Below are 57,317 nucleotides of genomic sequence, written 5' to 3'. Positions count from 1 at the left end.
CGTCAGTGAAGACGTTCAGCAAAAGGCCCTGCAAGAGTTCGATGGCTACGTTGCTGCGCTACGCAGCCACGGTGTCGAGGTCATTGTGCACAACGACCGCGAAGCACCGCACACCCCGGATTCGATCTTCCCTAACAATTGGTGGAGCAGCCACCCCGACGGCACCTTGGTGCTGTACCCGATGCAGGGCCACAACCGGCGTCTGGAGCGGGACAAAGGCGTGCTTGACTGGTTGCGGGACGAGTACCGGGTGGAACAGTTGCTGGACCTTTCCAGCCTCGAACAGCAGGAAGTGTTCCTCGAAGGCACCGGCAGCATGGTGCTGGATCGTCAGCAGCGGATTTGCTACGCCGGTTACTCCACCCGCACCCATGCCCGTGCCCTGGATCAGGTGGTCAGTCATTTGGGTTACGAGCTGTGCGCCTTCAATGCAGTGGACCGCCAGGGCGTCGCGATTTACCACACTAACGTAATGATGAGTGTCGGCACGCGCCTGGCCGTGGCTTGCCTGGCGTCGGTCACTCAGCCGGCCGAACGCCTGGCCCTGCGTTCGCGACTGGAAGACAGCGGTAAAAAGGTCATCGCCCTGAGCTGGGAGCAGCTGGAATCCTTCGCCGGCAACATGCTGGAGGTCCACAACGCTGCGGGCGAACCTTTGCTGGTGATGTCGCGCACGGCCTGGCAATCGCTGGATGCCGCGCAACGTCGTTTGATCGAAGCCCACACCACGCCACTCCCCGTCAATATCGACACCATCGAGCGCATCGGCGGCGGCAGTGCGCGCTGCATGTTGGCCGAGGTCTTTCTGTCCAAACATCGGGTTACCCGGGAGCAACTGCAATGATCGTTCGTCCAGCCACACCGGCAGACCTGCCGGCACTGTTAGCCCTGGCCCATAGCGCCGGAACCGGTTTGACCACCTTGCCCGCCGACGCGGGGCGTCTGCGTCAGCGTCTGGAATGGGCGGCGAAAACCTTCGCCGGCGAGGCCGAACGCGCCGATGCCGATTACCTGTTTGTGCTCGAGAATGACCAGCACGAAGCCATCGGCATTTGCGCACTGGCCGGTGCCGTCGGCCTGCGCGAGCCCTGGTACAACTATCGACTGGGCCTGTTTGTCGCGGCCTCGAAAAACCTCGGGATCAATCAACAGCTGCCGACATTGTTCCTCGGTAACGACATGACCGGCCATTCGGAATTGTGTTCGCTGTTTCTGCATGCCGATCACCGCAGCGGTCTGAACGGGCGTTTGCTGTCCAAGGCACGGTTCCTGTTTCTGGCGGAATTTCGTCAGCATTTCGGGGAGAAGGTCATCGCCGAGATGCGCGGATACTCGGACGCAGAGGGCGTTTCACCGTTCTGGGAAGGTCTGGGGCGGCACTTCTTTAAAATGGATTTTGCCGATGCCGACTACCTGACCGGGCTGGGTAACAAGACGTTCATCGCCGAGCTGATGCCCAAGTTTCCGCTGCCGACCTGCCTGTTGCCGGAAGCGGCGCGAACGGTCATCGGTCGCGTCCACCCCAACACCGAACCAGCGCTGGGGATGCTCAAGGCTGAAGGGTTCGAGCACCGCGATTACATCGACATCTTCGACGGCGGCCCGCTGATCGAATGCGCCACCGGCGACATCCGCGCAGTGCGTGACAGTCAGGTGCTGCAACTGAGCATTGGCACACCGGGGGAGCAGGCGGCGACTTACCTGATTCATAACCGCCAGTTTGCCGAATGCCGGATTACCGCGGCTCCGGCGCGGGTGGCTGCTGGGACGTTGATTGTCGATGCGCAGACTGCCAAAACGCTGGGCTTGAGTGCAGGGGCATCGGTGCGCGCGGTGAGCCTGGCAGTGCCGGTACGGCAATTGTCAGCAGCCTGATCAATTCTTTGCCATAACGCGATCCGTAGCAGCTGCCGAGCCTGCGAGGCTGCGTTCGGCGGCGGAGCCGTCGTGAAACCAGCCAACTCGGTATGTCAGACAAACCGTGTGCACCGGGTTTGCGAGGACTTCGTCCTCGAACGCAGCCTCGCAGGCTCGGCAGCTGCTACAAGGACCGTGGGCGCTGTCAGGTTCTGCCTCGAAGGACTTCACCAATGCTGCGCCGCTTGGCATGCAACTCACTGGCATGGATCAGCTGTTCGAGGTCCTCGGGGGTGACGTCGAAGAAGGCTTCCATGTCCGCCAGGGCCAGTTTCAGGTCCTGGGCGGTGATCGCCTGGCTGTCGGTGGGCGGGCGATCGGCCGGCACCCTGGACACCGGTTCGCTGGCGCGTTTTGGGTAACGAATGCGCGTCAGGTTGTTGTAGGCCAGGGCGCTGAGCAGCATGGTCGATCCGCTGAGCATCACCGGGCCGAGGGCTTTCCAGTCCAGGGCAATGGTCGCCGGGTCTGCCAACACCAACAGCAGTGCCAACGCCCCGGCCGGTGGGTGCAGGCAACGCAGCCAGCACATCAGAATCAATGCCATGCCGGCCGCCAGGCATGCGCTGCCGAGGGTTCGTCCGAGCACGTGAGCGACCAGCAGCGAAACCACCCCGGCGCTGAGGTAGCCGCCAAGAATCGACCAAGGCTGGGCGAGGGCGCCGGAGGACACTGCAAACAACAACACGGCCGATGCACCCAGCGGACCGATCAAGTGCTGCGCCACTTGCATGCCGAATACCTGGCTGCACAGCCAGACGCTGAACATCGTGCCCAAGGACATGCCGATGGCGGCCCGGCTCCATTCGGAGGGGCGGGTGTTGATGGCGGCGGGAAACCAGCGAGCGAACATGAGGCAGACGATCCGTTGAAAAAAACCGAGGCAAAAAAAAGGCTTAGCTGGGATACCCAGAAAGCCCTTGAAGTTGTTCCAACTATTGGGGGAGGAACGGGCACAGTGTGCCGTTCATTCCTGATGCTGACAAATTCATATTAATGCAGTTTTAGTGCATTAATTTTGCTGTAAGGCCACCCGACGACCGCTCATGAAACACAGGAAACCGCCCATGGCGGTCAGCGCGCTCAGGGCATAAAACATCGTTGGCGGCGGAGTGTGCATCAGCAGGTAACCGCAAATCACCGGGCTCAGGGCACCGCCGAGGGCCGCGAGGTTTTGCGCGCCGTAATAGCTGCCGCGCAGCTCTTCCGGGGCCAGGGTGTCGACGAAGAGGAATTCGGCGGGGTAAATGATCATTTCACCGAGGGTGAAGATGAACATGGCCACGCACCAGCTCACAAGGCTGTCGGCCAGGCTGAAACCGATCAGCCCGACGATGAACAGGCTGGTACCGCCCGCGATCCAGTAACGCAATTGCTCGCGTTTGAGGAAACGGCCGATCTGGTATTGCAGCAGGATCACGCTGATCGCGTTGCAGGCGAGCAGGGCGGCCATGGTTTCCAGTGCCCGTTTGGAGTCGTGGGTCACCAGCAGGTATTGCGACAGGTACAGGGTGAAACGGCCGTGGACCACGGTACTGAGCAGGCAACCGCAGGTGAACATGATCAGCGTGCGGTCGTTTTTCAGGGTGACCAGCGTCTTGAGAAAACTCTGGGGCTGGCCGATTGCAGGTGTCTGGGCCGAGTCCTTCGGTATCCCGATCATCAGGAAAATACTGAAGAACGCGATACCGCCAGCGATCAGGAACGGTGCAATCGGATACACCCCGGCAATCACCACGCCCAGCATCGGGCCGGTGGCGTAGCCGATGTTGGTCAAGGTGTAGCGCAGGGAAAACGCCTTGGCGCGCTGGCCCATGGGCAGGTTTTCGCTGAGGATCGCCTTCGAACCGATCAGGAACAGCGCCGAGGCGGTTTCGGTGATCACCAGGGTGGCGGTGGTCAGGTAGAGGTTTTCGGCGAAGGTCAGCAGTACAAAGCCGATGGCGCTGGAGAGCATCGCGAGGATCAGCAGCCGGCGCTTTTCGAGGCGGTCGATGATGTAACCGCCGTAGAGCGCGAGCAGGGTGGCGATGAACACCGCGATGCCCAGCAGCAAGCCAACATCCTGTTGGTTGAGGCCGAGTTTGTTGCTCAGGAACAACGTCAGCAGCGGGCTGGTGATGGCGCGGCTGACGACGATGGTCAGCGAAACGATCATCAACCGGCGGATAACGAGTGAGTAAGTGGCCACGGTGGTGCAAATATCCTTATTCAGATTTTGTGGTGTTCGCCGATGTACCGCGTCGCGGCCATTCGCGAGCAAGCCCGCTCCCACATTTGGAACGCATTCCCCTGTGGGAGCGGGCTTGCTCGCGAAGAGGCCCGCACAGACAACGACATAGTCAAGTGAGCCACCGATCCAGCGAACGAACCGATTCAAGCGTTTCCAGTCGCTGCAACTGCCCGAGTAGTTCCACAGCCTGCTGTCGCGACATCACCCGCCCTGCCAGACTGAAAAACTTCTGCTCCAACGCCGCATCACTCAACGGATTGCCCGGCGCACCCAACGGCGGGTCGACACACAAGCTCGCCTGCCGACCGTCCACGGTCCGCACGCTGACGATGGGCTCGCCATCCTCTGACAGTTGCGAGTCCACTTCAAGACGGATGCGCGACATCCAGTGAGCAATCCGCGGATCGCCCCGTTGTTCATCGTCATAAGCATCCAATCGGCAATGACCCTGCACCAGCCGCACCGCGAGGGCATACGGCAGGCTCATCTGCGCCGCTGCCAACGTGCCGACGTCGCGCCCGCCGCACATGTCCTGCAGAAACCCGCACAACGACACCTGAACATCCTCGACCTGGTCCGCGCCGACCTGCAGCTGATCCAGCAGCAGTCCCAACGCATCGATTGCCGAATGGGTTCCTCGGCACGCCGCGTATGGCTTGATTGAACAACGAGAAAGTTTCCATACGACGCCCAGATCGGCATCCAGCGCTTCAGGTTGTGCAGTCTCACTGGCCAGGGTCTTGAGAAACCCGCCCCAGACATCGTCGAACAACTTCGTCGGCCCGGTGATGCCGCGTTGGGCAAATCGTGCTGCCAGCAATCCACCCTCGGCGGCACGACCGCTGTGAAGTTTCTTGCTTTGCGAACCGTCGTGGATGAATGCCCACAACCCCCCACTGAAACTGCCGGCAATGCCCAGCGCCGAGACGGTTTGCGCGGTATCCAGCCCGAGAATTCGCGCACTGGCCGCCGCCGCGCCGAACACGCCGCAGGTGGCGGTGGAGTGCCAGCCGGCGCCGTTGTGGGCCGAATAACTGCCGCAGGCTTCGAGCACCCGGCGGCCGATTTCGTAGCCGATCACCACGGCCGTGATCAACTCCCGGCCATTCACCGGTTTTCCAGACATCGACACCGCCGCCATGACCGCCGGCAGCACCACCGCACCGGAATGGTCGCAGCCGCCGGTGTCGTCCAGTTCCAGGGCATGGGCGGCGACACCATTGAGCATGGCGGCCTGAGCCGCGCCAGTGCGCTGATCGGTGCCCCAGATCAGCGCGCTCCCGACTTCACCGTCGAACACCTGACGTGCCTGTTTCGCGACATCGCTGCCAGCCCCGGCCAGGGTCGCGCCGAAGGTGTCGAGTATGTGCCGCTTGGCTTGTGCCACCAGTGCGGGCGGCAAGTCTTCGAATCGGGTGTCGACGCAGAACTGCGCCAATCGCTGCATCCGCTCACTCATGAAAGGTAATCCCGATAATGTCGCTCATACACGGCCGCCGGATGGTCCTCGGTCACCGGCCGAGCCGATTCAGCCCACCATTGCGCGACGTCGGCGCCCGTGGCAATCCACGCGTCATCGTGCTGTTGAATCCCCTCCAGCAACTCGCGCAGTACGCCAATCCGCCCGGGCGTAGCAATGATCTCCGGATGGAGCCGCAGCACATAACACAAGCCAAACCGGTGAAACCCGGCGAAGTCCATTTGCAGGTTGCCCAGGGTGTGGCTGTAAGAAGCGATGCGCGATTGCGCCGGCGGCACGGCCGGGCTGAGGTTGAAGGCGAAGTAGGGTTCGTCTTCCAGTTCGTAGTGCAACGGCAACTCAATGACGTCGGGCGCGGTCGGGTGAGCAAACGGCAAATCATCACCGCGCCACGACGATGACCAGCAAATGCCGTGATCCTTCAACGCCTCGATGAAACCCGGCGCACCGTTACCGGCCGGAATGCGAAACCCCGTCGGGCGCTGCCCCGTCAGCGCGGTCAGCGCCTCGCAGCCTTTGGCAATCTCGGCGCTTTGCTCGGCGAGACTCAAGTTGTCGTAGTTCTGATGGCGATATCCGGCGCAGGCAATTTCATGCCCGCCTGCCTGGATTGCCCGAATGTGCCCGGGGTTTTCCTCGGCGACGATACCGGGCACAAACCAACTGCTGGAAACCCCCAGTGCTTCGAATAAACCGAGCAACCGGTCGACGCCGCGTTGGGTGCCATAGCGCCAGACCGACAGCGTCTTGTCGCGCCCGGCGACTTCCGGGGCCTGGGTGAGGATGCCGTGGATGTCGTTGTAATCGACGGTCAGCACCACGGCGCAGCGGTAGCCTTTGGGCCAGACAGTGGACTCAGCCATGGTGATGCTCCTTCAGCCACCACTGGGCGACATCGCGGCAGGTGGCGAACCACACGTCATCGCGCTGGCGCATGTGTTCGAAGAGTTTTTCCAGCAGCAGGATGCGTCCTGGTTTGCCGGTTATCTTGGGGTGGAACAGGGTGGTCAGGCACAACCCTTCGTTCATGGCGCCGTCGTACTCGCGGCACCAGTTATCGAGGGTCAGCGCGTAGCTGGCGGTGCGGTCCAGTCCCGAAGGAAAGTCCGGCGCGCGGGTGTAAGCGAGGGAGGCGTAGTCGTCCATTTCCCAGCGGCCGGGGATTTCCACCAACGGCGTGTCGTGGCCCGGCACTTTCACCAGGTACGGCCGGTCATCACCGCGCATGCTACTGGAATAGGTCACGCCGGCGTCCACCAGCATCGCCGGGGTTTCGGCGCGCCAGTCGCCGGACGGGGTGCGGAAACCTTCGGCGCGGATGTTCAAGTGCTTCCAGAACACCTCGCGGGATTTCTTCATCACGTCCTTTTGCTGTTCCAGCGTCAGGGCGTAAAAGGATTCGTGTTTGTAACCGTGGTAGGCCACTTCATGCCCGCGCTCGACAATCGCCTGGCACTGTTTCGGCCAGTTCTCCACGACCCAGGCCGGGACGAAAAACGTCGTCGGGATCCGGAACTCATCGAGTACATCGAGGATTCGTGGCAGGGCGCGGTAAGGGCCGTAACCGCCGAAACCGAAGTACTCGGGCTTGCGCCAGATTGAGCCGTTGAGCATGGCATCGCCGGTCGGGCCGTCGAGGTCGAAGGCCAGGGCGAGGCAGGCTTTGTGCTGGTCGGGCCAGGTGAGTTGTGGCGAGGAGGACATCAGTAGCGCTCCATTTACTTATTGGTAAAACGCGAAACCTGTGGGAGCGGGCTTGCTCGCGAATGCGGTGTGTCAGTCGACATTGATGTTGAATGACACACCGCATTCGCGAACAAGCCCGCTCCCACATTTAATCCGGGTCGTCTGCCATGTTTGTGATCAGCACTTGACCCGGTGGGAGCAAACTTATTTGCCGGCGTTAATGGTCACAGTCTTGATCGCACCCAACTCCAGATCCCACTTCTTCAGGATCGCCTGGTAGCTGCCGTCATCCACCATGCTCTGCAACGCGACCTTCACCGCCTCACTCAGCTCAGGCTTTTTCTTGCTCACGCCCAGCCCGGTGAACTGCTTGGAGATCGGCAGACCCACGGTTTTGTACATGTCCTTTTCCTGAGTCTTCAGGTAGGACAAGGTCTCGCTGCCCTGCATGGCGGCGTCGATACGGCTTTGACGCAGTTGCGCACGGGCGTCCGCCGAGCCTTCGGTGCCGATCACGTTGATCGCAGGCTTGCCGGCGGCTTCGCAGTTGGCCTTGCTCCACTCGGCGATTTCCGCCGGGAAGGTGGTGCGGCGACTGGTGCCGACTTTCTTGCCGCACAGGTCGATGATCTCGTTGAAATCCTTGTTCTTCTGCAAGGTGTAGAACTGCGGGCCGCTGGTGAAGTAGTCGACGAAGGTCACGCTGGCCTGGCGTTCAGCGGTGTCGGTCATGCCCGACATCACCATGTCCACGCGGTCGGTGGTCAGCGCATTGATCATTTGCTCGAAGCCGGTTTCCTGCCATTTGATCTTCACGCCAAGACGTTCGGCCAGGGCATTGCCCAGGTCATAGTCGAGCCCCGTGAGAGTGTTGGTGGCCGGGTCCTTGAAGTCCATCGGCGGGTAGTTCGGCATGATCGCTACCACGACCTCGCCCTTTGATTTGATGCTGGCCGGTAGTTCGGCGGCCCAGGTGAAGCCGGAAGCCATAACGCCTGCGAGTACTGCTGGGATAACTATGTTCTTCATGGTCGTTCTCTTATGAGTGTTATTACGCAGCTCTTGGTTTCTGAGACTGGCGCTTAGGTTCGAACGGCAGAAATGAAGCTTTGGGTGCGTGGGTTTTGCGGACTTATTAGTATTTCTTCGGGGCTTCCAGCCTCCACGATCTGCCCGCCGTCCATGAACACCATGCGGTTGGAAACCTCGCGAGCGAAGCCCAGTTCATGGGTGACGACGATCATGGTCATGCCGGTTTGCGCGAGGTCGCGCATCACCGACAGCACCTCACCGACCAGTTCCGGGTCGAGTGCCGAAGTGGGTTCATCGAACAGCATCAGCTTGGGCCGCATGGCCAATGCACGGGCAATGGCGACGCGTTGTTGCTGACCACCCGAGAGTTCGATCGGGTAGCTGTTGCGCTTGTCGGCGAGGCCGACGCGAGCGAGCAATTCCACGGCTTCTTCGTGCGCCTCTTTGGGCGAACGCTTGAGCACCTGGCACGGCCCTTCGATGATGTTTTGCAGCACGGTCATGTGCGGGAACAGGTTGAAGCGCTGGAACACCATGCCGGTGGACAGGCGTTGACGGGCGATCTGCGATTCGTTGAGTTCGTGCAGTTTGTTGCCGACGATCCGGTAACCCACCAGTTCGCCGTCGACCCACAGGCCACCCTTGTCGATTTTTTCCAGCTGGTTGATGCAACGCAGCAAGGTGCTTTTGCCGGAGCCGGACGGACCGATGATGCACAGCACTTCGCCTTGCTCGACTTCGATGTTGATGTCCTTAAGGGCGTGGAAATGGTCGTAGTACTTGTTCAGGCTCACGGCCTTGACGATGCTTCTCATGTTGAACTCCTCAAGAACGCTTGCCGGCGCCGCGAGCGAAACGACGCTCCAGACGACTTTGACCGAAGGACAGGACGGTGACGGTGGCCAGGTACCAGATACCGGCGACGATCAGCAGCTCCATGACCCGGGCGTTGGCGTAGTAGATGTTCTGGGCGTTGTAGAGCAGTTCCGAGTACTGGATGACGCTCGCCAGCGAGGTCATTTTCACCATGCCGATGAACTCGTTACCGACCGGCGGAATGATGACCCGCATGGCTTGCGGCAGGATGATCCGGCGCAGCGCTTGCAGGCGCGGCATACCGATCGACTTGGCGGCTTCGTACTGGCCGGTGTCCACCGACAACAGGCCGGCACGCACCACTTCGGCGGTGTAGGCGCCCTGGTTGATGCTCAAGCCGAGCAGGGCGGCCACGAACGGCGTCATCAGGCTCACGGTGTCCATTTCGAACAGGCCGGGGATGCCGATGGTGGGGAAGATCAGCGCCAGGTTGAACCACAACAGCAGTTGCAGAATCAGTGGCGTGCCGCGAAACAGCCAGGTGTAGGTCACTGCCACGTAGCGCAGGATCGGGTTGGCCGACATGCGCATGATCGCGGTGATCACCCCGAAAACAATGCCCAGCGCCATGGCCAGCACCGCCATGACGATGGTGTTGAGCAAGCCCCACATGATCGCTTGGGAAGTGAGGAACTGGCCGATGTAAGACCACTCGATCTTGCCTTCGGCGAAGGCCCGCACCAGCCCGAGAATTGCAATGACGATGACGGTGGCGAAGAAGATCCGCCCGTAGTAGCGCCGTGGCACATGGTGGTATTGGGTAATATCGAACTGGTTTTCCGCCAGTTTGCGCTCCGACTGGAGTCGTTCTGCCTGAGTCTGGCTCATGTTGTTTCTCCGTACACTTGGTAATTCAGGCCAACCACAATCCCTGTGGGAGCGGCGGTGCGACGATTCGACTTGCTCGCGAATGCGGTGTGTCATTCAACATAAATGGTGACTGACACGGCCCCTTCGCGAGCAAGTCGAATCGTCGCACCGCCGCTCCCACAGGTTTTGTGTTCTGCTTCAGAGGCGGAAGCCCTGATAGTTCTCGGTCCACTCTTGCTGCGCGGCGAGGGCGGTTTTCAAGCGGCCGATCTGCTCGCGCACCTGTTGCGGCGCGGTGCCGCCCCAGCCACTGCGGGCGGCGATGGCAGCTTCGAGGGTCAGGCTCTCGCGCACTTCCGCGGTCAGGCGCGGATCAATCTCGGCGAACAACGCTGGCGAGGCTTCCCACAATTCGATGTCGTGTTTCTCACAGGCCTGGACCAGCGCACCGGTGATTTCGTGAGCTTCCTTGAACGGCACGCCGCGCATGGCCAGCCAGTCGGCGACTTCGGTGGCGAGGGTGAAACCCAGTGGTGCCTGACGACGCAACTCTTCGACGTTGACCTTCATGGTCGCGACCATCCCGGCCATGGCTGGCAGCACCAGCAGCAGGGTGTCGACACTGTCGAGTACGCCGTTTTTGTCTTCGCTCAAGTCGCGGTTGTACGACAGCGGCAGGGATTTCAGTGTGGAAAGCAGGCCGGTCAGGTTGCCGATCAGGCGACCCGCCTTGCCGCGTGCCAGTTCAGCGATGTCCGGGTTTTTCTTCTGCGGCATGATCGAGCTGCCGGTGGCGTAGGCATCGTCCAGTGCGACCCAGCGAAACTGCCGCGACGACCACAGGCAGAACTCTTCGGCGAGGCGGGAAATGTTGATCCCGAGCATGCTGGCAATGAACAGGAACTCGGCAACGTGATCGCGGCTGGCCACGGCGTCGATGGAGTTTTCACACACGCCGCTGTAACCCATTTCCTTGGCCGACTGCTGAGGCAGGCGAGCGATGGCGGAACCGGCCATGGCCGCAGCACCCAGTGGCGACAACGAAGTGCGTACGTCCCAATCCACCAGACGTTGCACATCACGCAACATCGATTGGGCGTGGGCCAGCAAGTGGTGAGCGAAAACGATGGGTTGAGCTTGCTGCAGGTGAGTGAACCCCGGGCAGATGCTTTCGATGTGTTGCTCGGCCTGATCCACCAGCGCTTGCTGCAGGGCCAGCACTTCAACGGCCAGGGTGCGGACATGATCACGCAGGAACAGGCGCAAGTCGTTGGCGGTCTGGTCGTTGCGTGAACGGCCAGCGCGAAGCTTGCCGCCCAGCGCGCCGAGGCGTTCGGTCAGCAGGCGTTCGATGAAGGTGTGGACGTCTTCATCGTCCAGCGTCGGTGCGATGCTGCCGGCGCGAAAGTCATCACCGATGCGCTCAAGAGCGTCGAGCATGGTTTGGGTTTCTTGTTCGCTCAGCAGCCCGGCGCGCTGCAATTCACGGGCATGTGCCTTGGAACCGGCGAGGTCATACGGGGTGAGGCGAAAGTAGCGCTCGGGGCAACGGGACAAGGCCGCCAGGGCTTCGGACGGGCCGCTTTTGAAGCGAGCACCCCAGAGACGGTCGGTGGTTTGAGACATTGTTGTTTTCCTCGTCGGTAAAGCGAACTGAAATCGGTGTGCCGGGCATGAAACACTCGCCACAAATCAATTGGGCGTGGTTTGGCCTAAGCAGTTTTCAAGAGGGCAGTTGCATCGTTGCGAGAGCTGATCGAAGTGTCAGCTTTTAATAGTTCGAAATCAGTGAGTTGGCACTGATGTGCGGGATTTATTAGCGGTTGCCAAGCCTGGTTTTCTGTGGTCATTATTATTTACCAGCACTATTTTTGTTGTTGGACACAGGTTGTTGAATAGGGCGCCAGAGGTAAATAGGCATTATGGAAACCCCACTTTCCAATTCCGGAAACCCGCCGTTGAAAACGAGCCATCGGGCACCGCTGACCCTCAGCGGTCTGGACTTCAAACTGCTCAAAGTGTTTAAGGCTGTGGTTGAGGCCGGCGGCTTCAGTGCCGCCCAGAACGAGCTGAATGTGGGACTGGCAGCCATCAGCAAACAGATCTCCGACCTGGAGATTCGTATCGGCATGCGCCTGTGTACCCGAGGTCGCGAGGGTTTTCACCTGACCGAAGAGGGACGTCTGGTGTATCAGGCGTCGATTGATTTATTTGCCTCGGTCGACAACTTTCGTGATCGGCTTAGTTCAGCGCAAAACGAACTGATCGGTGACCTTGGTGTGGGGGTTATTGATAATACGATTTCCGATGTTAATTCGCCGTTAGTTGCTGCACTTAGAATAATTAATGAGACATCGCCTAAAGTCAGGTTCCAACTTCAATCCTCTCAGTTGGATGAGGTGGAAAGAGGCGTGGTAGAGGGGCGATTAGTGGCGGGGATCGTGCCGGTTTATCAGAAGCGCGAAGAGTTTGACTACTACGCGCTTTATGAAGAACGCTCCGAAGTTTATTGCGCGGTCGGTCATCCGTTATTCTCGGTGCCGGACGCAGAAATCGGCAGTCATGTGCTCAAGGATTACGAGTGCATCAACCACCGTTACGCGATCCATCGCGACAAACTGAATTTTGCCCACTACGACAGCTTTTCCGCCTCGGCCACCCAGGTCGAAGCGGTGGCATTACTGATCAAGACCGGGCGTTTCGTGGGTTTTCTGCCCCAGCATTACGCCGCATCAATGGTGGCTCAGGGGCAGTTCCGGGCGGTGCGCCCGGACCTGATCAACATCGTCACGCCGTTCAATCTGATCCTTCGCCACAACACCGTGCGCAGTCCTCTGGTGAAGGCGTTTGCCCAGGCGTTGGGGGTTGATTTGAAGGCGCCGCTCTAAGGCTCAAACGCATCGCACAACGTCGCTCACCGGGTAAGCCGTGGGCGACTTCGTCGTTTAATACAGTCGCTAATCGCGGACCCAATTGTGCAGGGCTCAATGTTTCAAAGCCCATGCCCTGATAAAACGGTTCATTCCACGGCAAGTCGCGGAACGTGGTCAGCGTCAGACCGTAGAGTTCTCGATCCCGGGCATGCTCAACCGCGGTTAACAGTAACTTCCCGCTCAATGGCGGGGAGGGCAGCAGCGTCGGTAAGTTGGGCACGGCGAATAGTGAAATTCATGCGGGCGACTGTAGCAGCTGTCGAGCTTGCGAGGCTGCGTTCGGCGACGCAGTCGTCGCAAGACATGCGCATGAGGTCTTCCTGAAACACCGCGTTGCCTGGGTTCACGACGACTGCGTCGCCGAACGCAGCCTCGCAGGCTCGGCAGCTGCTACAAGGGATTGAGGTGCAGCAGGACGAAATCGTTTTTGTCGAAACGGCCGCTCAAAACGGGCGGCAATGCACCCAACGGCGTGCCCTGCAGGGCGCGGTAGTCGCTTTCATCCATCATCAGCCAATGCGGCCCCTGAAGGTTTTCCAGTTCTTGGGTCGATTCGGTGAAAACCGGCTGTAAGTCCTGCTCGATGTTGACCATGAACTTGATCGCCTTGGCGTCTTTACCCATGGCGTGCAGGACCAGAGGCGCCGGGTCTTTCTGGACAAGTGCGAATGCCGCGCGGCTGAAGGTCCGGGTGTCGTAGAGTCGGCGTTCGACCGGTTCGAATACCAGAATATAGACCAACCACAACGCCAGGACCGCGCACAAGGCCAGTGTCTGAACCCGCCAGCGGGGCCGAAAGAGCACCGCCAGGGCAATGACTTGCAGCACGCCAAGAATGATCAAAATTGCAGTCAGCGTCGGCATTTGCTCGGAAAAACGTCGGTGAGCGACCATCAATCCAACGACCAATAGAGCCGGGATCAACAACCACAGCCCTTGCATCAACCCCCGCAACCACTCAAATACCCGACCTTGCACCACCTGAAACGGATACGCCGCAATGATCGCCGCCATGGGCAACATCGGCAGCAGGTAGCGGGCCTTTTTTGCCTGGGGGATCGAGAGCCCGACCATCACGATCAGCCCGGCTGCCGTGCAGTATTGCAACAGGCGCAAAGCAGGACCGGCCTGCCGCGGATTTGTCAGCCAGACCGCGGCCAGTACCAGCAACGCCAACGGATACGCGAGCGCATAGTTGCCCACCGAGCTGGTGAAGTAATACAGCGAACCGCTGACGCCTTCGCTACCGTCCAGGCGCCCCAGGATCTGCATGCGCACCACGTCGTGCATGAACTCCGGGCCGCCGATGGTTTCCGCCAGCCACAACAGCACGCCAACGCACACGGCCAGCAGCACCGAAGCCATCAGGCCAAAACCAAAAAAATGCTGCCATTGTCGATTGAGCAAGAAATAGCTGCACAGCATGCCCGTGGGAATCACCAGCCCGATCGGCCCGCGAATCCCGAAACCTATTAGCAACAAGGCAAAGATCAGCCACCACCGGCGCTTTGCGGCGAAATAATCGGCGGCATAGCCCAGGTAGAACACCGCAAATGCCACCGCCGCGAGCATCAGATCCTGGGACACGGCACGGGTTTCGGTGACAAAGGTATTGGTCAACATCATCAGGGCGATGCTCAGCAACGCCCAGCGTTGGGAGTAGGGCGCCAGCAACCGGTACATCAACGTGACGATCACCGCCCCGGCAATGGCGCTCGGCAACCAGGCAGTCAAACTGTTGACCTGCCCGAACGGCAGCGACAGCAACCAGATGAACAGCGTCGTCAGCGCAGAATAATCCGCATACGGCTGGCCATAGGTGGTCGGAAAAAATGTCGGCCCATGGCGCAGCATTTCCTGAGCGAACAGCACAAAACGCGAATCGAAGCCGATCACTGCCTGTTGATACAACCCGGCGCTGAACAGCAGCAGCGCCAACAGCCCTAGCCCCAGAGACTGTCGGCGGATACCGGGTGATGTCGCAATCAAGCGGTGACCGAAGCAGCGAGCCACTGCTGATGCGGAATCGGCAGATTGCGCGATTCACCGCGCCCCATCGGGAAGTACATGAAACCGGCGCGGGCCAGGCGATCGGCGTCGTACAGGTTGCGTCCGTCGAAGATCACCGGTGCGTTGAGCCGCTGTTGGATCAGGCTGAAATCCGGGGCCTTGAACTGCTGCCATTCGGTGCAAATGATCAAGGCGTCAGCGCCGGACAATACCGACTCCGGTGTGCCCATGAGCATCAACTTGGATTCATCGGGATACAGCTGCTGGGTTTCCTGCATGGCTTCCGGGTCGAACGCGCGGACGTTGGCCCCGGCGGCAAACAGCGATTCCAGCAGCACCCGGCTCGGTGCATCACGCATGTCGTCGGTGTTCGGTTTGAACGCCAGCCCCCACACGGCAAAGGTCCTGCCGCGCAAATCGCCCTTGTAGAACGCATTGATGCGCTCGAACAGCTTGTGCTTCTGACGTTGGTTGATCGCTTCTACCGCTTGCAGCAGATCGCTGGAGCAATGCGCCTCTTCAGCGCTGTGGATCAGCGCGCGCATGTCCTTGGGAAAGCACGAGCCGCCATAACCGCAACCGGGGTAGATGAAGTGATAGCCAATGCGCGAATCGGCGCCGATGCCCAGGCGCACCGATTCGATGTCGGCGCCCAGGTGTTCGGCCAGTTCGGCGATCTGGTTGATGAAGCTGATCTTGGTCGCCAGCATGCAGTTGGCGGCGTACTTGGTGAGCTCGGCGCTGCGCAGGTCCATGAACATGACCCGGTCATGGTTGCGGTTGAAGGGCGCGTAGAGGTCACGCATTACGTCACGCACCTCATCGCGTTCGCAGCCGATGACGATCCGGTCCGGGCGCCGGCAATCGGCCACGGCAGAGCCTTCTTTCAAAAATTCCGGGTTGGAGACGATATCGAACTGCAACAGCCGACCGACTTTGATCAGGCACTTGTCGATATGCGCGCGCAAGGTGTCCCCCGTGCCCACCGGCACCGTGGATTTCTCCACCAGAATCACCGGTTGTTCACGATGACGCGCCACGGCTTCTCCCACCGACAGCACATAACGCAGATCCGCCGAACCATCGTCCCGGGACGGTGTGCCGACCGCGATAAACAACACCTGGCCATGCTGCACCGCGAGTTTTTCGTCGGTGGTGAACTGTAGACGTTTGCCTTCCAGGCCTTCGCGCACCAGGCTGGCCAGCCCCGGCTCGAAAATGCTCACGTGGCCTTGTTGCAGCAGTTCAACTTTCTTCTCGTCAATGTCCATGCAGACCACGTCGTGGCCAACTTCTGCCAGGACGGCGGCTTGCACCAGACCAACGTAACCGCTACCAAATACACTGATTTTCATGGGGCACTCCTGAGTTCGGGCGCGCGAGCAGGGCGAGAATTAATGGTAATGACACCGAGGATGACCAGGGCCACCCCGATGGTTTTTGAAAGGCTGAACGCTTCGTTGAACAGCGGCAGGCTGGCGGCCAGCAGGTACACCAGCGCGTAGCTGATGCTCAGCAGCGAATAGGCCCGGCCCAGCGGTAAATCCCGCAGGGCGGCGAGCCAGCAGAGCATCGACAGGGCGTAAGCGAGAATGGCGACCAGCACCACGGCGACAGCGGACAGATCGATGCTGGTGGTGAGCCAGTGTTCGGGCGATGGCAGGCGACTCATGCTCCAGCGCATGCCCAGTTGTGCGGCACTGACCAGCAGCACGCTGCTCAACGCGAAGGTGATTCCGCGACGCAGGTTCATGTCTGTTGCCCCAGCAGCACCACGCCACCGATCACCAGCGCCACGCCCAACCAGTGGCGACGGTCGATGGTTTCGTGGAAAACGAAGCGGGCGACCAGGGTGATCAGTACGAAATTGAGGCTCAGCATCGGGTAGGCAATGCCGACTTCGAGGCGTTGCAACACCAGCAGCCACACCAGCAAGCCCAATCCCAGAGAGGCAAGCGCCAGCCACAACCACGGCGAACGCAGTTTCTCGCTCCAGAGCGACGCCCTGTCGCGCCAGCTTTCAACGGCGTATTTCTGGGCGATCTGGCCCAGGCAGGTCAGCAGGCAGGCGGTCAAGAGCAATAACAGGCTCATGACGCCTCCTGAGGAAAAATCAGAATCACAATGTTGCCTTGTTCATAACGCTTGCCATCCTTGGGTAGCAGTTCGATTTCGCGCAGTTCGTCGTCACCCTTGATGCGCATGACCACACCGACCGAACCACTCTGGCGGGCGTCGCGCATCCACGTTTGAACCTGGTTCGGGTCGACTTGCTGCTGTGCGCCGTCAGGATAGGCGAGGCCATATTTCAATTCGCCTATCGTGTTGTACAACGCCACGTCCGGGCGTTTCAGGCGCCAGGCCAACGCTCCGGCGGCGCCGAGGTCGTTGCTCAGCAACTGATCGGTCTGGCTGAGTTCCTGGGCATGCTCGAGGATGAATTGGTCGGGCATTTTGTTGGCGACCACCGACTCGGGCAGCCCGACCGGCAACAAGGCAATCAGCAGCAGACTGCCGAAGGCTGGCGCCGCCCAGCATTGCAAAGGTCTGAAGGCTTGCAGCAGGTTGGCCATGATCCAGCCGGTCAGACCGATGAACACCAGCACCAGGTTGTGCAGTTCATGGTTGTAGAGCGGTTTTTTCAGTTGCAGGTAGACCAGGGCCACCAGAATCGTCAGGCCCAGCAGCAGGTTCAGCAGACCATTGATGCCCAGTACCCGGCCTTGCTCAATCTTCAAGCGGTCCACCAGTGCGTGCCCCAGCAGCAACGCCAATGGCAACAGGCACGGCAGGATGTAGCTCGGCAGCTTACCTTTGCTCAGGCTGAAAAAAATCAGCGGCATCAGCAACCACAGCAACAGGAACGCGATATTCGCCTGGCGACGTGTTTGCCACGCTTGCTTGAGCGCCGGTGGCAACAGCGCCACCCACGGCAGGCTGAACGCAACCAATAACGGCAAGTAGTACCACCACGGCGCGTCGTGCTGCGCATCGTCCCCGGCAAAACGGCGGATGTGTTCGTGCCAGAAGAAGAATCGCCAGTAATCCGGTTCCTGCGCATGCACCGCCAAGACCCAGGGCAGGCTGACAGCGATGGCCACGACGATCGCCAGCGGGCCGTAGATCAGCAGTTCACGCCAACGTTTTTGCCAGAGCATCCAGGGCAGGGCGATCAGCACTGGCAACAGCCAGGCGAGGAAACCCTTGGTCATGAAACCCATGCCGCAGGCCAGTCCCAGCACGGCCCAGCCCACAAGGCGTTGGCCACGGCCGGCGCTGTCCAGGGCAAACCACAAGGCCACCAGACTCAGGTTGACCCAAAAGGTGAATTGCGGATCGAGGTTGGCGTAGCCCGCAGCACCGGCGATGACGGTGAGGCTCATGTACAGCAGTGCGCAGGCAAAACTCTTGCGTGGTTCGTTCCACAGACGGCGGGCGATGAGGTAACACAGCAACACGCTGAGCCCGGTGCTCAGGGCCGAGGCGAAGCGCACGCCGAACAGGTTCTGACCGAACAGTGCCTGACTGGCGGCAATCATCCAGTAACCGGCCACCGGTTTTTCGAAATAGCGCAGGCTCATGAAATGCGGCGACACCCAGTTGCCGCTCAGGAGCATGTCCTGGCTGATCTGGGCGTAGCGGGTTTCGTCGGGAATCCATAAGCCATGGCTGCCCAGCGGCAGCAGATACGCCAGAGCGAAGATGGCCAGCAACAACGGCAATGCCCAGTGCTTGCTCATACGCCTTGCACTCCCAACCAACCTTCGCGCCCTTCGAGCGCGCCACGCAGCACTCGGCCAACCGGCAAGGTGTCGGGTACCTCGGGCAGCAGATCGCCCAAGGGTTGAAAACGGATGTTTCGCTGGCGCGCATCGGCCAGCAGTTGACGAAAATCGTTGGCCATCAGAATCCCTTCTACTTCGGCATGGATCGTGTAGACGTTGAGTTTTTCGGGGCTGAAGCGATCAAGAATGAAAGCGTTGAAGTCCTTGGCCGCCACGGTGGGGCCCACCACCTCATCGAACGTTGGTAAGTCCACCGGAATTTGCGGAGCTCCCAAGCCACCATCGGCCAATCGCGGCCGGAACAGGCTCTGGCCCCGGCAATCGCTGTTGTAGCGAAAACTGAATGCCTGCTTGGCCTCTATCACGCGCTCGTCTGCCCGCCACCCGGCGGACGCTGAGCATTCGACGTTTTGCCCGATGATGTCGGCGAGGGTGTCGACGCCCCGACGAAGGTGCTCGACCAGCTGCTTGTCACTCCAGCGTCCGGCATTGGCCTGCCAGCCGTGGTGATCCCAGGCGTGCAGGCCGACTTCATGCCCGGCTGCCACGGTTTGACGCATCAAATGCCCTAGATCACGGCCGATCGGTTTACCGGGCCACGCGGTACCGGCCAGCAAGATGTCCCAGCCGTACAGGCCTGCCGCGTTGGAACGGAGCATTTTCCAGAGAAATTGCGGCCGGATCAGGCGCCACAAGTGACGCCCCATGTTGTCCGGCCCGACACTGAAGAAAAACGTCGCCTTGACCTGTGCTTCTTCAAGCATTTCCAGCAGCCGCGGCACCCCCTCGCGGGTGCCTCGGTAAGTGTCGACATCAATCCGCAGGCCCGCCTGCATTAGCGCTTGTCCGCGATTTCGAGCATGGCTTCACGCAAGAAGAAGTCCAGCGTATTGCCGATGGTTTCACTCATTTCCACGGTCGGCGTCCAGTCCAGCAGGCGCTTGGCATTGGCGATGCTTGGTTTGCGGTGCGACACGTCCTGATAACCGGTGCCGTAGAACGCTTTGCTTTCGACATCGCGGAACCCGGCGAACGGCGGGAAGTTGTCGCGCAACGGGTGCGCTTCGAACTGACGCAACAGCTCTTCGCCCAACTGGCGGATGCTGGCTTCGTTGTCCGGGTTGCCGATGTTGATGATCTGGCCGTTGCAGGCGTCGTTCTCGTTGTCGATGATCCGCGCCAGGGCTTCTACGCCGTCGGCAATGTCAGTGAAGCAGCGTTTTTGCTCACCGCCATCGAACAGGCGAATCGGCGTGCCTTCCACCAGGTTGAGGATCAGCTGGGTGATCGCGCGGGAACTGCCGATACGTGCCGAGTCCAGGCGGTCGAGGCGTGGGCCCATCCAGTTGAAGGGACGGAACAACGTGAAGTTCAGGCCTTTCTGGCCGTAGGCCCAGATCACCCGGTCAAGCAGTTGCTTGGAGATCGAGTAGATCCAGCGCTGTTTGTTGATCGGACCGACGATGAGGTTGGAGGTGTCTTCATCGAAGTTCTGGTCCTGGCACATGCCATACACTTCGGAGGTCGATGGGAAGATCACGCGTTTGTTGTATTTGACGCAGTAACGAACCAGTTTCAGGTTCTCTTCAAAGTCCAGCTCGAACACCCGCAGCGGGTTGCGGGTGTACTCGATCGGTGTGGCAATCGCGACCAGTGGCAGGATCACGTCGCACTTCTTGATGTGGTATTCGATCCACTCGGAGTGGATGCTGATGTCGCCTTCGACGAAGTGGAAATTCGGATGGCTGCGCAGGCGCTCGATGGCATCCGAGCCGATGTCCAGGCCATACACCTCGTATCGGTCGTCGCGCAGCAGGCGCTCGGACAGGTGATTGCCGATGAAGCCATTGACGCCGAGGATCAGCACACGGGTGCGACGCGGGGCGCGACCGGACTCGGCGCCACGCAGTACGGAACCGTCCACCAGACCCAGTTCATTGGCCAGTTGCGGGCCGCTCAGGTACAGGCCGTTGTCGTTGCGCTGGCCGGCGGTGATCACCAGGGAGTCTTCGCCGCAGGCGATACGCAGTGGGTCGACACTGATGACGCGACCAGGCGCTTGACCTTCATTGCCTTGGGCAACTTCTGCGTTCCAGACAATCAGCTTGTGTTCGCCCACGGCGCAGAATGCGCCCGGGTAAGGCTGGGTGACGGCGCGAACCAGATTGAACAATTCTTCAGCCGGTTTGCTCCAGAGAAGTTTGCCGTCGGCCGGCGTGCGGCGGCCAAACACTGTGGCTTGGGATTCGTCCTGCGGGGTTTCGTTGACTTTGCCCTGAAGCAATGCCGGTAGCGTGTCACGCAGCAAGTCGCTAGCGGCCACGCGCAGTTTGCCGTGCAGGCTCAGCGCCGTGTCGCTGCGCTCAATCGCCACCGTTTTCTGGGCGAGGATTGCGCCCGCATCGGCCCGCTTGACCATGCGGTGCAGAGTCACGCCGGTTTCGCTTTCACCGTTGACCAGCACCCAGTTGGCCGGCGCACGACCACGGTAGCGCGGCAACAACGAACCGTGCAGGTTGAAGGCGCCTTTGCTGGCAGTGGCCAACAGCGGCTCGCTCAACAGGTTGCGGTAGTAGAACGAGAACAGGTAATCCGGGTTGAGCTTGCTGATGCGCTCGATCCACAACGGGTGGTTGGCATCGTCCGGGGCGTGCACCGGGATGCCCTTGCGTGCGCACAGTTGCGCAACGGAGCCGTAGAACGCGTTTTCCTTGGGATCATCAGGATGAGTAAACACCGCGGCAATATCAAAGCCCGAGTTGAGCAGGGATTCGATGCCGGCACAGCCAATATCGTGATAGGCGAAGACAACAGCTTTTGCACTCATGAGTGAACCTGATCTGAAGAAATGGAGGTGAGACCGTCAACGGTGACAACGGGAGCGGGGGCAGCGGGTTGGTTACGCAGGACTTTTTCAATAAAGAACCGGGGGCGGGCGCGAACGTCGCCGTACATGCGTCCCAGGTACTCGCCCAACAGGCCCATGCCGATGAACTGGCCACCGGTGAAGATGAACAGCACGGCGAACAGCACGAATGTCCCGTCGCCGGCCCAATGGGCGCCGAAGGCCAGGCGCAGCACAATCAGCGTAATGGCGAACAGCACGCCAAGGGCCGCCATGCCAAAGCCGACGATGCTCAGCAAACGCAAGGGCGTGGTGGTCATGCAGGTGATCAGGTCGAACATCAGATTGACCAGGCGCATGGGGCTGTACTTCGATTCCCCGTGTTCGCGCTCGGCGTGGGGCACGAGGATTTCTGTGGTGTGCCGGGCGAAGCTGTTGGCGAGGATCGGGATGAAGGTGCTGCGTTCACGGCAGGCGAGCATGGCGTCGACGATGGTTCGCCGGTAAGCGCGGAGCATGCAGCCGTAGTCGGTCATGGCGACGCCGGTTGAGCGCTGTACGGCCAGATTGATCAGCTTTGACGGCCAACGGCGCAGTGCCGAGTCTTGACGGTTGTTGCGCACGGTGGCGACGACGTCATAACCCAGCTCGGCCTGAGCCACTAACCGCGGAATCTCCTCGGGAGGGTTTTGCAGGTCGGCGTCGAGGGTAATAATCACATCACCTTTGCACTGCTCGAAACCGGCCATGATTGCCGCGTGCTGGCCGTAGTTGCGGTTGAGAATGACCGCCACCACCGGGCTGCACTCGCGATGGGCGGCCTCTTCGAGGATTTGCGCCGAGTTGTCGCGGCTGCCGTCGTCCACCAACACAATCTCGTAGTCATGGTGCAATTGCTGACATGCCGCTTCAGTTCGCCGGAGCAACTCGGGCAGGCTGTCTTGCTCGTTGTAGACCGGGATGACGATTGACACGCAACGGATCGGGTAAGGTTTCACAGGCTTGAGTCCAAAACGTTTTCAATAGCGTCGACCACACGATCGACGTCATCGGTGGTCATGTCGGGGAATAACGGAATCGAGCACAGCCGTGCCGAGTTCCATTCAGTGTTGGGCAGATAGATGTTGGGGAAGCGCTGGCGGTAGTAGGTGTGGAGGTGAGTGGCGATGAAGTGAATGCCGGTGCCGATGTTCTGCGCTTGCAGGGCCTTCATGAACGTTTCACGGTCCATTGCGCAGCGCTCGCTGTCGATACGCAGGATGAACAGGTGCCAGGCGTGCTGCTGCGCATAGGCTGGAAGGGCCAGGGGTTGCACCGGCAAACCTTCCAGTCGCTGCAAATAAGTGCCGGCCAGCTCCGTGCGTTTGGCGTTGATTTCGTCCAGTCGCTTCAGCTGCACCAAGGCGATGGCGGCATTGATGTCGGCCAGGTTGTACTTGAAGCCGGGCTCCATGACCTGAGCCTGAGGTTTGCGGCCGTGGGTCAGGCGGTCATAGGCATCGACACCGAGGCCATGGAACTTGAGCATGCGCACACGACTGGCCAGGGCTTCATCGTCACTGACAAACATGGCGCCCTCGGCGCAGGTCATGTTCTTGATCGCGTGGAACGAGAAGATCGCCGTGCCTTTCGCGCCGACATGACGACCTTTGTAGAAGGTGCCTGCGGCGTGAGCGGCGTCTTCGATGACGGGGATGCCGTGTTTGTCGGCCAGCGCATAAAGCGGATCGAGATCGAACGCGGCACCGGCGTAATGCACCGGAATGATGGCTTTGGTGCGCGGCGTGATCGCTGCTTCGATGCTGGCCAGGTCACTCATCAGCGTGTCGCGATCAACGTCGACGAACACGGGTGTCGCGCCCAACAGGCAGATCATGTTGGCAGTGGACACCCAGGTCTGCGACGGCGTGATGACTTCATCGCCCGGACCAATTCCCAGTGCCAGTAAAGTAATGTGCATCCCGCCGGTGGCCGAGGACAGTGCCACGGCATGACGGCATCCCACGTAGTTGGCGAATTGCTCTTCCAGTTCCTGGTTTTTCGGCCCGGTAGTGATCCAGCCAGAGCGCAATACTTGCTCTACGGCGGCAATTTCTTCATCGCCGATACTGGGGCGGGAGAAGGGGAGAAAAGCCTGACTCATGGACACCTCGGGGCTGAAGAGTGAATAGCCTGTGAGGCTAAAAAAATTTTGGATCCATTGCAAGCGTAGACGCTAAAACAAAAGCTGCATCAATTACTTACTCGAAATACCTGACGATTTAGATAGGTTGACATTTTCTGCGATGGTCGGCAGGTTGGTCCCTCGCAAAGAGACAGGCCGGATCCATTGAGGTTATTCCCGATTTTGTGAAAGGAACATGAAAAACCGGTCGGCGAATCGTTTATCTGGAGGTCATACAGCCACTGTTCAGACTTCTGCCGTTCATCGAGTTTTCTAGTAGAAAGTCCTACAGAAGTGTCCTGCTTTACATGAAGGATGTTTCAATCCTTAGTTGTTTAATGAACTGTTTCCATTGAAGGCCGTTTCGTTTGATCGACTTACCCGCTACCGACTCAACTCCCTTAAAGACCAATCCGTTGACCCTGTATCTGGCGCGTCTGGCGCCCTCCAGCCAGCTGACCATGCGTTATGTTTTGCAGGACGCCGCTGACCGGTTGGGCTTCGAAGACATGAACGTCGAGGAGATTCCCTGGCACAACCTGCAACCTGAAGATGTCATCGCACTGGTGGCCACCTTGCGCACGGATGGCTACGCGCCGAACACTTCTTCGCTGTACGTCAACGCGGTGCGCGGGGTGATGAACGAAGCGTGGCGCATGAGCCTGATCAGTCAGGAACACCTGCTGAAGATGCGCTCGGTCAAGGGGATTGCCGGCACACGATTGTCCCAGGGGCGAAACCTCAGGCGCACGCTGATCCAGGAATTGATGGCGGTCTGTGCTGCCGATCCACGGCCGCAAGGGTTGAGGGATGCGGCGATCATCGGGATTTTGTATGGCTCGGGCATGCGCAAATCGGAATCGGTGAACCTGGACCTGAACCAGGTCGATTTCACCGAGCGCAGCCTTCGTGTGACCGCCAAGGGCAACAAGCAATTGATCAAGTACGCACCGGCTTGGGCGTTCGCCAAACTCAATGACTGGCTGGAACTGCGGCGCTCGCTACTGAAGGAGGGTGAAGTGGATGATTCGTTCCTGTTCAACCGCATTCGCCGCGGCAGTCACATCACCCGCGAGCGCATCACCAAGCATGCAATTTATTACATCGCCCGACAGCGTGGCGCGCAGGTCGGGGTGAAAATCATGCCGCATGATTTTCGACGTTCGTTCATTACCCGAGTGATCGAGGAATATGACTTGTCGATCGCCCAGAAACTCGCCCATCACAGCAACATCCAGACCACGGCCAACTACGATGTGCGCGATGACAACGAACGGCGTCGGGCCGTGGACCGGTTCGATCTTTGATGGACGGGGTTCAGGATTCGCTCAGTACGTGGGCATGGCCGATTGTCGAGACGTGAACCGCGCTGCCGGCGGGTGGCGCATACAGGCCCGAACTGCGCACCATTAATGATCGACCAGGCTGTTGACCGGAAGCCAAAGTTTCCAGTTCCACCGTCAACGTGCAGGTATTGCCGCTGAAATCCCGCTCGGTCACGACGGCGCGGCACCCGGAAGCCTCGGTTGGGCTGGGCTGGATACTGACGAGTTGCAGTTGTTCGGGACGCAGCATGATCTGCGCCGATTTGTTGTTCCGGTGGTTGTTCACCGGTATGCGACCGAGATCGCAATGGGCCCAGCCGGCTTCGATTCTGGCGGGCAAGACCACGGCATCCCCCAGAAACAGCGCGGTCTGTTCGTCCTCGGGGTAGCGGTAAAGATCCAGCGGATGGCCCGACTGCACCAGCCGACCATCGCGCATCACCGCCAGCTGATCGGCAAACGACAAGGCTTCACTCTGGTCATGGGTGACCAGAATGGTGGTCACGCCGGCGTCGGACAGCAGCCGTGCGACCATTTTGCGCATGGCGCCTCGAAGTCCGGTGTCGAGGGCCGAAAACGGCTCGTCCAGCAACATCAAGCGCGGCTGTTGCGCCAACGCCCGCGCCAGCGCCACGCGTTGTTGCTGGCCGCCGGACAGTTCATGAGGCCAACGATTGGCCATGTTCGTATCCAGCGCCACGCTGTCCATCAACTCTGCGACTCGCTCCTGTTTTGCACCGCCCTTGATCGAAAGCCCGAAACCGATGTTCGCGGCCACGGTCATGTGCGGGAACAGGGCGCCGTCCTGCGGGACATAGCCAATCAAGCGCTGATGCGCCGGGACTTCATGAGTGTCGTCGACGAGCGTTTGGCCATTGAGTGATAGTCGGCCTGCGTCCGGGAATTCGAAGCCCGCAATCATCCGCAACAGCGTGGTTTTTCCTGAACCGGACGGGCCGACGATGACCGTTCGGCTGCCCGTTGGCACCGACAGGTTGATGCTCTCCAGCACTTGAAGGGAGCCGTAGGACTTGGAAATGGAATGGAGTTCAAGAGCGTTCATCGGCCAGCCGTTCGTTTGGATTGGTGATAAAGAAGTCCGGTCAAGGGAAGCGACAGCAAAATCATCAGCAGGGCATAGGGCGCAGCCGCGGCGTAGTCGATTTCGCTGGTCATGGCCCAGAATCCGGTGGCCAGGGTGCGTGTGCCGTTGGGGGCGAGTAGCAGGGTGGCGGTCAACTCATTGGTGATCGCCAGAAACACCAGCGCGGCGCCAGCGGCAGCGCCCGGCGCGGCCAGGCGCAAGGTGATCAGCCACAAGGCCCGGGCGGGCGAGCGGCCGAGGCTGCGGGCCATGTTTTCCAGCTCGACCGGCGCCTGCGCGATCCCGGCGCGCAAACTCACCAGGGCGCGGGGCAAAAACATCAGCAGATACGCCAGCAGCACCGTGATCGTGGTCTGGTAAATCGGTCGGGCGAAATGGATGGTGACGGTCACCAATGCCAAGGCTACGACGATCCCCGGCAACGAACTGGTGATGTAGTTGCAGCTTTCCAGCACACGTTGCAACCGGCCCGGAGAGCGAATCGACAACCAGGCAATCGGGATGGCGGCGCAGGTGGTGAGGGCGGCACCCGCAACACCGAGCAGCAGCGTCTGTTCCAGCGCCGGCAGAAGTTCGTCCATCTGCCAGACTTGCGTACCGCCGGCGATCAGCCAGTTACCCAAAGTCACGAGTGGCACGCCCAGCGCCAGTGCGCAGGTCGCAATCTGTACGGTCAGGGCGAGGAAGGTGGTTGCAGGTTTCAGGCGCACCACCCGCTGCTCACGAGCGCTTCCCGACCCGACCCGGGCGTAACGCGCCGTGCCGCGAGCGGCCGATTCTGCGGTCAGCATCACCAGGCAACACAGGGCGAGCACGCTGGCCAGCATGTTGGCGGCGGGGCCGTTGAAGGTGGATTTGAACTGATCGAAGATGGCCGTGGTGAAGGTGTCGAAGCGGATCATTGCGTATAGGCCATATTCGGCCAGCAGGTGCAGGCCCACCAGCAAAGCGCCGCCGCAGATAGGCAGGCGCAATTGCGGCAGCACCACCCGGAAAAATATCGCCCAGGGTTTGAGACCGAGCGATTCGGCAACGTCTTCGATGGCCGGATCGAGCCTGCGCAGGGTCGCAGCAATCGGTAGGTACAGGAACGGGAAGTAGGCGATGACCGAAACCAGAACCCCGGCAAACAGCCCGTGAATCGGCGGGACCAGACTGACCCACGCATAGCTGTGAACGAACGCCGGCACCGCCAGCGGCGCGGTCGCCAACAACGACCACCAGCGCCGCCCCGGCAGGTTGGTGCGTTCTGTCAGCCAGGCCAGAGACAGGCCTAACGTGACGCACAACGGAATCGTGATCACCACCAGTAAAACGGTGTTGATCAACAATTCAGCGACCCGCGGCCGGAATACCAGCGGCACAAGGGTCGCCCAGCCTGTCTGAAACGATACGCCGATGACGAAGGCAATCGGCAGCAGCGACAGCAGCGAAACCAGCACCGACAAACTGATCACCCACGCGCCGCCACGCCCCGCGAAGAGGCCGCGGGATCGTCGTCGCAAGTTCGCGGGTATCGCCTCGGCGACACCCGCTGGCAAGGTTTCAGGCATCAATTAGAGCAGTCCCGCCTGAGTCATCAACTCCACGGCTTTTTTACTGTCGAGTTTTGAAGCATCGACTGTCGGCGCGTCGAGTTGCTGCAAAGGCACCAGTTTTGGATTGGATTCAGCGTTCTTGCCCACCGCGTATTCGAACGATTTACCGGTTTTGAGGATGGCCTGGCCATCTTTGCCGGTAACCCATTTGAGGAACGCCTGGGCTTGTTCCTTGTGTTTGCTGGACGCCAGCACGCCGCCACCGGAGACGCTGACAAACGCGCCCGGATCCTTGTGCTTGAAGTAGTGCAGGGCGGTGTTCTTGCTGTTTTCGCCGGTCTTGGCCTGGTCGCCGAAGCTGTAATAGTGGTAGATCACGCCGCTGTCGACCTGCCCGGCGTTGACCGCTTTCAGTACCGCACTGTTACCGCGATAGATCGTGGCATTGGCCTTCAACCCTTTGAGCCATTCCAGGGTGGCGGCTTCACCCTTGAGTTCCAGCACGGCGGCGACGATGGCCTGGAAGTCGGCACCGGCCGGTGAAGCGCCCCAGCGACCTTTCCAGTTCGGGCCGGCGAGGTCCATCAGCGACTTGGGCAGTTCGGCTTCGGGCAGTTTGCTCGGGTTATAGACAAACACCGTGGAGCGCGCGGCGATCCCCACCCATTTGCCATGGGCCGGGCGGTATGCATTGCCGACCTGTTCCAGGGTAGTCGGCGCAACCGGCGCAAACAGCCCCGCGTTGTCGACCAGCACCATGGCCGGGGAGTTTTCGGTCAGGAACACGTCGGCCGGGGAGGCAGCGCCTTCCTGTACGATCTGATTGCCCATCTCGGTGTCGTCACCATTGCGCACGGTGACCTTGATGCCGGTTTCCTTGGTAAAACCCTCGATCCAGGATTTGGTCAGGCTTTCGTGCTGGGCGTTGTAGACCACGATACCATCGGCATCCGCCGCATACACGTGACCGGCACTCAGCAAAGCGGTGGCCAGCAGTGCTGTTTTCAGGAAAGAAGGGATGTTGGGACTCATGCGTTGTGCAGCTCCTGTTTCTTTTAATAATCGTGCGCGCAGACTCGGCAGAAACGACGGGAAGGGTCGTCGATCAGTGTAGATCAATACGAATCATTTGCATGTTTGAGGCGAGGCAAATGTAAAGTGCCAAATGAGAAAAAAACGTCAAAATTTCAGTAGCAACGCATCACTTGTAGCAGCAGGCTTCGCCAGCTGCTACGGATCGCGTAATGGCTTAATCAAGCCGATGGACACCCTTTTTGTGTTCCACCCGCGGCCTGGCTGATAAGCGCGGCCAGGCGTTTGACGTTGTTTTGTTGAGCCGCCACCAGTTCATCGATGGACGGCCCTGAAGGCGTCTGCAAAGTGCTGCGGCAGGTGAGCAGCGGCGCATCACCTTCGCTCAGATTGCGCAGGCGCCACTTGACGTCGATCAACGCATATTGACCGGGAATCGAATCAAATCGCTGCACGTCTAACCGCACCGATACGTTGCGTCGAGGATTGTTGTTGACCATTTGATCGACCAGCGCGCTACGCAATTCATCCACCAGGCTCGCGCCCCACCACTCGGTTTCGAGGATCGCCATGCCACTGTTGCCCTGGCGAATGACGATCTGCGGACGATCGACCTGGGGCGGTACGCTGATGCCCTCAATCTGGATTTCCGCAGCACTGGTCCTTGAGTTACCGCTCGGTTGGACCGGGGTCAGGGTGTGAAATTGAATCGGATCACCGCGGCAAGCGGCGAGTAGCAACAATGCAGTGACCAAGCTGATTTTCAGCGGATAAACCATGAGTGATGCTCCTGTGGTCATTTGCGTGGCGGCCCCTGCAGGTCCATCGGCGCAGCATTGTCGGGACGACCGCGAATCAGCGATTCCGGATGGCGTCCCAGGTAATCCGAGAGTTCACGCAAGGAGCGCGACATGCGCCCGAGTTCGTCGAGGGTCTGACCTAATTGTTCGCGTTGCGGCGAGTCTTCGGCCAAGGTCGAACTGGCCGATTGCAGCGTCTTGCTGACATCCGCCAGGGTGGTCTGCACGCCGGGCAGGGTCTTGGCGTTGAACTGTGCGAGGCCTTTTCGCAGTTCGACGAGGTTGCTGTCCAGGTTGCCGGCAATGCGCTCGATCGGCAGTTGGTTGATCTTGTTGACCATGCCCTCCAGTTTTTCCTGCAATTGTTCGAGACTGCCAGGAACGGTTGGGATAGAGACTGGACGGGCGGTCGGATCGAACACGACTTTCTCCGCTTTGGGGTAGAAGTCGAGCGCAATGTAGAGCTGACCGGTCAACAGATTGCCGCTCCGGGCCTGGGCCCGCAGACCGCTTTCGATGAAGCTGCCAATCAGGCGTACACCAGCGGCTTCGTCGTTGGGGTCATGCTTCAAGGCCTCGAGCATTTTGATGTGTGCCTGGCCGAGGAGCTGCGGGTAGATCACGATGCCGACATTGACCGGGAAACTGCGCTTTTTCGCGTCGAAATCCAGAACGACCGACACGACTTTGCCGAACTCGATGCCAAGGAATTCCACCGGTGCGCCGACCCTGAGCCCGCGCAAGGCCTGATCGAAACGCAAACTCAAGAATTGCCCCTTGCCGCTGGGCGGGGCGAGGGCGGTTAGCTGGTCTTCGAACAGGTCGAAGGCTTTGTCCTCGGCGGCCGGTTGATCGTTGGGGCTGTATTCCGGAGCGCGGAAGGCGATGCCGCCCACCAGGATCGATGACAGCGATTCGGTTTTCACCGAGAAGCCGTTGGCGCCGACATTCAGGTCGATCCCGCTGGCGTTCCAGAACCGGGTGTTTTCAGTGACGTAGGCATCATTGGGCGCGTGGACGAACACTTCGATGTTGACCCCTTTACCGTCGGCGTCCAGGGCATAGGCCACCACTTGACCCACCGGAATCTTGCGGTAGTAAACCGGAGAGCCAACATCCAGCGAACCGAGATCCTGGGTGCGCAGGGTGAAGCGCTTGCCCGGCTCGCCATAGGTAATCGGAGGCGGGTTTTCCAGGCCGATAAAGTTTTTTGCACGCGCGTTGGCCTGGCCGATGTCGGCGCCAATGTAATCCCCGGACAGCAGGGTATCGATACCCGACACCCCGCCGGCGCCAATACGCGGACGCACGACCCAGAATTGCGAGTCTTCGCGGGTGAAGCTTTCCGCCTGCTTGGACAGTTTGATGGTGGCGTTGACGCTCTTCTGATCGTTGCTCAGTTCCACGTCCGAGACATGGCCGATCACCACGTTGCGGTATTTGACTTCGGTCTTGTTGGCGGTCAGGCCGCTACCGGTTTTGAACGTAACGGTAATGGTCGGACCTTCCTGCATCATGGTGTGCACGACCAGGGAAATCCCCACCAGCACCGCGACGATCGGCACGATCCATACCAGCGAAACGCTGAAGCGGTGGGTGGTCTTGACAGGGGCCTGCCCAGGGGCTTGCGGCCCGTCAGTGGCTTGCGACTTCATCCATGACCTCCTCGTTTTGCGGATTTTTCCGCTCTTTATCCCAGATCAGGCGTGGGTCGAAACTCATCGCCGACAGCATGGTGAAGACCACCACCAGGCCAAAAAACAGAATGCCCGGACGCGGTTCGATATCGGCCAGGGCTTGAAACTTCACCAGTGAGGCCACCAGGGCGACCACGATCACATCAAGCATCGACCAGTAACCGATGAGCTCGACGAAACGGTACAGCGTTGACCGTTGCTTATTCGCCCATTGGCTGTCGCGCTGAACGGTCACCAGTAACAGCGTCAGGGCGACGAACTTGATGCCCGGCACCGCGATGCTGGCGATGAAAATAATCAGGGCAATGTCCCAAGCGCCGTGCTGCCAGAACTCCAGTACACCGCTCATGATCGTGCTGTCGGCGCCGTTGCCGACCATCCTGGTGTTCATCACTGGCAGCAGATTCGCCGGGACGTAAAACGCCAGGGCAGTGAACATGTAGGCCCAGGTCCGGGCCAGTGAGTTGGCTTTGCGCCGATGCAGCGGTGCGCCGCAGCGAGTGCATTCGTGAGGCTCATCGGTCATGTCACAGGCCAGGCCGCAGCTATGACACAGGCACAGGTTGAGTTCAGTCGCCACCGGGGGCCTGTTCATAAGATGTCCCATAGGTCACGGATGTCGCGCCCGGCGATGCGGATCATCATCAGACTGAGGATGGCCAGGGCAAACAGGCCGATGCCGGGCAGTACATCCAGCAATCCGGCGAGTTTGATGACCGCGACCATCGCCCCCAGCAGACAGACCTCCAGCATGCTCCAGGGCCTGAGGGTTTCCAGCCAGCGCATGCAGAACCTGAAACCGGGTGAGCGGCGGGAGGCGAGGGCGAAGCTCAGCACCCAGACAAGCAGCACCAGCTGGAAAATCGGCGCGATGATCATCGCGATCGCCGCCACCATGGCGATGAAAGTGATCGGCCCCAGACTCAGGGCAAGCACCGAATCCCAGAGTGTTGCGCTGTTTTTCAGGCCTTTGAGGCTGATGTTCATGACGGGATAGAAGTTGGCGAAAATCCACAGCATCAACGCGGTGAAGGTCAACGCCAGACGTTGTTCCACCGTCAGGCCGTTATAGCGCTGAAGCACGCCGCCGCAGCGCGTACAGAGGGTTTTTTGATGTTTGGCGAGCGTGACTTTTTCATACACGCAGTCGCAGTGCTCGCAGATGATCAGTGGATCAGTCGTAGCCATAGGCTGCACTCGCCAGGACGCAGGGAAGTCAGAGCACTCCCTCAATATAGAAGGACCTCGCAATTGAGCAAATTAAAAGGTTATTCAATAGGATGCGGACGTACGGTGATCTCCTACAGGGGAATGGCGTTTTATCGAAGGTGGGAGGGCGTTCAGCCGAGCAGTTCGCGCAGGCGATACCAGAACATGCCGAGCGCCAGTAGCGGAGAGCGCAGCATAGACCCGCCCGGAAAGGTCATGTGCGGCACGGCGCTGAACACGTCAAAGCCCTGACTGTGTCCGACGTGGATCGCTTCGCCCAACAGCTTTGCGCACCAGTGGGTCACGTTCAGGCCATGACCGGAGTAACCCTGGGCGTAAAACACGTTCGGATGCTGGCTCAAGCGCCCGACCTGAGGGAAGCGGTTGGCGGAGATGCCAATCTTGCCGCCCCATTGATAATCGATGCGCACGTTGGCCAGTTGCGGGAAGACCTTGAGCATGTGCGGGCGCATGTACGCTTCGATGTTCGCCGGATCGCGCCCGGAATAATGACAGGCGCCGCCGAACAGCAAGCGTCGATCTGCCGAGAGCCGGTAGTAATCCAGACCGACTTTCTGGTCGCAGAGCGCCAGGTTATGCGGGATCAATTGCGCTGCAACATCGGGCGCCAACGGCTCGGTGGCGATGATGTAGCTGCCCGCCGGGAGGACCTTGCCGCTCAGTTTCGGTTCGAGCTCTTCCAGGTGAGCGTTACACGCCAGCACCAGACTGCCGGCGCGCACCGTGCCGCCGGCACAGCGAACCTGCACGGTGCTGCCATGGATCAACTCCAGCACCGGGCTCTGCTCGAAGATCTTCACGCCGAGGGATTGCGCCAATAGTGCTTCGCCAAGGACCAGATTGAGCGGGTGCAAGTGACCCGAGCCCATATCGATGAGACCACCGGCATACACGCCTGAGTTCACCACCTGCTGACGAATCTGCTCCGGCCCGACGAGTCGGGTTTCGTGGGCGTAACCCGATTCGGCAAGGCCCTGCTGCTCAGCCTTGAACGCCGCGAACTGCGCTTTAGTATTGGCCAGTTCACAGAACCCCCAGCGCAGGTCGCAATCAATCCCGTGTTCACGAATGCGGTTGCCCACAAGCGCTACCGATTCGACGCCCGCACGCTCAAGGTAACGCACGCCTTCTTCACCGACATGACGGGCAAAACCGCTGACGTCATGGCCGATACCGCGGATCAACTGCCCGCCGTTACGCCCGCTGGCGCCCCAGCCAATACGCCGGCCCTCCAGCAGGATCACCGAGAGTCCGCGCTGCGCCAGTTCGATCGCTGTGTTAACGCCGGTAAAGCCGCCGCCGATCACACAGACATCGGCCTCAAGATCCTCGGCAAGTGTGGGGTAGGGCGCCATTCCATTGGCTGACGCCGCGTAATAGGAGCGGGCATGTTCGTTGCTGTACTGGTTCATTGGTTGGACTTCACTTTGCTCCAGGAACGGGTCATCAAACGCATGATCGCCTGGGGCGGGGTGGTGGAAATGTAGAGCTTGTCGAGGACTGCCTGGGGTGGGTAAACCTCAGGGTTGTTGACCAGTTCCGGGTCCATGTCTTGCTTGGACGCCGGGTTAGGGTTGGCGTAACCGACCGACGCGCTGACCTTGGCAATCACTTGCGGGTCCAGCAAGTAGTTGATGAAGGCGTGCGCTTCTTTCTGGTTGCTGGCGTCTGCGGGAACCGCCAACAGGTCGAACCACAAGTTACTGCCTTCCTTGGGAATCGCGTAGGCGATGTTCACGCCGTTCTTGGCTTCCTTGGCCCGGTTCGCGGCCTGGAACACATCACCCGAGTAACCGAATGCCACGCAGATGTCGCCGTTGGCCAAATCTGAAACGTACTTCGAGGAGTGGAAGTAAGTGATGTAAGGGCGGATGGCCAACAGCTTGGCTTCAGCTTTCTTGAAGTCTTCAGGGTTTTCGCTGCGCGGGTCCATGCCCATGTAATTGAGCACGGCCGGGAACACTTCATCGGCCGAATCCATCATCGACACGCCGCACTGGCTGAGTTTCTTCAGGTTCTGCGGTTCAAAAAACACGGCCCAGGAATCGATGCGGTCAATGCCCAGCACTTGCTTGACCTTGTCGACGTTGTAGCCGATGCCGTTGGTGCCCCACAGGTACGGGACCGAGTGTTCGTTGCCCGGATCGTTTTTCTCCAGCAGCGCCAGCAGTTTCGGGTCAAGGTTCTTGAAGTTGGGCAGCTGCGAACGATCGAGCTTCAGGAACGCGCCGGCTTTCACCTGGCGAGCGAGGAAGTGGTTGGACGGCACCACCACGTCATACCCGGTGCGGCCAGCGAGCAATTTTCCCTCCAGGGTTTCGTTGGAATCGAACACGTCGTAGATCACCTTGATCCCGCTTTTCGCCTGGAAGTCGACGAGGGTGGTCTCGCCGATGTAATCGGTCCAGTTGTAGACGCTGACGGTTGGCTGAGCCTGCGCAACGGCGCTGAACAATAACGCCAGTGCGACCGGCACCATGGATTTCAATAGACGCATTCGACACCTCTTCGATTTTTTGGATTTATCAGGCGTTTCTTCGGTGCTTGGTAGGCCGTCTTCGCGAGCAAGCCCGCTCCCACAGGGGTACGCATTTCAAATGTGGGAGCGGGCTTGCTCGCGAAGAGGCAGTCAAAGACACTACAAATCTCAGACGCTGAGCAGCAGGAACTCTCGCTCCCACGAGCTGATCACGCGCTTGAAGTTCTCATGTTCGGCGCGCTTGACCGCCACATAACCGCGGACGAATTTGCTACCCAGATAACGCCCGACGGTTTCGCACTCTTCCATCTGCGTCAGAGCGTCTTCGATGGTGATCGGCAGGCGCAGATTGCGGCGCTCATAGGCACGCCCCTGGACTGCAGCGCTCGGTTCGACGCGCTCGACCATTCCCAGATACCCGCACAACAGGCTCGCTGCAATCGCCAGATAAGGGTTGGCGTCGGCCCCCGGCAACCGGTTTTCCACGCGCATCGCGTCCGGCGTGGAGGTCGGCACACGCAGGCCCACGGTGCGGTTTTCTTCGCCCCACTCGACGTTCACCGGTGCCGAAGTGTCCGGCAGGAAGCGGCGGAACGAATTGACGTTCGGCGCGAACATCGGCAGCACTTTGGGGATGTACTTTTGCAGGCCGCCGATGTGGTGCAGGAACAGTTCGGTCATCTGCCCGTCGGCATTGGCAAAGATCGGCTGGCCGGTGGCGATGTCCACCACGCTCTGGTGGATATGCATGGCGCTGCCGGGTTCATCGCCAATCGGTTTGGCCATGAAGGTCGCGGTGACGTTGTGCTTGAGCGCCGCTTCGCGCAGGGTGCGCTTGAACACGGTGATCTGGTCGGCCAGATCCAGCGCGTCGCCGTGACGGAAGTTGATTTCCATCTGCGCCGGGCCGTCTTCGTGGATCAAGGTATCGAGGTCCAGGCCCTGAAGTTCACACCAGTCGTACACGTCTTCAAACAGCGGATCGAATTCGTTGGCGGCGTCGATGGAAAACGACTGACGACCACTTTCCGCACGGCCCGAACGCCCTAGCGGTGCCTTGAGCGGCAAGTCCGGGTCTTCGCAGCGCTGGGTCAGGTAGAACTCCATTTCCGGCGCGACAATCGGCCGCCAGCCTTTGTCGGTGTACAGCTGCAGGACTTTTTTCAGCACGTTGCGCGGCGACAGCTCGATCGGGTTGCCGAACTTGTCGAAGGTGTCGTGAATCACGATAGCGGTCGGCTCGATGGCCCATGGAATCACATACACCGCGTCGGAGACGGGCTTGCACACCATGTCGATGTCGGCCGGGTCGAGCAGGTCGTAGTAGATGTCGTCGTCGACAAAGTCCCCGGTTACCGTTTGCAAAAGCACACTTTCCGGCAGGCGCATGCCTCGCTCATGCAGGAACTTGTTGGTGGGTGCAATTTTGCCGCGTGCGATGCCGGTCAAGTCGCTGACCACACACTCGACTTCGGTAATCTTGTGATCTTTCAGCCACGTGAGCAGCTGATCGAAAGGGACATTCATAAAGACCTCGTTATTGGTTTTATTAACGCCGGGGAGGCTGGTTTCATCCACCACACACTTCCCCTGTGGCGCGTTGACGACTATCTTGGGCGAGCCTTGACGTTCCATCTATCCACTTTCAGCAGCACCAAAACGCACCAAACGAGTGCGTAAGGTCACCCATGACAACGTGCAACCCCCTGCAAGTCCAAGCGTTCAACACCGCCGATGTAGCCGAGCAAATCCGCGCCACACCGGGTTGGGTGCAGCATTACCAGCAAATGTCACCGGGGCATTTCGCCGGGCGCGTGCGCTACCTGGACCTGCAAGGCGTGGAGATTTACGAGGAACAGATGAACACTCGCGTCGAGCAGAATTTCAGCGCGCCCGAAGGTGCGCTGGCGTTCTGTTTCGATCGCAGCGACAACGCGTTGTACGTGTTGAATGGCGAAAGCCGCAACATCTGGATCACCCCGGAGAACTACCAGGAAATCGCCGTGGTGTTCGGTCCGGAGTTCGTGCAGCGTCACGGTTTGAACGTGGCCAGGCTCGAAGGCCTGTTCATGGCGCCACTGAATTCGGGGCAGAACGCGTTGTTCAGTCGCTGGCTCAGCGGGACGTTGACCCGACTGGCGCAGACGCTCGACCCACCGAGCAAGGAGGCGTTGACCCAGCAGTTGCTGGAAGACTGCCTGTACATCCTCGACAACGCGTGTGTTTGCCTTGATCGTGGAGGGTTACAGCGCCGCGCCGAAGAGCGTGCAGTGATGAAACGCATCGGTGAATGGGCGGCTGATGCCCCGGAAGACACCCTGAATCTGCTGGAGCTTTCGCAGGTCGCCGGGGTTTCACTGCGGCAGTTGCAGCATGCGTTCAAGGCCTATACCGGGATGACCCCGACCCATTGGCTGCGATTGCGCCGACTCAACAGCGCACGCCGCGAATTGCTCAGTCGCACAGCGATGGACACCACTGTTGCCGAAGTGGCGATGCAGTGGTCGTTCTGGCATTTAGGGCGATTTTCCAACAGCTATCGGGTGTTGTTCAACGAACTTCCCAGTCAGACGCTCGCCCGCAAATCCTGTGGCGTAACAGGTCGCGGGTAAGCCTGGGACACGTCAACGCGGCTTTGTGGCTTTCGCCGATTTGCTGTTGCCCGGCATGTGCAGGTAAGCCATCACGCTTTCGGTCAACTCGGTCGCCAGCTTGACGGCTTCCTTGTTGCGCGCCATCACGCCCGCCACCAACCCTTCGATCAAGGCAAGCACCGCGATGTTGGAACTGGTCAAAACCGGATGGTCGGCGGGAGCAAACAGCACGTGTTCGGCAATGCTGGTGAGCGGCGAGGCGGGGGAATCGGTGATTGCCAGCACTGTGGCGCCACGTTCATTGGCGAAACGGGCGAGTTGCAGGGTGTCGAGGGAATAGCGCGGCAGGGAGATCGCCAGCAACACATCCTGATCGGTAATCGCGGCCAGACGGTAAGCAGCGTTTTCGTTGCCGCCCTCCATGCTGATGGCGGTGGCGTCCGCGCAGAAAGGCATCAGGGTCGAGGCGGCGAGGCCGGCGAAGTACACGCTGTTGCCAAAGCCCAGGATGTAGATTTTGCGAGCCTGGGTCAGGCGGGTCACGAACGCTTCAAAGGTGTCTGCATGGTTGTTGGTCGCCGCCGTTGCGAGGTTGCTGCTGGCGCTCTGGATTTGCTCATGCAGGCCAAACTCGCCGCCAGGACGATGAGCCAGTTCGTTGCGCAGTTTGTCGACCGGCGACACCATCTGCTGCAACGTCGCGACCAGCTCGGCTTTCATGCCGGTATAGCCACCCAGGTTCAAGGCCTTGGCCAAACGGTTGACCGCAGCTGGCGAGGTGGACGTTTCGTGAGCCATCTCCTCGATGGTCAGCGTCGCGGCCCTCAGCGGGTGACGCAGGATAAAGTCCGCTACCTTGCGCAGTGACGGCTGCAAATCGCCAACGATCTCCGCCAGTTTGCGCATAACCGGTGCGGCATAGACCGTGGTGTTTTTCGATGGGGTCGGCATATCCGGCTCAACATTTCCTGAGGGTTGGAGAAGGGGTGGCACAAGGTTGGCTGGAGTGTATCCGAAGCCAACCGTTGGTGTGCAACGCGGTCGGGCAATGCCCGCCAGTTAAGCAATTTCAGCTGCAGCGCATACTTTGTAGCAGCTGGCGAAGCCTGCGTTCGACTGCGCAGCAGTCGTGAAATCAGGCAATGCGGTTCTTCAGGGCTACCTCGCGGTCAGGTTTACGACTGCTGCGCAGCCGAACGCAGCCTCGCAGGCTCGACAGCTGCTACAGATCGCGTTACGGCTTAACTGACTGGCATTAGGCCGGTCGGATTACTTCAAGCTCCCGGCAAGGAACTGCTGGAGGCGTTCGGACTGCGGGTTGACCAGCACTTCGCGCGGGTCGCCACGCTCTTCGACCTGACCCTTGTGCAGGAACACCAGTTGATTGGAAACCTCACGGGCAAAGCCCATTTCGTGGGTCACGACCACCATGGTGCGGCCTTCGAGGGCGAGGTCCTGCATGACTTTGAGCACTTCGCCGACCAGTTCGGGGTCGAGTGCCGAGGTCGGCTCATCGAACAGCATCACTTCCGGCTCCATGGCCAGCGCCCGGGCAATCGCCACACGCTGCTGCTCGCCGCCCGACATATGGGCTGGCCAGGCATCCATGCGGTGCGCCACGCCGACTTTGTTCAAGTAGTACTCGGCCTTTTCCCGGGCTTCTTTCTTGCCCATGCCAAGTACATGCACCGGGGCTTCCATGACGTTTTCAAGGGCGCTCATGTGCGACCACAGGTTGAAGTGCTGAAACACCATCGACAGCCGCGAACGCATGCGTTGTAACTGCTTGGGTTCGGCGGCCTTGAGCCCGCCGAGTTTGTTGGTCACCAGTTTCAATTGTTCGCCGTTGAGCACGATGCTGCCGGCGTTGGGCTGCTCCAGCAGGTTGATGCAACGCAGGAAAGTGCTTTTGCCCGAGCCGCTGGAGCCGATGAGGCTGATCACATCGCCGGCCTTCGCCTCCAGGGACACGCCCTTGAGCACGTGGTGGCTGCCGTAGCTTTTGTGCAAATCCTGAACTTCAAGTTTGTACATGGTTTTTATTCTCTGGAATCAGTCGCTGAGCAAGCGACCCTGGCGAATGAGGCGGGTGCCGGCGACTTTGACCAGCCACAAACCGGGCTGGGCAAAGCGCAGGCGTTCTCGGGCATAGAGGATGCCGTCGGTGCTGGCGCGCACGATACTGTGGCGATCGGTCAACGGATCCAGCACTTCGAACAGCGGATCGCCCACCCTGACCCGGGCACCCAGCGGTTGCAGAAAGCTCACCACCCCCGGATGCGGCGCATAGGCGTACTGCGCACCGGCGAATGGCGTCGCTTCACAACAGGTCGGTGGCGCTGCTGGCCAGTCACCGCTGATCAGGCCTTGTTCGGCGAGATAGCCAAGAATGGCCTCGGCGCTATCGACACATGGCTCGCGTTCGGTGTCGGCCATGCCGCGCAACTCGATGGTGGTGGCCACACAGGCCAGCGGAATATCGGCTTCAGGAAAGAGCTCGGCCAACTGCAACCAAGGGATCGCACAGGCTTCATCGAAGGCACTGCCGCCCGCACCCTCGGCCAGCAACGCGGCGCCGGCACCGAGTCGAGCGGCCAATGAACGCAAGCGCGGCCAGTTTTGCGGCATGGCGTAAAGCAGCATGATCGACTCGAAATCGCAGTGCAGGTCCAGCACCACGTCAGCGTCACAGGCATGTTGCAGCAACAGGCGGCGCAAGCCATCGAGTTCCGATGCCGGTGCGGGCATGTCGGTGAGGACATCGCTCATGGCGCGGCGGATCAGCGCAACGTTGGTATCGGCATCGTCTCCCAGTTTCCCTTCCAGCAGCGGCGCCACGGCTTCGGCCAGTTCCGGGAAGTCCCGATTGAAATTCTTCCCGCTGGAGAACTCGAAGCGCCCCTGATGGGTGGCCTGGAACATCTGGGCGATGCCAATCGGATTGGCCATCGGCACCAGCTCGATCACTCCGTTCAGGCGACCTTGTTGTTCCAGCACCCGCAGACGTCGTTTGAGTTCAACTGCCACGCGCATCCCCGGCAACTCGTCTGCGTGCAGGGACGCCTGAATGTAGGCCTTGCGCGACCCGCTGCCAAAACGAAACAGCGACAGTTTCCGTTCAGTGCCCGAAGCACTCCACGGCAACAGGTATTCAATGTGCTCCATAAAAGCTCCTTAGTGCTTGCGCGGTGCCAGATACGCCAGCCAGCGACGCTCGGCCAGCTTGAACAGACGAACCAGGATGAAGGTCAGGGCCAGGTAGATGAGGCCGGCAGTGATGAACGCCTCGAACGGCAGATAGAACCGCGCACTGACCGTACGCGCGGCTCCGGTGATATCCACCAGGGTGACAATCGATGCCAGGCTGGTGGTTTGCAGCATCATCAGCACTTCGTTGCTGTACTGCGGCAGCGCCCGGCGCAAGGCCGATGGCAGCAGAATGCGGCGGTACAGGGTAAAGCGCGACATGCCCATGGCTTTGGCGGCTTCGATCTCGCCGTGGGCCGTGGCCTTCAAACTGCCGGCCAGCAGTTCCGCGCTATAGGCACTGGTATTGATCGCAAACGCCAGGCAGGCACAAAAGGTTGCACTGGACAGGTACGGCCAGAGCGCGCTTTCACGGACCACTGCGAACTGCGCCAGGCCGTAATAGATCAGGAACAATTGCACCAGCATCGGCGTGCCGCGAATCACGTAGGTGTAGAGCCACGCAGGGAAGTTGATCAGGGGCGATCGGGACACCCGCATCAATGCCAATGGAATCGCCAGTACCAGGCCGAAGGCCAGGGAAATCAGCAGGACTTTGAGGGTCAACAAGGCGCCATTGAAATACAGCGGCAGGTTTTCCCAGATCAGGTTGTAGTCGAGAATCATGGGGTAGCTCCCAATCACAATTCGGCGGCTTTGATGCCGACCGAGTAGTGTTTTTCCAGGTAGCGCAGCACCAGCAATGACACGCTGGTCAGCATCAGATACAGCGCCGCCACCGCGAGGAAAAACGTAAACGGCTCATGGGTGGCGTCCGCTGCGTTCTTGGCTTTGAACATCATGTCCTGCAAGCCGATCACCGAGATCAGCGCGGTGGATTTGGTCAGCACCAACCAGTTGTTGGTGAACCCCGGGATGGCGAAACGAATCATCTGCGGCACCAGAATCCGCCAGAACACTTGGCCGCCACTCATGCCATACGCCACGCCGGCCTCGGCCTGACCTTTAGGGATGGCCATAAAGGCGCCGCGAAAAGTTTCCGAGAGATAGGCGCCAAAAATGAAGCCCATGGTGCAGACACCGGCGATAAAGGGATTGATGTCGATGTAGCGGGTGTAACCGAGCGCCAGGGCGATGCGGTTCACCAGATCCTGGCCGCCGTAGAAGATCAGCAGGATCAACACCAAGTCAGGAATACCGCGAATCAGGGTTGTGTACCCTTCGCCCAGCATCGCCAGCCATTTGAGCGGCGATAGCCGAAAGGCCGCGCCGATCAGACCCAAAGCAATCGCCATGCTCATGGAGGTCAGGGCCAGGTTAATGGTCAGCCAGGCGCCATCGAGAATGCTCGATCCGTAGCCGTGAAGCATGATGAAGTTCCTCAAACGAGCGCCAAAAGGCGCGCGAGACGAGCCCAAAGCGCCCGCAAGAGGCCGGCGCCACAGGGTTTCAGGTAAGGTTTATTCGCCGTAGATATCGAACGCGAAGTACTTGGCCATCACTTGCTGGTACTTGCCGTTGGCGCGGATGGCGTCGATCGCTGTACTCAGACGTGCAACGTTCACGCTGTCGCCTTTACGCACTGCGATCCCGGCGCCTCGGCCGAAATATTTCGGGTCGCTGATGTCCGGTCCAACCAGCGCGAAGCCTTTGCCTGCCGGCGTTTTGATGAAGCTCTCGTCGGTGTTGACGATGTCGGCGAGCGTCGCGTCCAGTCGACCCGACGCCAGATCGAGGAAAGCTTCATTTTGTGAGCCGTAGCGCACCACTTCGACCCCGGCTTTTTCAAGCTGCTCGGTAGCAAAACGGTCGTAGGTCGATGAGCGTTGCACCCCGACCTTCTTGCCCTTGAGATCAACCAGCGGGTCGTTGATCACATTGCCGGCCTTCATCGCGAACTTGCCGGGCGTGTGGTAGTACTTTTTGCTGAAGTCGACCGACTTCATACGGTCTTCAGTGATCGACATCGACGACAGCACGGCGTCGATCTTGCGCACTTTCAGCGACGGGATCATGCCGTCGAATTCCTGGATGACCCACTCGCATTTGACCTTCATTTCTTCGCACAGGGCGTTGCCGATGTCGTAATCGAAACCGCTGACATTGCCCTCCGGCGTCTTGAAAGAGAAGGGTGGGTAGGCGGCTTCGATACCGATACGCAGGCTGTCTTCGTCGGCGTGAGCCAGCAAGCTTGCGGCGCACAGTGCCAGAGCACCTAGAAGTTCTGTCTTGTTCATATTGTTGACTCCTTGGAGGGGCGTTGGGGTGGTACAGGCCATCCGATCTGGCACGGTGGATCAGTCCTGATGATTTTGTGTGGCTATAAATGACATGTTTTATTTCATAATGCAACGTAATGAAAATAAACATATCATTCGATGGCGCAAAAAATCACGGCGATCCCGTGTGATCACGAGCATGCTCAGTCGCCAGGCAGGCTATTGATGGGTATTACGCAGGAGGGACCGGCTTGGCCAATTCGATGCCGGCCGCACTCAATCGCTTCAGGATCTCAAAGAGCAGATCGCTCTTGGTCGTACTGACAATCCTTGGGCTGCTGACATAGCCGGTGATGGTCAATGTGATGCCTTCAGGGCTCAGATTGCTGAATCGAACAACGGGGGAGGGTTTGTCGAGGATGGTTTCATGTTCGCAATAGGTGGTGTACAGCAGGTTTTTGACTTGTTCGGGGTCGATATCCAGAGGGAACACCAACTCGAGTGTGGCCACCCCTTGGGCGCTGCCGCCCATGGTCACATTGCGCAGGTTCTGGGAAATAAGCTGCGAGTTGGGCACGATCACGATCGAGCGGTCACTGAGCTGTATCTCGGTGGCCCTGACATTGATTCGCCGGATATCACCTTCGACCCCGCTGATGCTGATCAGGTCGCCGACCTTGACCGGACGCTCGGTGAGCAGGATTAACCCGGACACGAAGTTCTTGACGATCTCCTGCAAGCCGAAGCCGATCCCCACCGACAATGCACTGACGATCCAGGCCAGATTCGTCCATTGGACGCCCAATGAAGACAACGCCAGCAGAATGACCAGTACGTACCCGATATTACTGAACAGAGTGCTCAGCGATGCACCCATGCCGGGGTCCATAACGGTTTTTGGCAGGAACTCGTTATCCAGCCATCTGCGCAGCGATCGAATCAGGTAAATACCGATCAACAGCGCGAGGACCGCATTCAACAGATTGCCCGGAATGATGTTCAGCTTGCGCAAGCCATCGCCGCCGAGGATCGCTGAAACCCTGTCAGTCAGTTGGCCAAAGGTCGCTCCAACCCCCCCCACAAACGTTGTAATCGCGGCAATCAACAGTAAAGCCGCTCTGCCAATACCCGACACAACAACCTCGATTTGTTCGAGCCGTACGTCGCCGATACCGAGCAGCTGTTTGATCGTTTTGCCGCTGGGGTGTTTTGGCGAAAACAGGTAATCGCACGAGTCCCTGAACAACTGCGTCAGCAAATAGAAGCTGGCAAAAACGATATAGAGCCAGACAATTTCGTAAGTGATGAAGCGGGCCAGGGAGATGTAACCGATCAGCAGGCCAAAAATCGAGATCAACATGGCGATACTGACGCCGGTATAAATCAGCCCCGCCAGCGTAGTCCCTGACTCAGGGTGTTCCCCGGCAATGACCATCGCTCGGCGGGTTCTACTGACGCGTAGCAATAGCGCACCGATAATCATGATGACGACTAATGACACGACGCCCCGGCTGAAGAGAACCACTTGCGTACTCATACCCGTCGCATTGGTGACTTGTACCAGCGAGATGAGTATCAGCATTGATCCGGCCAGCAGCGCCGGAAAAGGGCTTATTGCAAGTGCCACTTCATCGGCGATGCCAGGCAACCGCCATGAGGGATTGCGTTTAGACAGCAGGGCCCGACTCAAACCGATAATCAGGGCGCAGGCGTAAGCGACTTTCTCGACATCGTCGAAGTAACCTTGCAGTGGCTGCGGCAATGGTTGAAGCCGGGTAGCCGCCGCGGAGATGAGCTGTATTGCGCAACCTGCGCTCAGCATCGTGGCAACTACGGTCGCTATCGCCAATGAACTTCTGCGCAGGCGACCTTCCGGTACTCGATGGATGCAGATCCATGTCAAACCACGTTCAGCCAGTCTTCGCCCCAGTGTCCAGAAGGCCAGGGCCAATAATAACAACGTGGCGGTCGCGGCACGCCGGCCAGGTTGCCAGACGGACTGAATGACACTGTTGGACTGATCGATCAAAAACCTCAGACGGTTTTTATCCTCCTCCAGTGGAGAAAACAGCGGTAACCAAAAGCGGGGATTGAGGAAGCTGGCGGTGCGCTGGGCCAGTTCGGTTTCCAGTAGGGTACGTCGAATACTGGCAATCTGAGCGATGAGGTTAGCAGCACCTTCTTTGATGGCCTGCAGTATCTTGAGATCGCCATCCACCTTGTCTTTTTGTGCGGTGAGATAGGACCTCTGTTTAACGATATCGGACGTTTCCATGGCAAGGCTGGTGGCGGATGCCGTCCCGAGCACACTGAGTTGTGCTTGCAATTGCGCCTGCTCGGGAAGTAACACCGCCGCCAACTTGTCCACATCACTGAAGAGCAACTGAACGTTGTCCTGAAAGCCTATCAACTGGGTGTAGTTACTGGTCAGTGACACCTGCTGTTTAAGGTTGTCCAGCCTTAATTGCAGTGCTTCCAGATCACTTTTTGACACCGTAGCGGTAGCGCTGGCCTCACCGTTGCTTGACGTGTTGGGGAGTTCGTCCGCCGACAGCTCGCCGATGTTCGCCCCCATCAGCGCGAACACAACGAATATGAGTAATTTCAATGCAGGACGCATAGGCATGCCTCCAGCGGCTTTAGCCATTCAGGTTAGGTCATGGCGTGTGCAGGCGCGAAAAATAGTTCCGCACTGCGCGCGATTGTTCTGAATACGCAAACACTGAAGTCGCCGAGAATGGAATTGTTGGGGTAGTGACGGGCTTGTAGCCTGCAATACGCCGAACACTACGATCTGCCAAGGATCGAGTGGAGCCCCTGCCAGGGCTTTTCAAGACAGACACCTTCACGTCATACCTTGCTGTCGGCCTGATGCCCTTTCGGGGGTTTGGCGCCTAATAAAAATAAGGAACACAGGTATGAGTATTCGTGCATGGGCATGTGCAGCAACCCTGTTCGCCCCCGTTCTGGGAGCCGGCATCTTATGTCCCTCGATGGCTTCGGCCGCGGAAGACCCGATGGGCTCGCTGGTTCGTGGGGTGTTCGGCGACAGCCTTGAGCGTGAGCATGGCATCAAGGTCTACGGCTGGGGCCAGGTGGGTGTGAGCTACAACAACAACGGCACGGATGACGTCAGCAAACAGAGCTTCTTCACTTCCGACGAAGGCGTGAACCTCAACCAGTTCGCGCTGGCCGTGGAAAAGAAACCCAAGAGCAATGTGATCGGTCGTGTCGGACCGTTTCCCGGGCCCATGCCGCAAGAGGCTGATTGGGGTTTCAATGTCACGGCGCTGTATGGCAAGGATGCACGCTTCTTCAAGACCTACGGCTGGGACGAAGACCTGAGTGTCAATCGCGACAACAAGGCTGAAGACGAAGCCTTCACTGTCGCTCAGGCCTACGTCGATTTTTACTTTCCTGTGCTGGGTGGTTCCGACTTGATGATCGGGATTTTCCACACGCCACTGGAAAATGAAATCGGCTTTGCCTTGCCATCCCCGGCACCGAGCGACTTCTACTCGCACACCTATTCCTTCATGCACGGCCCGGCCAAGCATGCCGGGGCGCTGTACTCGTTCAAACTGCCCTCGGCGCCCGGGGAAAGCATGCTGGGCTTCGAACTGGGCGTGGTGCAGGGCTGGAACAACTTGCAGGATCCCAACCATGATCCCGATGTGATCGCCAACGTACGCTGGCGCTCGGCGGACTTCAGCACCTGGATAGACTGGGAAAACATCTACGGCAACGGCGCCGGCGACAGCTTCGCCGACTGCAGTTGTGGCTCGCCATTGCCGGCCGGCACCAAGGACGACGACTACAAGCGCCTGGCCTCGTACTTGACCCTGTCGCAAGTGCTCGATCCGAATAACCGTATGGCGCTGGAGTTGAATTACGGCAAACAGGAGCAGGGCGCTTTCGCCGGGTTTGCCAACAAAAACGATGCCACCTGGTACGGCACCGACATCAACTGGTACCACCGGGTCAGCGAAACCCTGATGTGGAACAGCCGCGCCGAGTGGTTCTACACCGATGCACCGGTGCACGTGATGATGGCCAACATCGACCCGCACACCGGAATTCCCGACCCGACCTGGGGCAGTTTCTACGGCGTGACCACCAACCTGGCCTGGACGCCGACCCCCAACGTGCGCCTGCGACCGGAATTGCGCTACGACATTCATTCCGGCCCCGGCCGCGATGCCTACGCCGACGGGCAAAAGGACTCGCAACTGGTCGCGTCCTTCGACGTCAGCTTCTTTTTCTAAACCGCCCACTTTCGCAAAGCACCTGACCCTGCGTGCTGGCTCAGCCCACACGCTGCGACTTTGTTCGTCCGGACTTTGCCAATACGCAGCCGCTTTGGAGTACTACATGACAGACAACAACGATAAAAACCTGTTTGGCCGCGACGTCTCGCGCCGTGATTTCCTGCGCACCACAGGCGTTGCTGCCGGCGGTATGGCGCTGGCGAGTTTGCCGTTCAACTTTGCGCTGGGTAGCGAGCGGGTGATCAAACTCGGTTATGTCAGCCCGCAAACCGGACCATTGGCCCCCTTTGCGGCCGCCGACAACTACATCATTGAATCGCTCAAGCAGGTGTTGAAGAGCTCCATCAACGTGGCCGGCAAGGCGTATCGCCTGGAAGTCATCGTCAAGGACAGCCAGTCCAACCCTAATCGCGCAGCAGAAGTGGCGAGCGAGCTGATTCTCTCTGATCAGGTCGACCTGATGCTGGTGTCGTCGACACCGGAAACCACCAACCCGGTCTCCGACCAATGCGAAATCAACGAGATTCCGTGTATTTCCACGGTGGCGCCGTGGCAGCCGTGGTTCTTTACCCGCGGTGGCAAGCCGGATCAGGGGTTCGAATGGACCTATCACTTTTTCTGGGGCCTGGAGGATGTGATCGGCACTTACAGCGCCATGTGGGGCGCGATGCCGTCCAACAAGGTGGTCGGCGGTCTGTTCCCCAACGATGGCGACGGCAATGCCTGGGGCGATCCGAAACTCGGCTTTCCACCGGTGTTGGCGCAGAAGGGTTTCCAAGTGGTCGACCCCGGCCGCTTTCAAAGCTTGACCGACGATTTCTCGGCTCAGATCGCCGCGTTCAAAAAGGCCGACGTCGAGATCGTCACTGGCGTGGTTATTCCACCTGACTTGACCACCTTCTGGACCCAGGCGCGCCAGCAGGGCTTCAAGCCCAAAGCGGTGTCGGTCGGCAAGGCGCTGCTGTTTCCCACGGCGGTCGAAGCGCTGGGCAAGGCCGGCAACAACCTGTCGACCGAAATCTGGTGGAGCCCGACGCACCCGTTCAGCTCTTCCTTGACCGGCGCCAGTGCCGGGCAGTTGGCCCAGGGCTTCACTCAGGCGACCGGCAAGCAGTGGACTCAACCGCTGGGTTTCGTGCATGCCCTGTTCGAACTGGCGGTGGACATCCTCAAGCGCACTGAAGAAATCGGTAACCCGCATGCGGTACGCGATGCCTTGCTCAAGACCGAGCTCAACACCGTTGTCGGGCCGATCAGCTGGAAAAACGGACCGGTGAAGAACGTCGCCAAAACACCTTTGGTCAGCGGCCAATGGCGATTGGGCACTGACAACAAATACGACCTGGTCGTGACTAGCAATGCCACCGCACCAGCGATTCCGCTGGGCGGCGACATGCAGGCCATTACGTACTGATTGCTCGAAAAGAAACGGGTGCACCATGCAACAGCCACTTCTGCAAATGAACGATGTGCACAAAAGCTACGGCTCGGTGAAGGTCACGGATGCGATGAGCCTGACCCTGCAACCGGGTGAAGCCCTTGGCATCATCGGTCCCAACGGCGCGGGTAAAAGCACGCTGTTCAACCTGATCGCCGGGGGCGTGGCAGCCGACAGCGGCACGATCCATTTCGAAGGTCGCAACGTCACCCGCGAGCCGGTGTTCAAGCGCTGCCAGCAAGGCATTGGCCGCTCCCATCAGATCCCGCATCCATTCGTGAAAATGACGGTGTTCGAGAACTTGCTGGTCGGCGCGACCTTCGGGGCGCGATTGCGCGACAAGGAGGCCAGCCAATGGTGCGCGCAGACCCTGGAACTGACGGGGCTGATGCGCAAGGCCAACGTCCTCGCCGGCTCGCTGACATTGCTCGACCGCAAGCGTCTGGAAATGGCCCGAGCGTTATCGACCCAACCGCGGCTGTTGTTGCTGGATGAAATCGCCGGTGGCCTGACCGAACCGGAGTGCCTGGCGCTGGTGGAAACCATTCAGGGCATTCACAAGGCTGGCGTCGCCATCATCTGGATCGAGCACATCGTGCATGCCTTGCTGGCGGTCGTCAGCCGCCTGACAGTGATCAACTTCGGCGCCAAACTGGCTGAGGGTGAACCGCGCAGCGTGATGGCCGACCCTAGGGTGCAAGACATTTATATGGGCATCGGGAGCTGAAACATGTCGACCCCTTCAAACCTGCTGTCCATCGAAAAACTCTGTGCCGGTTACGGCGACTTTCAAGCGCTGTTCGATATCAGCCTGACCCTTGAGGCGGGCGAAACCGTGGCGATCATCGGCTCCAACGGCGCGGGCAAATCGACGTTCCTGCGCTCGCTGGCCGGGCTGATCAAAAACCAGCCCGACGCCATCACCTTCAAGGGCCAGGCGATCGGTGATCTGGCGGCCAATCAGGTGCTGGAACGTGGCATCGCCTTGGTACCGGAAGGCAGAAAGCTGTTTTCTTCGCTGAGCGTCGAGGAAAACCTGTTGATCGGCGCCTACAGCAAACGCCCCGGTCCGTGGACGCTGACGCGGATCTATCAGCTGTTTCCAGTGCTGGAAAAACTGCGCAAGCGCCCCGGTACCGCGCTGTCCGGCGGTCAGCAGCAAATGGTTGCGATTGGCCGGGGCTTGATGGCCAACCCGCATTTGCTGTTGTGCGACGAGATCAGCCTGGGCCTGGCGCCGACCACGATCAAGGACATCTACGCCGCGCTGCCCTCGATCAAGGCTGACGGCACGACGGTGATTCTCGTCGAGCAGGACATCAATCAGGCGCTGAGTGTCTGCGACCGTTTCTATTGCTTCCAGGAAGGGCGCGTGTCCCTGACCGGCCGCCCTGGGGACGCGGACAAAGCGCAAATCAAAGCCGCGTATTTCGGGATCTAGTTATGGAATGGCTCAATACTTTGCTTCAGGGCATGTTGCTGGGTGGCCTCTACGCGATGTTCGCGGTGGGGCTGTCGCTGATGTTCGGCATCATGCGCCTGGTCAATATCGCCCATGGCGACTTCATCGTACTGGCGTCGTACCTGGCGCTGCTGGTGGTCAATCATCTGGGGTTCAGCCCGTTGGCGAGCTTGCTGGTGGTGGTGCCGCTGATGTTCTGTTTCGGCTACCTGCTGCAACGGTTGTTGCTCAACCGAACGCTTGGCCAGGACATCCTGCCGCCGCTGCTGGTGACCTTTGGTTTGTCGATCATCGTGCAGAACGTGCTGTTGGAGTTTTTCAGCGCAGACAGTCAAAAGCTGTCTCAGGGTGATCTTGAAGTCGCCAGTGTCGGCTTCGGCAGTTTGAGCGTGGGCGTCATGCCGCTGATTGTGTTTTGCAGTGCGTTGCTGATCATCGGTGGTTTGCAATTACTGTTCTACAAAACCGCTCTGGGCCGGGCATTTCGCGCCACCTCCGATGATCAGCACACCGCGCGGCTGATGGGCGTCAACAACGCGCATATCTTTGGTCTGGCCATGGCGCTGGCGATGGCTGTGGTGTCGATTGCCGGGGTGTTTCTGGCGATTCGCACCAGCTTCGATCCCACGGTGGGGCCGGCGCGCCTGTTGTACGGTTTCGAAGCGGTGATCATCGGCGGGTTGGGCAGCCTGTGGGGCACCCTGGCCGGCGGGGTGATTCTCGGCGTCGCCCAGGCGCTGGGCGCAAAAATCGATCCTGGCTGGCAAATCCTCGCCGGTCATCTTGTGTTTCTGCTGATTCTGGTCGTGCGCCCGCGTGGCCTGTTCCCCCGGAGTGTCGACTGATGAATGCCTTGAACAATCCCGCGCTCAGCTATCGCGTACAACGCACGACCACCAGCAGCATGGTTGGGCTGTCATTGCTGGGTGTCTGTGTGTTGGTGTTGATCAGTGCGCCATTCTGGGCCGATCGCTCAAGTTTGCGGCTTGTGGTGGAGTTCGCCTATTACCTGGCGCTGGCGCAAATGTGGAACCTGCTGGCGGGTTACGCGGGCATGGTTTCGGTCGGGCAGCAGGCGTTCGTCGGTCTGGGTGGGTATCTGCTGTTCATGTTGGCCACCCGGTTCGGTATTCCGCCGTTGTTCGCGGTCCTGCTCTCGGGCGTTTTGGTCGCGCTGTTGGCGATTCCCACAGCCTTGATTGTGTTTCGGCTGCGCGGTGCCTACTTCGCCATTGGCACCTGGGTGGTGGCAGAAGTCTTTCGCTTGGGCCTGGCGCAGATGAGTAGCCTCGGCGGCGGTTCCGGGCAAAGCCTGCCGGCGGCGATTGTGCGGCAGATCGGCAATGACCGGGACGAGCGCGAGATGCTGATCTACTTCACCGCGCTGGCCATCGCCATTGCCGCCGTGGCGGTGGTGTTTTTTGTGCTGCGTTCCCGACAGGGCCTGGCGCTGGCGTCGATTCGTGATTCCGAGCCGGCGTCCGGCAGCCTGGGGGTCAACACCTTCCGTACCAAGTTGATGGTGTACGTGCTGGCCGCCGGTTGCACGGGCGTGGTCGGGGCGTTGATCTTCCTGCAAAAACTGCGAATTTCACCGGACGCAGCGTTCAACCTGCAGGACTGGACGGCGGTGGTGATCTTCATCGTCATCATCGGCGGCATCGGCACACTGGAGGGGCCATTGATCGGCACGCTGATTTACTTTGTGTTGCGGGGTTGTCTGGCGCAATACGGCGCCGTGTACATGATCATCCTCGGCGTGGTCGCGGTGGTGATGATGCTCAAGGCACCGCAAGGGGTGTGGGGGCTGATCAGTGAACGCCTGGGCTGGCAGGTTTTCCCCATGCAGCGACGTTTGTCTGTTCAGAACCACAAATAGCGCGTTGCCAGGGATGTGGAGTGCGGGGTGCCGACAGGCTAACCTCGCTGTTCCTATAAGAACAAAAACATCCAGAGAGCCTGCCCCATGGATCGTTTACTCAGTGTCGAAGCCTTTGTGCGTGTTGCCGAAACCGGCAACTTCGCCAAGGCGGCCCAGCAATTGGGCGTGACCCGGTCGGTGATCACTCACCGTATTCAACAGCTGGAACAGTTCATCAATGCGCCGTTGTTCCACCGCAGTACGCGGCATGTCCGGCTCTCCGAAGTGGGCGAGACCTACTACAAGGAATGCGCGGACATGGTCGCGAGTTTCAACTCGCTGACCGAACACATGCGCGAGTTGCGCGCCAAACCCACCGGCAAATTGCGCGTGCAAATGCTGCCGGGCTTTGCCATCGGCCACTTCGGCAGAATGCTCGCCGAGTTCACGCGGTTGTACCCGGACATTGAGGTCGACGTCATCGTCAATGACCGGGTGGTGGACCCGATCGAAGAGGGTTTCGATGTGGCGTTCCAGATGTTCCCACCGATGGCGGAAACCCTGATCGAACGCAAGTTGTTCAGCGTTCGCCGGTTGTTCTGCATGTCACCCGATTATGCCGCCGAGTTCGGTGTGCCCAAGCATCCGCAGGAACTGCTGCAACACAAAATTGCTTTGTACGAAGGCTATCCGTCACGCAACCGCTGGATCTTCACCGGCGAGCACGAGCAGGTGGAGCTGAGCCTGCCGGGGCAGGTACGTTCGAATTCGGTTCATTTGCTGCGCGACTACGCGTCGACCGGGGTCTGCATTGTTTGTTTGCCAACGTTGGTGGCCAGCGATGACCTGCTCAGCGGTCGACTGATTCCGGTGCTGCCGGAGTACGCATTGTCATCCTTCAATTTCTCCGCGGTGTACCCCGCAACCCAGCGCCGGGCCTTGAAAGTGCGCACGCTGATCGATTTCCTGGTGGAAAACTTCGGTGACGAACCGTGCTGGGACAAACCCTTGCTGGAGCGTGGCTGGGTACGCTGAACGGAACGGTTGCGCTATCAGTGTTTGCGTTTCGCGAACACTGTTGTCGCCCGCTCACTAATTGTCCCCAGAGGAGGGGGGACGTACTGTTGGATCACTGTTACTACAACAACAAAACGGTGAAAACCATGAGTAGCGCGGCAATCGAAACGGTCTTTGGCTCGCTGGATAACTACAGCAAAGGGGCGGTTGAAATCATCAGCGGCCAGGCCAGTCATTACGCTTTTTCGAATATTTTCGAAGTGGCGGACAACTCCCTTCCTTATGAAAAAGTCGTCGTCGGTCTCAATCTTGGCTACGTCATTGAAACCCTGCGCGCCGAAGGACAGTCGCCTTGGTACACAGCGGCGCACGACGAGTTCGCCATCGTCATGGACGGTGAAGTCCGCGTGGACTTCCTCAAGCTCGATGCACCTTTGAAAGACGGCGAGGGCACTCAGCTGGCCGGTGAAGTCCCGGCGGGCAAACCGATGGGTTACGTGCTGCTCAAACGCGGTCACCAGTGCCTGTTGCCGACCGGCACCGCGTATCGCTTCGAAGCCAGCCGTCCCGGCGTGATCCTGCAGCAGACCATCAAGGGGCCGTTATCGGTCGAGAAGTGGGCCGACATCTGCTTCAAGTGATCACCGCCTTCCCATCTAATAAAAGCAACAAGAGGAACCCCGTCATGGCCATGCTTGAAAACGCTGCCGATAACACACCCTTTGCCGACGACGAAGTCCAGGCCAGCGCTCCCCATGCCGTCACCGGCTATCGCGCCTTCAACCTCGGCGCCTTCGAACTGTCGCGCGACGAGTATTTTGCCCGCATCACCTGGCCCGCCAAAGGTCAGACCCGTTCGCACCTGATTCCGGTCGATGCCTTTCTGCGCGCCATGATGCGCGACGTGGCCTGGGGTTTTTTCTACGGCTGGGTCAACTTCGACCACGTCATCGGCACCCGCAATTACTACGGCAAAGTCGACCTGTACGCCGGCACCTTCAATGGCACGCTCAAGGCCGCAGGCGTCAACTACACCGAAAACTTTGAAACACCGCTGATCATGGCGACCTTCAAGGCCATCCTGCGGGACTGGACCAATGCCACCTTCGACCCCTTCGCAGCACCGGAAGAAACCGGTTCGGCGTTCGGTCGCAAGAACGGCAACAACATCGAGGCCATCGAACGCTTCCGCATCGCCACCAAGCGCATGCCGGGCCTGAAAGATGACTCGCCGCTGCGTAACGATTTGCCGGTCAATCGCCAGTTCATCGACGTTCCTCAGGATGAACCGGAAGTACACGCCGCCGAAGGCTTCGAAGCTGAGTTACATGCCTTCAGCCTGTTCAAGTACCTGTCGCGCTCCGACGTGACCTGGAACCCATCGGTGACTTCGGTGTGCAAGGCCAGCCTGTTCTGCCCGACCACTGAAGAATTCATCTTGCCGGTGTTCCATGGCAATGACCGGGTCGAGTGGTTCTTGCAGTTGTCCGATGAAATCCTCTGGGACGTCGGTGACAAGGACGACGGCAATCCGCGAGCGCGCATCACCATGCGTGCCGGCGACATCTGCGCCATGCCGGCGGACATTCGTCATCAGGGCTACTCGACCAAGCGCTCGATGCTGCTGGTGTGGGAAAACGCCACGCCGAACCTGCCGCAGCGTTACGAAAGCGGTGAACTCAAGCCGTATCCGATCGAGTTCTAAGACCTTTGTCTTGCTCGGCATCACGCCGGGCTAATCAGCAAGGCATGCTCTCAAGAATCAAGTCGTCAGACACTGCGCCATCGGCGCGGTGCGAGGAAAATATTATGCAAAATCAGCTCTATATCGATGGCCGTTTCGTGAATGCGGTCGCTGGCGGCACCATTGATGTCGTCTCGCCCCATGACGGCTCGTTGATCACCCGCGTCGCCGCGGCAGAAGCCGCTGACATCGACCTCGCTGTCGCCGCAGCCAAACGGGCGTTTCCAGTCTGGTCTGCCCTGGGTGCCGCCGAACGTGGGCGCTTGTTGCTCAAACTGGCGGACAAGATCGAAGAAAGCGGCGAAGAACTGGCGCAGCTCGAATCCCTCAACACTGGGCACCCGATTCGTGACTCCCGCGGCCTCGATGTTCCACGCACGGCGGCCTGTTTCCGCTATTTCGGCGGCATGGCCGACAAAATCGAAGGTGCGGTGATTCCGGTCGAAGCCGGGTTTCTCAATTACGTGCAGCGCAAGCCAATCGGTGTGGTTGGGCAGATCGTGCCCTGGAACTTCCCGCTGATGTTCACCAGTTGGAAAATGGGCCCGGCACTGGCCGCCGGAAATACGATCGTTATCAAACCCTCGGAAATTACGCCGCTGACGACCTTGCGGATTGTCGAACTGATGACCGAAGTCGGCTTCCCGAAGGGCGTGGTCAACGTCGTGCCGGGTTATGGGCATACCGCCGGTCAACGCCTGGCCGAACACCCGGACGTGGGCAAGATTGCCTTTACCGGTTCGACGGCCACCGGTCGCCGGATCGTTGAAGCGTCGAAAGGCAACCTCAAGCGTATTCAACTGGAGCTAGGCGGGAAGGGCGCCAACATCGTGTTCGAAGACGCCAACCTGGACGCGGCCGTCAACGGCGCTGCCTGGGCGATCTTTCACAACCAGGGCCAGGCCTGCATCGCCGGTTCGCGTTTGATTCTGCATAAAGACATAGCTGACCAGTTCCTTGAGCGTTTCATCGCGCTGGCCAAATCCATCCGCCTTGGCGACCCGATGAACCCGGAGACCGAAATGGGCCCGCTGACGTCGGCGCTGCACCGCGACCGCGTGCTGGCCTATATCGATATCGCGATAGAGCAGGGTGGCAAAATCCTCTGTGGCGGCAAGGCCCCGGATGACCAGGCATTGGCCCAAGGCTTTTATGTCGAGCCGACCATTGTCGAGGCTTCGCCAGAAGATCGCGTTTGCCAGGAAGAGGTCTTCGGTCCATTCGTCACCGTGGTGCGTTTCAGCACCGATGAAGAAGCCCTGGCCATTGCCAACAGCACTGAATACGGACTGGGCAGCGGCCTGTGGACACAGAACCTGAGCCGCGCGCACAAAATGGCCGATGCCATTCATGCCGGTATGTGCTGGGTCAACTGCTACAAACGCGTGAGCCCTGGCAGCCCGTTTGGTGGCGTTGGACAGTCGGGCTACGGCCGTGAAATGGGCTTTGAAGCGATCCATGATTACACCGAGGCACGCTCGGTCTGGGTCAACGTCGACGCCAACATCGCTGCGCACTTCAAACGTTGAGGCCTGCCATGAATCCTTTTGTGTACCAAAGCCTGCCGACCCGTGTGGTGTTCGGCTGGGGCAAGCTCTCGGCGCTGGCTGAAGAGATCGAGCGCCTGGGCGCCAGGCGCGCGCTGATCCTCACCACGCCTGAACAGCATGGGCTCGGCGAACAGGTCGCGGCGTTGCTCGGTGATCGCGCTGCGGGCGTCTATCCCAAGGCAGTGATGCATGTGCCGTTGGAAGTAGCGCAAGCGGCGCGTGTCGAAGCGGCGCGTCTGGATGCCGATTGCTGCGTCGCCATTGGCGGTGGTTCCACCATTGGCCTGGGCAAGGCGATTGCCATGGATTCGGGGCTGCCGATCGTGGCGATTCCGACGACGTACGCCGGCTCAGAGATGACGCCGATCTACGGGCTGACCGAAAACCGCCTGAAGAAAACCGGACGTGATCCAAGGGTTTTGCCCAAGACTGTGATCTACGATCCGCAATTGACCCTGACCTTGCCGGCGCAGATTTCCGCCTGTTCGGGGATGAACGCCATGGCCCATGCGGTTGAAGCGTTGTACGCCCAGGACGCCAATCCGATCATCGGTTTCATGGCTGAAGAGTCGATTCGCTCGCTGGCACTGGCCCTGCCGGGCGTGGTCAATGACCCCAACGACCCGCAAGCACGCAGCCAGGCTTTGTATGGCGCGTGGCTGGCAGGCATTTGCCTGGGTTCGGTCGGCATGGCCTTACACCACAAGCTCTGCCACACCTTGGGCGGGACGTTCAATTTGCCTCACGCCCAGGCACACGCGATAGTTTTGCCACACGCGGCGCATTACAACCGTGAAGCGGCCGCAGGACCTTTACAGCGTGCCGCCCGCGCCTTGGGCGGCAGCGAAGCGGGGGAGGTGGGCGCCTTGTTGTACGCGCTCAACCAGAAGCTGGGTATTCCATTGGCGCTGGCTGACATTGGCCTGCCTGAAAACGGGCCGGCCGACGCCGCGCAAATCGCCTGCGCAAGTCCTTATTAC

General features: G+C 59.7%; 51 protein-coding genes and 1 pseudogene (2 of these 52 running past the window's edge). 16 read left to right on the top strand and 36 right to left on the bottom strand.

All coding sequences use genetic code 11. The features are described 5' to 3' along the window. Both ctlX and astA read left to right on the top strand, forming a co-directional pair. Positions 1-844: the 3' portion of a citrulline utilization hydrolase CtlX gene (gene ctlX, locus ACSQ87_RS17405; RefSeq protein WP_436273912.1), read on the top strand. 95 nt of this gene lie to the left of the window's left edge; the window shows 844 of its 939 coding nt (coding positions 96-939); the start codon falls outside the window, past its left edge; its stop codon occupies positions 842-844. Then, positions 841-1,875, top strand: a complete 1,035-nt coding sequence (gene astA / locus ACSQ87_RS17400; RefSeq protein ID WP_223430389.1) for an arginine N-succinyltransferase — start codon at positions 841-843, stop codon at positions 1,873-1,875. The genes ctlX and astA overlap by 4 nt, the downstream gene beginning before the upstream one ends. A 187-nt stretch (positions 1,876-2,062) precedes the next feature. Here the strand turns inward: astA and ACSQ87_RS17395 are convergent, their stop codons facing one another. From ACSQ87_RS17395 to argH, 9 genes are all read right to left on the bottom strand, one after another. Then, positions 2,063-2,770 carry an HPP family protein gene (locus ACSQ87_RS17395; RefSeq protein ID WP_436273911.1) on the bottom strand — a complete coding sequence of 236 codons (708 nt, stop codon included), beginning with the start codon at positions 2,768-2,770 and terminating at the stop codon, positions 2,063-2,065. Between the two features lie 159 nt (positions 2,771-2,929). Next, positions 2,930-4,108, bottom strand: a complete 1,179-nt coding sequence (locus ACSQ87_RS17390) for an MFS transporter (protein ID WP_223430391.1) — start codon at positions 4,106-4,108, stop codon at positions 2,930-2,932. A 151-nt stretch (positions 4,109-4,259) separates the two neighbouring features. Further along, positions 4,260-5,609: an MmgE/PrpD family protein gene (locus ACSQ87_RS17385; protein WP_436273910.1), complete on the bottom strand. Its 1,350-nt coding sequence runs from the start codon at positions 5,607-5,609 to the stop codon at positions 4,260-4,262. Next, positions 5,606-6,493, bottom strand: coding sequence for a polysaccharide deacetylase family protein (locus ACSQ87_RS17380; RefSeq protein WP_436273909.1), 888 nt, complete (start codon positions 6,491-6,493; stop codon positions 5,606-5,608). Before ACSQ87_RS17380 ends, ACSQ87_RS17385 begins: the two co-directional genes overlap by 4 nt. Further along, complete coding sequence (locus tag ACSQ87_RS17375; RefSeq protein ID WP_436273908.1) at positions 6,486-7,334, bottom strand: polysaccharide deacetylase family protein; 849 nt, start codon at positions 7,332-7,334, stop codon at positions 6,486-6,488. The genes ACSQ87_RS17380 and ACSQ87_RS17375 overlap by 8 nt, the downstream gene beginning before the upstream one ends. Before the next feature lie 186 nt (positions 7,335-7,520). Continuing rightward, positions 7,521-8,345: an ABC transporter substrate-binding protein gene (locus ACSQ87_RS17370; protein WP_223430395.1), complete on the bottom strand. Its 825-nt coding sequence runs from the start codon at positions 8,343-8,345 to the stop codon at positions 7,521-7,523. Positions 8,346-8,398: 53 nt separating this feature from the next. Next, positions 8,399-9,163 carry an amino acid ABC transporter ATP-binding protein gene (locus ACSQ87_RS17365; protein WP_033054778.1) on the bottom strand — a complete coding sequence of 255 codons (765 nt, stop codon included), beginning with the start codon at positions 9,161-9,163 and terminating at the stop codon, positions 8,399-8,401. A gap of 10 nt (positions 9,164-9,173) precedes the next feature. After that, positions 9,174-10,052: an amino acid ABC transporter permease gene (locus ACSQ87_RS17360; RefSeq protein WP_056745976.1), complete on the bottom strand. Its 879-nt coding sequence runs from the start codon at positions 10,050-10,052 to the stop codon at positions 9,174-9,176. Between the two features lie 180 nt (positions 10,053-10,232). Continuing rightward, positions 10,233-11,660, bottom strand: coding sequence for an argininosuccinate lyase (gene argH / locus ACSQ87_RS17355; RefSeq protein ID WP_223430396.1), 1,428 nt, complete (start codon positions 11,658-11,660; stop codon positions 10,233-10,235). A 296-nt stretch (positions 11,661-11,956) separates the two neighbouring features. On the opposite strand from argH, the gene ACSQ87_RS17350 reads away from it, so the two are divergent. Continuing rightward, a complete protein-coding gene (locus tag ACSQ87_RS17350; RefSeq protein WP_223430397.1) occupies positions 11,957-12,922 on the top strand; it encodes a LysR family transcriptional regulator in 966 nt (321 codons plus the stop codon). Here the strand turns inward: ACSQ87_RS17350 and ACSQ87_RS17345 are convergent. From ACSQ87_RS17345 to arnB, 10 genes and pseudogenes are all read right to left on the bottom strand, one after another. Beyond that, a pseudogene (locus tag ACSQ87_RS17345) lies at positions 12,831-13,142 on the bottom strand (hypothetical protein); the annotation flags it as partial. The gene ACSQ87_RS17350 and the pseudogene ACSQ87_RS17345 sit on opposite strands and share 92 nt — an antisense overlap. A 215-nt stretch (positions 13,143-13,357) precedes the next feature. Beyond that, positions 13,358-14,956, bottom strand: coding sequence for an ArnT family glycosyltransferase (locus tag ACSQ87_RS17340; protein WP_223430398.1), 1,599 nt, complete (start codon positions 14,954-14,956; stop codon positions 13,358-13,360). Beyond that, positions 14,953-16,332, bottom strand: coding sequence for a UDP-glucose dehydrogenase family protein (locus ACSQ87_RS17335; protein ID WP_223430399.1), 1,380 nt, complete (start codon positions 16,330-16,332; stop codon positions 14,953-14,955). The genes ACSQ87_RS17340 and ACSQ87_RS17335 overlap by 4 nt, the downstream gene beginning before the upstream one ends. Then, positions 16,329-16,730 (bottom strand): 4-amino-4-deoxy-L-arabinose-phosphoundecaprenol flippase subunit ArnF, encoded by a 402-nt coding sequence (gene arnF, locus ACSQ87_RS17330; RefSeq protein WP_223430400.1) that lies wholly within the window; start codon positions 16,728-16,730, stop codon positions 16,329-16,331. The genes ACSQ87_RS17335 and arnF overlap by 4 nt, the downstream gene beginning before the upstream one ends. After that, positions 16,727-17,071 carry a 4-amino-4-deoxy-L-arabinose-phosphoundecaprenol flippase subunit ArnE gene (gene arnE, locus ACSQ87_RS17325; RefSeq protein ID WP_223430401.1) on the bottom strand — a complete coding sequence of 115 codons (345 nt, stop codon included), beginning with the start codon at positions 17,069-17,071 and terminating at the stop codon, positions 16,727-16,729. The genes arnF and arnE overlap by 4 nt, the downstream gene beginning before the upstream one ends. After that, positions 17,068-18,717, bottom strand: a complete 1,650-nt coding sequence (gene arnT, locus ACSQ87_RS17320) for a lipid IV(A) 4-amino-4-deoxy-L-arabinosyltransferase (RefSeq protein WP_436273907.1) — start codon at positions 18,715-18,717, stop codon at positions 17,068-17,070. Before arnT ends, arnE begins: the two co-directional genes overlap by 4 nt. Then, entirely contained in the window at positions 18,714-19,598 is an 885-nt protein-coding gene (gene arnD, locus ACSQ87_RS17315) for a 4-deoxy-4-formamido-L-arabinose-phosphoundecaprenol deformylase (protein ID WP_223430403.1), read from the bottom strand. The genes arnT and arnD overlap by 4 nt, the downstream gene beginning before the upstream one ends. After that, the gene (arnA, locus tag ACSQ87_RS17310; protein ID WP_436273906.1) at positions 19,598-21,589 is read right to left on the bottom strand and encodes a bifunctional UDP-4-amino-4-deoxy-L-arabinose formyltransferase/UDP-glucuronic acid oxidase ArnA; all 1,992 of its coding nucleotides are present in this window, start codon (positions 21,587-21,589) and stop codon (positions 19,598-19,600) included. The genes arnD and arnA overlap by 1 nt, the downstream gene beginning before the upstream one ends. Next, entirely contained in the window at positions 21,586-22,605 is a 1,020-nt protein-coding gene (gene arnC, locus ACSQ87_RS17305) for an undecaprenyl-phosphate 4-deoxy-4-formamido-L-arabinose transferase (RefSeq protein WP_223430405.1), read from the bottom strand. The genes arnA and arnC overlap by 4 nt, the downstream gene beginning before the upstream one ends. Next, complete coding sequence (arnB, locus tag ACSQ87_RS17300) at positions 22,602-23,750, bottom strand: UDP-4-amino-4-deoxy-L-arabinose aminotransferase (RefSeq protein WP_223430406.1); 1,149 nt, start codon at positions 23,748-23,750, stop codon at positions 22,602-22,604. Before arnB ends, arnC begins: the two co-directional genes overlap by 4 nt. A gap of 389 nt (positions 23,751-24,139) precedes the next feature. Between arnB and ACSQ87_RS17295 the strand changes: the two genes are divergently transcribed. Continuing rightward, positions 24,140-25,078: a site-specific integrase gene (locus tag ACSQ87_RS17295; RefSeq protein WP_134421531.1), complete on the top strand. Its 939-nt coding sequence runs from the start codon at positions 24,140-24,142 to the stop codon at positions 25,076-25,078. Between the two features lie 10 nt (positions 25,079-25,088). On the opposite strand, the gene ACSQ87_RS17290 is transcribed toward ACSQ87_RS17295, so the two are convergent. The 10 genes from ACSQ87_RS17290 to ACSQ87_RS17245 form a co-directional block, all read right to left on the bottom strand. Next, positions 25,089-26,159: an ABC transporter ATP-binding protein gene (locus ACSQ87_RS17290; protein ID WP_436273905.1), complete on the bottom strand. Its 1,071-nt coding sequence runs from the start codon at positions 26,157-26,159 to the stop codon at positions 25,089-25,091. Then, complete coding sequence (locus ACSQ87_RS17285; RefSeq protein WP_436273904.1) at positions 26,156-27,754, bottom strand: ABC transporter permease; 1,599 nt, start codon at positions 27,752-27,754, stop codon at positions 26,156-26,158. Before ACSQ87_RS17285 ends, ACSQ87_RS17290 begins: the two co-directional genes overlap by 4 nt. Before the next feature lie 3 nt (positions 27,755-27,757). Further along, positions 27,758-28,771, bottom strand: coding sequence for an iron ABC transporter substrate-binding protein (locus ACSQ87_RS17280; protein WP_223430409.1), 1,014 nt, complete (start codon positions 28,769-28,771; stop codon positions 27,758-27,760). A 221-nt stretch (positions 28,772-28,992) separates the two neighbouring features. Then, positions 28,993-29,550 carry a PqiC family protein gene (locus ACSQ87_RS17275; RefSeq protein ID WP_436273903.1) on the bottom strand — a complete coding sequence of 186 codons (558 nt, stop codon included), beginning with the start codon at positions 29,548-29,550 and terminating at the stop codon, positions 28,993-28,995. Positions 29,551-29,567: 17 nt separating this feature from the next. Further along, complete coding sequence (locus ACSQ87_RS17270; protein WP_436273902.1) at positions 29,568-31,226, bottom strand: intermembrane transport protein PqiB; 1,659 nt, start codon at positions 31,224-31,226, stop codon at positions 29,568-29,570. After that, on the bottom strand, positions 31,207-31,863 hold the full coding sequence (locus tag ACSQ87_RS17265; protein WP_436273901.1) for a paraquat-inducible protein A: 657 nt from the start codon (positions 31,861-31,863) through the stop codon (positions 31,207-31,209). The genes ACSQ87_RS17270 and ACSQ87_RS17265 overlap by 20 nt, the downstream gene beginning before the upstream one ends. Continuing rightward, positions 31,860-32,456: a paraquat-inducible protein A gene (locus ACSQ87_RS17260; RefSeq protein WP_223430413.1), complete on the bottom strand. Its 597-nt coding sequence runs from the start codon at positions 32,454-32,456 to the stop codon at positions 31,860-31,862. The genes ACSQ87_RS17265 and ACSQ87_RS17260 overlap by 4 nt, the downstream gene beginning before the upstream one ends. Positions 32,457-32,608: 152 nt before the next feature. Continuing rightward, complete coding sequence (locus tag ACSQ87_RS17255; protein ID WP_223430414.1) at positions 32,609-33,910, bottom strand: NAD(P)/FAD-dependent oxidoreductase; 1,302 nt, start codon at positions 33,908-33,910, stop codon at positions 32,609-32,611. After that, positions 33,907-34,995, bottom strand: a complete 1,089-nt coding sequence (locus ACSQ87_RS17250) for a polyamine ABC transporter substrate-binding protein (protein WP_223430415.1) — start codon at positions 34,993-34,995, stop codon at positions 33,907-33,909. Before ACSQ87_RS17250 ends, ACSQ87_RS17255 begins: the two co-directional genes overlap by 4 nt. Positions 34,996-35,145: 150 nt before the next feature. After that, positions 35,146-36,504: a glutamine synthetase family protein gene (locus tag ACSQ87_RS17245; protein WP_223430416.1), complete on the bottom strand. Its 1,359-nt coding sequence runs from the start codon at positions 36,502-36,504 to the stop codon at positions 35,146-35,148. Positions 36,505-36,665: 161 nt separating this feature from the next. Here ACSQ87_RS17245 and ACSQ87_RS17240 point away from each other — a divergent pair, with 161 nt between their 5' ends. Then, entirely contained in the window at positions 36,666-37,589 is a 924-nt protein-coding gene (locus tag ACSQ87_RS17240) for a helix-turn-helix domain-containing protein (RefSeq protein WP_436273900.1), read from the top strand. A 12-nt stretch (positions 37,590-37,601) separates the two neighbouring features. On the opposite strand, the gene ACSQ87_RS17235 is transcribed toward ACSQ87_RS17240, so the two are convergent. The 7 genes from ACSQ87_RS17235 to ACSQ87_RS17205 all read right to left on the bottom strand — a co-directional run bounded on the left by ACSQ87_RS17235 (position 37,602) and on the right by ACSQ87_RS17205 (position 45,617). Beyond that, positions 37,602-38,522: a MurR/RpiR family transcriptional regulator gene (locus ACSQ87_RS17235; protein ID WP_223430418.1), complete on the bottom strand. Its 921-nt coding sequence runs from the start codon at positions 38,520-38,522 to the stop codon at positions 37,602-37,604. Positions 38,523-38,840: 318 nt separating this feature from the next. Then, positions 38,841-39,605 (bottom strand): ABC transporter ATP-binding protein, encoded by a 765-nt coding sequence (locus ACSQ87_RS17230; protein ID WP_223430419.1) that lies wholly within the window; start codon positions 39,603-39,605, stop codon positions 38,841-38,843. A gap of 18 nt (positions 39,606-39,623) precedes the next feature. Next, positions 39,624-40,736, bottom strand: a complete 1,113-nt coding sequence (locus ACSQ87_RS17225) for a succinylglutamate desuccinylase/aspartoacylase family protein (RefSeq protein ID WP_436273899.1) — start codon at positions 40,734-40,736, stop codon at positions 39,624-39,626. Between the two features lie 9 nt (positions 40,737-40,745). After that, complete coding sequence (locus tag ACSQ87_RS17220) at positions 40,746-41,444, bottom strand: ABC transporter permease (RefSeq protein ID WP_436273898.1); 699 nt, start codon at positions 41,442-41,444, stop codon at positions 40,746-40,748. A 14-nt stretch (positions 41,445-41,458) separates the two neighbouring features. After that, positions 41,459-42,148, bottom strand: coding sequence for an ABC transporter permease (locus ACSQ87_RS17215; RefSeq protein ID WP_046047037.1), 690 nt, complete (start codon positions 42,146-42,148; stop codon positions 41,459-41,461). 90 nt (positions 42,149-42,238) lie between these two features. Beyond that, a complete protein-coding gene (locus ACSQ87_RS17210; RefSeq protein WP_046047038.1) occupies positions 42,239-43,015 on the bottom strand; it encodes an ABC transporter substrate-binding protein in 777 nt (258 codons plus the stop codon). Between the two features lie 214 nt (positions 43,016-43,229). After that, positions 43,230-45,617, bottom strand: coding sequence for a DUF3772 domain-containing protein (locus ACSQ87_RS17205; RefSeq protein WP_223430422.1), 2,388 nt, complete (start codon positions 45,615-45,617; stop codon positions 43,230-43,232). Between the two features lie 298 nt (positions 45,618-45,915). Between ACSQ87_RS17205 and ACSQ87_RS17200 the strand changes: the two genes are divergently transcribed. The 11 genes from ACSQ87_RS17200 to ACSQ87_RS17150 form a co-directional block, all read left to right on the top strand. Further along, complete coding sequence (locus ACSQ87_RS17200; protein WP_436273897.1) at positions 45,916-47,262, top strand: outer membrane beta-barrel protein; 1,347 nt, start codon at positions 45,916-45,918, stop codon at positions 47,260-47,262. 106 nt (positions 47,263-47,368) lie between these two features. Continuing rightward, positions 47,369-48,679, top strand: a complete 1,311-nt coding sequence (locus ACSQ87_RS17195) for an ABC transporter substrate-binding protein (protein WP_436273896.1) — start codon at positions 47,369-47,371, stop codon at positions 48,677-48,679. A gap of 25 nt (positions 48,680-48,704) precedes the next feature. Then, positions 48,705-49,430, top strand: a complete 726-nt coding sequence (locus tag ACSQ87_RS17190; RefSeq protein WP_140678833.1) for an ABC transporter ATP-binding protein — start codon at positions 48,705-48,707, stop codon at positions 49,428-49,430. Between the two features lie 21 nt (positions 49,431-49,451). Beyond that, entirely contained in the window at positions 49,452-50,144 is a 693-nt protein-coding gene (locus tag ACSQ87_RS17185; RefSeq protein ID WP_436275100.1) for an ABC transporter ATP-binding protein, read from the top strand. A gap of 2 nt (positions 50,145-50,146) precedes the next feature. Continuing rightward, positions 50,147-51,010 carry a branched-chain amino acid ABC transporter permease gene (locus ACSQ87_RS17180; RefSeq protein ID WP_436273895.1) on the top strand — a complete coding sequence of 288 codons (864 nt, stop codon included), beginning with the start codon at positions 50,147-50,149 and terminating at the stop codon, positions 51,008-51,010. Then, positions 51,010-52,044 carry a branched-chain amino acid ABC transporter permease gene (locus tag ACSQ87_RS17175; RefSeq protein ID WP_223430427.1) on the top strand — a complete coding sequence of 345 codons (1,035 nt, stop codon included), beginning with the start codon at positions 51,010-51,012 and terminating at the stop codon, positions 52,042-52,044. The genes ACSQ87_RS17180 and ACSQ87_RS17175 overlap by 1 nt, the downstream gene beginning before the upstream one ends. Before the next feature lie 87 nt (positions 52,045-52,131). Beyond that, entirely contained in the window at positions 52,132-53,061 is a 930-nt protein-coding gene (locus ACSQ87_RS17170; protein WP_140678827.1) for a LysR family transcriptional regulator, read from the top strand. Positions 53,062-53,189: 128 nt separating this feature from the next. Continuing rightward, positions 53,190-53,684, top strand: a complete 495-nt coding sequence (locus tag ACSQ87_RS17165) for a hydroxyquinol 1,2-dioxygenase (RefSeq protein WP_223430428.1) — start codon at positions 53,190-53,192, stop codon at positions 53,682-53,684. Between the two features lie 44 nt (positions 53,685-53,728). Then, the gene (locus tag ACSQ87_RS17160; RefSeq protein ID WP_223430429.1) at positions 53,729-54,748 is read left to right on the top strand and encodes a hydroxyquinol 1,2-dioxygenase; all 1,020 of its coding nucleotides are present in this window, start codon (positions 53,729-53,731) and stop codon (positions 54,746-54,748) included. Between the two features lie 104 nt (positions 54,749-54,852). Continuing rightward, positions 54,853-56,316, top strand: a complete 1,464-nt coding sequence (locus ACSQ87_RS17155; protein WP_223430430.1) for an aldehyde dehydrogenase family protein — start codon at positions 54,853-54,855, stop codon at positions 56,314-56,316. 8 nt (positions 56,317-56,324) lie between these two features. Then, positions 56,325-57,317: the 5' portion of a maleylacetate reductase gene (locus tag ACSQ87_RS17150; protein ID WP_223430431.1), read on the top strand. It continues 75 nt past the right edge of the window; the window shows 993 of its 1,068 coding nt (coding positions 1-993); it begins with the start codon at positions 56,325-56,327; its stop codon lies beyond the right edge, outside the window.

This window comes from Pseudomonas sp. LjRoot277, assembly GCF_964253845.1.
Lineage (GTDB): Bacteria > Pseudomonadota > Gammaproteobacteria > Pseudomonadales > Pseudomonadaceae > Aquipseudomonas.
This window is presented reverse-complemented; position numbering and strand designations above follow the sequence as displayed.

What these genes read in the sequence shown, in the direction of transcription:
- ACSQ87_RS17220 (WP_436273898.1), bottom strand. Translation starts at nt 41,444, where the DNA reads ATGATTCTCGACTACAACCTGATCTGGGAAAACCTGCCGCTGTATTTC.
- ACSQ87_RS17160 (WP_223430429.1), top strand. Translation starts at nt 53,729, where the DNA reads ATGGCCATGCTTGAAAACGCTGCCGATAACACACCCTTTGCCGACGAC.
- arnT (WP_436273907.1), bottom strand. Translation starts at nt 18,717, where the DNA reads ATGAGCAAGCACTGGGCATTGCCGTTGTTGCTGGCCATCTTCGCTCTG.
- ACSQ87_RS17290 (WP_436273905.1), bottom strand. Translation starts at nt 26,159, where the DNA reads ATGAACGCTCTTGAACTCCATTCCATTTCCAAGTCCTACGGCTCCCTT.
- ACSQ87_RS17170 (WP_140678827.1), top strand. Translation starts at nt 52,132, where the DNA reads ATGGATCGTTTACTCAGTGTCGAAGCCTTTGTGCGTGTTGCCGAAACC.
- ACSQ87_RS17285 (WP_436273904.1), bottom strand. Translation starts at nt 27,754, where the DNA reads ATGCCTGAAACCTTGCCAGCGGGTGTCGCCGAGGCGATACCCGCGAAC.
- ACSQ87_RS17335 (WP_223430399.1), bottom strand. Translation starts at nt 16,332, where the DNA reads ATGAAAATCAGTGTATTTGGTAGCGGTTACGTTGGTCTGGTGCAAGCC.
- ACSQ87_RS17155 (WP_223430430.1), top strand. Translation starts at nt 54,853, where the DNA reads ATGCAAAATCAGCTCTATATCGATGGCCGTTTCGTGAATGCGGTCGCT.
- ACSQ87_RS17260 (WP_223430413.1), bottom strand. Translation starts at nt 32,456, where the DNA reads ATGGCTACGACTGATCCACTGATCATCTGCGAGCACTGCGACTGCGTG.
- argH (WP_223430396.1), bottom strand. Translation starts at nt 11,660, where the DNA reads ATGTCTCAAACCACCGACCGTCTCTGGGGTGCTCGCTTCAAAAGCGGC.
- ACSQ87_RS17255 (WP_223430414.1), bottom strand. Translation starts at nt 33,910, where the DNA reads ATGAACCAGTACAGCAACGAACATGCCCGCTCCTATTACGCGGCGTCA.
- ACSQ87_RS17195 (WP_436273896.1), top strand. Translation starts at nt 47,369, where the DNA reads ATGACAGACAACAACGATAAAAACCTGTTTGGCCGCGACGTCTCGCGC.
- arnB (WP_223430406.1), bottom strand. Translation starts at nt 23,750, where the DNA reads ATGAGTCAGGCTTTTCTCCCCTTCTCCCGCCCCAGTATCGGCGATGAA.
- ACSQ87_RS17250 (WP_223430415.1), bottom strand. Translation starts at nt 34,995, where the DNA reads ATGCGTCTATTGAAATCCATGGTGCCGGTCGCACTGGCGTTATTGTTC.
- ACSQ87_RS17205 (WP_223430422.1), bottom strand. Translation starts at nt 45,617, where the DNA reads ATGCGTCCTGCATTGAAATTACTCATATTCGTTGTGTTCGCGCTGATG.
- ACSQ87_RS17385 (WP_436273910.1), bottom strand. Translation starts at nt 5,609, where the DNA reads ATGAGTGAGCGGATGCAGCGATTGGCGCAGTTCTGCGTCGACACCCGA.
- ACSQ87_RS17265 (WP_436273901.1), bottom strand. Translation starts at nt 31,863, where the DNA reads ATGAACAGGCCCCCGGTGGCGACTGAACTCAACCTGTGCCTGTGTCAT.
- ACSQ87_RS17365 (WP_033054778.1), bottom strand. Translation starts at nt 9,163, where the DNA reads ATGAGAAGCATCGTCAAGGCCGTGAGCCTGAACAAGTACTACGACCAT.
- astA (WP_223430389.1), top strand. Translation starts at nt 841, where the DNA reads ATGATCGTTCGTCCAGCCACACCGGCAGACCTGCCGGCACTGTTAGCC.
- ACSQ87_RS17380 (WP_436273909.1), bottom strand. Translation starts at nt 6,493, where the DNA reads ATGGCTGAGTCCACTGTCTGGCCCAAAGGCTACCGCTGCGCCGTGGTG.
- ACSQ87_RS17350 (WP_223430397.1), top strand. Translation starts at nt 11,957, where the DNA reads ATGGAAACCCCACTTTCCAATTCCGGAAACCCGCCGTTGAAAACGAGC.
- ACSQ87_RS17270 (WP_436273902.1), bottom strand. Translation starts at nt 31,226, where the DNA reads ATGAAGTCGCAAGCCACTGACGGGCCGCAAGCCCCTGGGCAGGCCCCT.
- ACSQ87_RS17240 (WP_436273900.1), top strand. Translation starts at nt 36,666, where the DNA reads ATGACAACGTGCAACCCCCTGCAAGTCCAAGCGTTCAACACCGCCGAT.
- ACSQ87_RS17180 (WP_436273895.1), top strand. Translation starts at nt 50,147, where the DNA reads ATGGAATGGCTCAATACTTTGCTTCAGGGCATGTTGCTGGGTGGCCTC.
- ACSQ87_RS17280 (WP_223430409.1), bottom strand. Translation starts at nt 28,771, where the DNA reads ATGAGTCCCAACATCCCTTCTTTCCTGAAAACAGCACTGCTGGCCACC.
- arnA (WP_436273906.1), bottom strand. Translation starts at nt 21,589, where the DNA reads ATGAGTGCAAAAGCTGTTGTCTTCGCCTATCACGATATTGGCTGTGCC.
- arnD (WP_223430403.1), bottom strand. Translation starts at nt 19,598, where the DNA reads ATGCAGGCGGGCCTGCGGATTGATGTCGACACTTACCGAGGCACCCGC.
- ACSQ87_RS17275 (WP_436273903.1), bottom strand. Translation starts at nt 29,550, where the DNA reads ATGGTTTATCCGCTGAAAATCAGCTTGGTCACTGCATTGTTGCTACTC.
- ACSQ87_RS17210 (WP_046047038.1), bottom strand. Translation starts at nt 43,015, where the DNA reads ATGAACAAGACAGAACTTCTAGGTGCTCTGGCACTGTGCGCCGCAAGC.
- ACSQ87_RS17230 (WP_223430419.1), bottom strand. Translation starts at nt 39,605, where the DNA reads ATGTACAAACTTGAAGTTCAGGATTTGCACAAAAGCTACGGCAGCCAC.
- ACSQ87_RS17245 (WP_223430416.1), bottom strand. Translation starts at nt 36,504, where the DNA reads ATGAATGTCCCTTTCGATCAGCTGCTCACGTGGCTGAAAGATCACAAG.
- ACSQ87_RS17225 (WP_436273899.1), bottom strand. Translation starts at nt 40,736, where the DNA reads ATGGAGCACATTGAATACCTGTTGCCGTGGAGTGCTTCGGGCACTGAA.
- ACSQ87_RS17235 (WP_223430418.1), bottom strand. Translation starts at nt 38,522, where the DNA reads ATGCCGACCCCATCGAAAAACACCACGGTCTATGCCGCACCGGTTATG.
- ACSQ87_RS17370 (WP_223430395.1), bottom strand. Translation starts at nt 8,345, where the DNA reads ATGAAGAACATAGTTATCCCAGCAGTACTCGCAGGCGTTATGGCTTCC.
- arnF (WP_223430400.1), bottom strand. Translation starts at nt 16,730, where the DNA reads ATGAACCTGCGTCGCGGAATCACCTTCGCGTTGAGCAGCGTGCTGCTG.
- ACSQ87_RS17190 (WP_140678833.1), top strand. Translation starts at nt 48,705, where the DNA reads ATGCAACAGCCACTTCTGCAAATGAACGATGTGCACAAAAGCTACGGC.
- ACSQ87_RS17360 (WP_056745976.1), bottom strand. Translation starts at nt 10,052, where the DNA reads ATGAGCCAGACTCAGGCAGAACGACTCCAGTCGGAGCGCAAACTGGCG.
- ACSQ87_RS17395 (WP_436273911.1), bottom strand. Translation starts at nt 2,770, where the DNA reads ATGTTCGCTCGCTGGTTTCCCGCCGCCATCAACACCCGCCCCTCCGAA.
- ACSQ87_RS17375 (WP_436273908.1), bottom strand. Translation starts at nt 7,334, where the DNA reads ATGTCCTCCTCGCCACAACTCACCTGGCCCGACCAGCACAAAGCCTGC.
- ACSQ87_RS17165 (WP_223430428.1), top strand. Translation starts at nt 53,190, where the DNA reads ATGAGTAGCGCGGCAATCGAAACGGTCTTTGGCTCGCTGGATAACTAC.
- ACSQ87_RS17200 (WP_436273897.1), top strand. Translation starts at nt 45,916, where the DNA reads ATGAGTATTCGTGCATGGGCATGTGCAGCAACCCTGTTCGCCCCCGTT.
- ACSQ87_RS17215 (WP_046047037.1), bottom strand. Translation starts at nt 42,148, where the DNA reads ATGCTTCACGGCTACGGATCGAGCATTCTCGATGGCGCCTGGCTGACC.
- ACSQ87_RS17175 (WP_223430427.1), top strand. Translation starts at nt 51,010, where the DNA reads ATGAATGCCTTGAACAATCCCGCGCTCAGCTATCGCGTACAACGCACG.
- arnE (WP_223430401.1), bottom strand. Translation starts at nt 17,071, where the DNA reads ATGAGCCTGTTATTGCTCTTGACCGCCTGCCTGCTGACCTGCCTGGGC.